Raw genomic sequence first — 56,949 nt, 5'->3', positions numbered from 1 at the left:
AAAAGAAAATTAGCACCAGCGCTATACAACCTATTTATGGAGGGCTATATGCCCGATAAATTTGCCATTATAGGTACAGGAAGAACCGAATTTACGGATGATAGTTATAAAACTGCATTGGAAGAAGCTGTGAATGAGTTTTCGCGTACCGGAAAAGTTAAAAAAGATAGATGGGAAGATTTTGGAAATACGATTCACTACTGCCCTACCGATTTTGCACAACCGAAAACGTTTGAAAACTTAAAAGCGGCTGTAGAAAAATATCAAAAAGAATTTGGTGCTGGTACCCAGGTCATTTTTTACCTTGCAGTGGCGCCTAATTTCTTCCCAATTATTGCGGAGTGTCTGCAAAAATATAAATTGACGCAGGATGAAGATAATAGCCGCATTGTTATCGAAAAACCTTTTGGCCATGATTTAGAGTCAGCAAAAGAGCTAAATAAATTGTTAAGTACCATTTTTACCGAAAAACAGATCTACCGTATTGATCATTACCTGGGTAAAGAGACGGTGCAAAACATGATGGCTTTCCGTTTCGCTAATGCCTTGTTTGAGCCATTATGGAACAGGTCTTACATTGATCATGTCCAGATTTCGGTAACCGAACAATTAGGTGTGGGCGATCGCGGAGGTTATTATGAAGGCTCGGGTGCTTTAAGAGATATGATCCAGAATCACCTTTTGCAATTACTTTGTTTGGTGGGAATGGAAGCACCAATTAATTTTGATGCGGATGAGATCAGGAACCGTAAGGTGGAAGTATTAAGGGCAATGCGTCCTTTTTCAGCAGAAGATATCCGTTTTCATACAGTCCGTGGACAATACAGCAAAGGTTGGGTTGAAGGCAAGGAGGTTCCGGGATACCGCCAGGAAAAAGGTGTTGATCCTCATTCTAATACCGAAACTTTTGCTGCAGTTAAATTCCATATTGATAACTGGAGATGGCAAGGTATTCCTTTCTATTTAAGAACAGGAAAACGTTTAAATCAAACTTCATCATTAATTACCATTCAGTTCAGAGATGTGCCCCATCAGATCTTTTCATCAGATGTAACTGAAAACTGGCAGCAAAACAGGTTGGTTATCAGCATCCAACCGGAGATGAGTATCCGCATGCAGGTACAGGCCAAAAGACCTGGTTTAGACATGGTATTAAACCCTGTTGATATGGTATTCGACTACAAAGGAACTTATGAGGGCGATACACCAGAAGCCTATGAAACGTTATTATTAGATGCCATGATGGGTGATCAAACCTTATTTATGCGTGGCGATCAGGTAGAGGCAGCCTGGGAACTGGTGATGCCGATTTTAAATACATGGGAAAGCAAAAAATCAATCAACTTCCCTAATTACCCTGCCGATAGCTGGGGGCCTGAAGAAGCTGAAGCACTTATCGCAAGAGATGGTTTCCATTGGTTTAACCTGCCATTGAAGAATAAGGAATAATTTATCCACTGCACGTCACCCTGAATTTAGTTCAGGGTCTTTTCGGATAGATGCTGACCACGAAGTAGCTACAAGACCATTAAAAATACTAATTCTACTTGTAAAATAAATTCAGCATGACGACTTTATTATTGATAAAATGAATCTACTCATATATAAAACATTAGCAGAACTAAACCAGGACCTGGCAGATTATGTAATTAAGATTGCAGAAATGTCTATCGAAGAAAACGATCGTTTTAATTTTGTACTTACAGGCGGTAGTTCTCCTAAATCACTCTACCATTATTTAGCCACCGAAGGGCAGCACAGAATTGATTGGGACAAAGTATACTTCTTTTTTGGCGATGAGCGTAATGTTCCGGCCAATGATGAAAACTATAACGGATTAATGGCTAAGAAAACCATTTTAGATCCGTTAGGAATTAAAGAAGATCATATTTTTTATGTAGACACCACCCTGGCACCAGAAAAAGCAGCTATTGAATATAAGAAAGCAATCGACAAGCATTTTAATGGTGAAGATATTGTTTTCGATTTAATCCTGTTGGGCATGGGTGATGATGCGCATACCGCTTCTATTTTTCCGCACACTACTTTGGTGAAGGATGAAGAAGTAAATGTAGCAGCTGTTTATGTAGAAAAACTAGATACGTATCGAATCAGTTTTACTGCACCGTTAATCAATAAAGCAGATAATGTAGCCTTTTTGGTATTCGGTGAGAATAAAGCCGAAGCACTGAAGCATGTGATTGGTGATACAGAAAAGAATCCTGATCTGTACCCTTCTCAGTTAATCGATCCGATTGACGGTAAATTAACTTGGTTTGTGGATGTGGCTGCGACAAAATTATTAGAAGATTAATCATCAATATGCTGTCGGATGTCCCGATCCGATAGTAGAAACCGTACTGGTTAAGTGTCAGATCGCAACGTCTGACACTACATATACCCTGAATATCTTGAAGAGAAATTAGCGCTCAAGAAAAGATCTTGAAACACCCGTCCGACCGGCCGGGCGGAAGTTCAGGATGACGATGGCGGGAATTATTCCCACACTACCAATCTTCATTTCGACTGGAGTGCAACGGAACGGAGAAATCTAACTGGTAGATTCTCCCACTAAGTCAAATGATTTTCTATTGTGCAGTCGGATATTACCATCCGACTGGATAAGCCAAAATTGCTTGAGTGTTAGATGGTAACATCTGACACCACAAGTTGATATTGCCCTAATCCAGCTTCTCTTCTATCAACAACTTAATAATTCCATCAGCCATACCCACTTTAGGTACATAGATCTGTTTTATACCTGTCCATTTCATTAAGGTCAAATAAATCTCGCAGGCTGGGATGATTACATCTGCGCGATCGGGATTTAAGCCCAGTGTATGAATCCTTTCTTTCAATGAATAACTAGTTAGTTTATTGTACATCGAATTTAGCTTTTGCAAGGATAAGGGCGCATTGTCCTTCTCATCAGACATACGGAACAATTTATTAATATTGCCACCAGTACCTATGCCAGCTAAATGTTTATAGGCTTTAGTATGCTCCTTAACCCAATCTTTCATCTCTTCCCAGGTTTCTTCCTTATCCTGGTTATCAAGCATTCTGATTGTACCGATATTAAAAGATCTGGATGCCTCTGGTGTACCTTTTACAAAAACAGATAATTCAGTACTACCTCCGCCCACATCAATATACAGGTAATTTTTATTTTCGTCTAAAGCCTCTTCTATATGATTGGCGTAAATGATATTGGCTTCACGTTGTCCCTCAATAATCTCTAAGGTAACATCTGCTTCTTTTTTAATCAGTTTAACAATATCTTCTCCATTACGGGCTTCACGCATGGCCGAGGTTGCACAGGCCAAATATTCAGAAACATGGTAAACATCCATTAAATTTTTAAAGGCAATCATGGTTTTTACCAGATCAGCAGATTTTTTCTCCGAGATATGCTGGTCCAGGAATGCATCATCGCCCAATCTTAACGGCACACGTATAAGGGTATTCTTTTTATAATTATATTTTCCATCTTGTTTGCTGATATCAGCAATGAGTAACCTCACCGCATTAGAACCGATATCTATGGCTGCGTATCTTAACATTATGATTGATGCTTGGTTTTTAAATAGTTGTAGATATCTACCTGTGCCCTTATCTTTTTACTTAATCTGTTTTTATGGTATTTGTTGTTGTTTGAGGCATTAATTTGTCTCGATTTGGTATTGTCTTGTAGCTGCAGGTCAATAATGTCTTGAATCTCCTGTTTTACATCATAATCCAGCACCGGAAAACCAACCTCAACACGATGTTCAAAATTCCTGCTCATTAAGTCTGCAGAAGATAAATACATATCGTTTTTGCCATTGTTCCCAAAGATATAAACCCGGGCATGCTCCAAAAATTTATCTATAATACTAATCGCAGTAATATTTTCACTAAAGCCCTTTACACCGGGAACTAAGCAGCAGATCCCACGAACAATAAGCTGAATTTTAACTCCGGCATTGCTCGCATCGTAAAGTTTGGAAATAATGCCTTCATCAGCCAAACTGTTTACTTTCAACATGATATAAGCAAGTTTACCTTGTTTGGCATTTCTGATTTCACGATTGATAAAATTGACCAATTTAGAGCGGCTTTCCAATGGAGAAACGATCAGGTGCTTGAAGCCCCTGGTTACGGTACGCTTGTTTAGCGCATCAAAAAGTTTAACCAGATCGTTGGTAATCTCCTTCTTTGCTGTGAAAATACTATGATCGCAATATATACCTGCAGTTTTTTCATTAAAATTTCCTGTCGCCAGGTTTGCATAGTATACCGGTTTATCTTTTTCAATCCGTTTAACCAGGCAAATTTTAGAATGCACCTTGTAGTCTGTTAACCCATAATTTACTTTAACACCCTCTTCCATTAAGCGGCTTGTCCAGTAAATATTAGCCTGTTCATCAAAACGGGCTTTAAGTTCTAACAGAACAGAAACATGTTTGCCATTTTTAGCAGCATTAATTAAGGCATTGATTACCTTTGAGTTTTCGGCTAACCGGTATAAAGTGATCTGTATTTCAGTTACTTTTGGATCAATTGCAGCCTCACGCAAGAACAAAATGATGTAATCATACGATTGATAAGGCAAATTCACCAAATAATCACGCTTTGCGACTCTATTGAACATGCTTTGCGTTCTATGCAGATCATGAACCTTCAGCGGGATATTCGGTGCATATTCCAATTCCTTTTTACCCACATTTGGGAAAGCAATAAAATCACCAAACTTATGGTAGCGGTTACCCGGAATTAAACTTTCAGCCTCCAGCTTGAGCTTGTTTACCATTACCGTAAGCATGTTTAGCGGCATGGCCGAATCGTAAAGTAAACGCATGGGTTTGCCTTTTTTTCGCTTTTCCAGGCTGTTTTTTAAATCATCGATAAACTTATCACTGATGTTTTTATCAATGTCCAGTTCGGCATCCCGTGTCAGTTGTATGGAATAAGCTTCTAAATGATCATAAGTAAAAACATAGAAAATATCGTCTAAACAATACCGGATAATGTCTTCGGCAAGAATAATAAACTTCAGGTCGTTTGTTTCGGGCAGCACCAAAAATCGCGGTAAATTGGGTGGGATTTCAATAAGCGCATATTTCTCTTTAACTTTTGTGTCCTTTTTGGAAAGTTTAACAAAGAAATAAAGATACCTGTCTTTCAACTCTGGAAAAGGTTTATCCATATCCAGCATGATAGGAACCAGGTTGGACAAAATCTTATCCCTAAAATGATTTTTAACGAACTCTCCTCTGCTCACATTCAGCTGGGTATCGTTTAAAATGAAAATTTTGTTTTGAGCAAGTTCATTAATTAAGGTAGCCTGAAAAAGCTGGTCGAATTTTCTTTCCTGTTTGACAACAATATTTTTAATCTCATTCAGGATTTTTTTCGGATTAAATCCTAAAAGTGCTTTGGCCTTATCGTTCAGATTGGTTAACCGGCTTATTGTAGCTACCCTTACCCGATAAAACTCTTCTAAATTAGAAGAATATATAGATAGAAATTTAATCCGTTCAATCAGCGGAACGGTTTCATCCGCTGCTTCCTGCAGTACACGTTCATTAAAGTAAAGCCAACTGATTTCGCGGTTAAAAAATGGGATTTTCTTGCTTGTCATTTAAAAAAAATAAAAAATCCCTGCCAAAACAGGGATGTTCAAAACTGCATATTAATTTGTTAAATCGATGTTAATTCATTTACATGTTAACGTTAACAAATTTATTTTTGAGCCTTCGCTTTTACAATTCTCTTGGCTATAGGGCTCGCTTTAGAAGCTGTTTTTTCCACAATATCAGTTGCTTTTTCTGACACTTTATTCGCCGCTTTTTTAGTGGAGTTAACCGCATCATTTACCACTGCTTTTGCCGTGTCCACTGGTTTTGCCAATACCTTTTCAGCCTTTGCTTCAGTTTCTATTGCCGCAACTGTGACACTCTGTACAACTGGTTTTGCTTTAGCTATAGCTTTTTTAACTACTTTTTCAGCTGATTTTTCAGATTTACTTACTGCTTTGGCAACAGGTTTTTTCACTTGCTCTGCTTTTTCTTTGGACACATGTAATAAATTATCAATTTTTTGCCCAACATCGGATTTGACAATGGTAAACTTTTTAGTCAGTTTCTTAGCCACCCGTTTACTTGCTTTACCTACCTCCGTGCTAATTTCAGATACATCGTGACCTAAACTTCTAATCACATCTAAGAATTGAGTTGTGATTGACTGTTCAAGTTGTTTTTTAGCTTCCTTTTTTATGATCTTTTTTTGAGACTTCGGCTTAGCGGTTTTCATATTATTTTCGTTTTTTTGTGAGAATGGATTAATTTCTATTAAATCTACTTATTTTTTTACTTTAAAGCTAAAACCATGCCTTCTTTTGATATTGTAAGTAAAGTTGATGCGCAAACATTGGACAACGCCATTAACAATGCTAAAAAAGAAATCCTTAACCGATTCGACTTTAACGGATCAAAAAGCACGATCGACCTGGATAAAAAAACAAATGTAATTACCATTGTTACTGAAGATGATATGCGCTTGAAAGCTATAGAAGGTTCTATCATTTCGCGTATGATGAAACAGAACTTAGATCCTAAAAGTTTAAATTTTGGTGACGAACATCAAGCCTCTGGCAACATGATCAGAAAAGAGATCAGCATTAAGGAAGGATTAGATAAAGAAGCAGCGAAAAAAGTCGTGGCCAAAATCAAATCCAGCGGTTTAAAAGTGCAACCTGCTATCATGGATGATCAAGTTAGGGTTACTGCAAAGAAAATTGACGATTTGCAGGCTGTGATTAGTCTTTGTAGAAGTGAAGATTTCGATCAGCCTTTACAATTTATCAATATGCGTAATTAGATAAATCGATTAACAATTGAAATCGGCCAGTTGTGAAGAATAATCTAACAACTAACCGATTAATCAATTTAAACAATTCACCAATATCATTATGGAAATCAGCGAAAACGGTTTTATATTTTCTGATCAAAAAGCGCTCTTAGATCTCGATGCTATACATCAATATTTGAGTACCGAATCATATTGGGCCAAAGGTATTCCCTTAGCTACTGTTAAACGATCTGTTGAAAATTCACTTTGTTTTGGCATTTATAAAGATCAGGAGCAGGTGGGTTTTGCACGCTGGATAACCGACAAGGCAACATTTGCCTGGCTTTGCGATGTTTACATAGAAGAAAGTTACCGCGGATTAGGTTTGTCTAAAAAACTGATGTCATTTATGATTTTCCATCCAGACTTGCAGGGCTTAAGGCGTTACCAATTGGCAACTTTAGATGCCCATGGACTTTATGAGCAATTTGGTTTTTCAGCTATTCAAAATCCGGAAAGGCAAATGGGCATCGTAATTCAAAATGCGTATGATCAGGAATCGGCGTAGATAAAAAAAACCTTTTTTAAACTCTCTTGTTTTCCATAGATATTAAAAATAGAGAAAACATGAAAAAGATATTTTTATTGTCAACTGCTTTTGCTTTAGCACTTTCATTTGAGGCCTGCCAAACTGCAGACAAAAAATCGGCAACTACTAAGGATAGTGTTTCTGGCGACACCACGATGGTAAACGGTAATCACGTTGTCGGATCAGAAAGTACCGAATCTGGTGTTGATGAAGCAGGAGCAACATTTTTAAGAAAAGCGGCTGTGGGTGGTATTATGGAAGTTGAAGCTGCTAAAATTGCGGCTCAAAATGCCAAAAGTACAGAAGTGAAAGAATTTGCGGCCAAAATGCTCGCCGACCATGAGAAAGCCAACGCAGAATTAAAAGCTTTAGCTGTAAATAAAAAAGTCATTACACCTGATGCCTTACCAGCTGATGAGCAGATTCATTTAGATGGTATGAAAAAAATGACCGGTACAGCATTTGATAAACATTATATGGATATGATGGTGACCGATCATGAAAAAACAGTGGCCTTATTTAAAAAAGGCACTGAAAACCGCGACCAAAGCATCAAGGAATGGGCAACTAATACCCTGAAAGTAATCGAATCACATAACGAGATGGCAAAGAAAATTGCAGCTGGTTTAAAATAATTGTCAAGATAGCTAATATCAATTAGTCGTCATTTCGACGGGATGCAACGAAATGGGAAATCTTTTTAAAAAGATCTCTTCATTACGTAAGTCCAGTTCGGCATGACGACTTTTTTATTAGAAATGACCTAAGTCGTATATGAGTATGCTGAAAAGCAATTAATTTTAATACAATTTCTTTCAGTAAAAAATTAAAATTAACTTTCGCCGTTTAATACAAAAATACGTAAATGAATAAGAATAGAATTTTCAGAGCGCTGTTCGGTATTGCGCTTGCTAGTGTGGTACCAACTTTAGCCAATGCACAAAAAGCAAATTGGCAAAATCTTGACCTTAAAAGTGATAGTACATTCGGAATCAGTACTGAAAAAGCATATAAAGAGCTTTTGAAAGGCAAAAAATCTGTAAAAGTTATTGTAGCTGTAAATGATGGTGGTGTAGAAGCTACACACGAAGACTTAAAACGGATAATGTGGGTGAATACAAAGGAGAAACCTGGAAATGGTAAAGACGATGACAAAAATGGTTATATCGACGATATTAATGGCTGGAATTTTATTGGCGGACCTAAAGGATCAGTAAATTTTGAAACTTTAGAATTAACCCGTTTAGTTCGTCGTGATCAGGTACGATTTGCCAATACCACAGATGCAAACGTAGCAGAAAAAGATAAAAAGGATTTCGAAGCTTTTAGAGCAGAAAGAGCTGAATTAGAACAGAAATTAGCAGAGGCTAAGGAAAATTTAGCTGGCATTACAGGGTTTAAAACAGCTTTGGATGCGGTAGTGAAAAAAATTGGTAAAGAAAATCCAACGGCCGAAGATTTTAAGAACTTTAAGCCAACTACAGCAATTGAGGGACGTATTCAGGGTATATTGAGCCAGCAACTAGAAAAAGGCAGTTTTAAAGATTTTTACGAAGACCAGATTAAAGAAGGATTAGATTATTATACTCGCCAGGCTGAATACAATTTAAATCTTGATTATGATCCACGGTCAATAGTTGGCGATGACCCAAACAATGACAAGGAGCAGTTTTACGGGAATAATGATGTTGCAGGTCCTGATGCAATGCACGGTACACACGTAGCGGGTATTATTGCGGCAGATAGAACCAACAAAATTGGAATTTTAGGTGTAGCTGACAACGTGGCCATTATGGGTGTTCGTTGTACCCCAAATGGTGATGAAAGAGATAAAGATGTTGCAAATGCCATCCGCTATGCAGTTGATAATGGCGCTAAAGTAATCAATATGAGTTTTGGTAAAGCTTATAGCTGGAATAAAGCGGTTGTGAATGAAGCAATGAAATATGCGGCATCTAAAGATGTATTGATTGTTCAGGCAGCAGGTAATGAAAATAAAAACATTGACGTTGAAAATAATTTCCCTAACCATAAAGATTTAGACGAGAAAACCATCGCATCATGGATTACTGTTGGTGCTTCAGGCCCCAAAGATGATGAAACTTTGAAAGCCAGTTTCTCTAACTATGGTAAAAACCAGGTTGATGTTTTCGCGCCAGGTGTGCAAATATATTCTACTGTACCAGGATCTAAATACAAAAATTTAGATGGAACGAGCATGGCATCCCCTGTTGTAGCGGGTTTAGCAGGCTTAATCCGTTCTTATTATCCAAAGTTAACGGCAGCACAGGTAAAAGAAATTATTGTTAAATCGGTTACTAAGGTAGATCACAACGTAGAATATGCCAAAGGTGAAGGACCTGATGCTGAGAAAGTTTCTGTTCCTTTTTCTGATCTTTGTATTAGTGGCGGAATCGTGAATGCTTACAATGCATTAAAATTAGCAGCAACTTATTCAGGTAAGGTGGTTACTAAATAATCATTCTGTTTGTGATGCTGAGCGAACGCGATGACGTTTTAGCTGAAACAAAAAATGCGTTCCATTGTAAAATGGAACGCATTTTTTTTTGTTGATTAAAACAAAGTTTTACCTTGATCCGTCATGCTGAATTCATTTCAGCATCTTTTAATAGAAAGACCCTGAAATAAATTCAGGGTGACGACTTCTTGAGCGAATGATTACGCCAGTACCTTGTCCGGTGTAATGGGCAATGTCCTAATCCTTTTACCAGTGGCATTAAAAACGGCATTGGCAACTGCAGCAGAAAAACCAATCAAAGCAATTTCTCCCATACCTTTTGCCCCCATCGGATTAATATAAGGATCAGGTTTATTAATGAAGTTTACATCGATTTCCGGTACGTCGGCATTCACCGGCACGTGGTAATCGGCAAAGTTATTATTGATGTATCGTCCATAACGGTGATCGATGATTGACTCTTCTGTCAATGCCATCCCTATTCCACCAACGGCACCGCCCACCATCTGACTTCTGGCAGTTTTAGGACTTACAATGTTGCCGGAATCGCCCACAGAAACAATTTTGTTGATCTTAACAACACCTGTTAAGCTATTTACCTTCACTTGTACAAAGTGAATAGAGAATGAATACATCGAATAATTATCTCTTTCCTTACCACCCTGGCTCTCTTTTGTTATTTCTATCTGCGGCAGATTATTCTTTTTTAAAACATCGATAAAGTTGGATGTGGCATCCATATTCGAATTTGCAGCAAGTTCGGCAATGGTAGATTTTAACGCTACACAAACATCATTCACAGCCGAGCCAACCGTAGATAGTGTGGCGGAACCGCCCTGACTTGGTGCTGGTGGTAAAGAAGAATCGCCCAATTCAAATGTAATCTTATCCACAGGAATATTCATCAGTTTATTGGCAATTAAGGTCATGCCGGTGCCGGTACCAGGGCCGATATCGCTGGTTGCACTTTGTAAAAGCAGCGATCCATCAGCTTTTAAGATCCCCTTTACGCTAGCCTTTCCCCTATTGGCGTTAAAGACACCAACGCTCACACCATAGCCTGTTTGCCATGGTCCTTCAACTAAACTACCAGGTTTATTTTTCCGATTTCGCCACCCTATTTTTTCTGCCCCGATTTTGTAAGCTTCTTTAATATTCTTACTGGAAAAAGGTTTATTTTTTTGTTGATCGGTTTCCGGATCATTTTTGATCCTAAACTCCAATGGATCCATATCCAAGGCATGTGCCATTTCATCAATCGCACTTTCAAGTGCAAAAGCACCGGTGGCTTCACCTGGTCCGCGCATCCATATCGGTACTCCTAAATCAACTGGAACAATAACATAAGATGTATTTACATTATCGCACTGGTACATAAACTTAGCCATGTTCACTACGCCTTCGGTAAAGTTCTCATAGGTGGAAGTTTCGCCGTAGGCCCTATGCGTAATACCTGTTAATTTTCCATCCTTATTTGCACCTAACCCAATGGTTTGTATCGCTGCCGGCCGATTACCCACCATAGTAAACATCTGCATTCTGGTAATCACCAACTTTACGGGTTTGCCAATATGTTTGGAGGCCATTACCGTGGCAATTTCCACCGGCCATGTGCGCAGGGCCATCCCAAAGCCACCACCTACAAACTCCGAATTCACCTGGATATTTTCCATCGGAATTTTAAAAACGTTAGCAATCGTAGCTTGCGTAGCTTTTACCCCTTGTGTTTTAGCGTAAACCGTGATTTGGTTATTTGGTCGCCAATCAGCTATAATCCCATGTAATTCCATTGGGTTATGCGTTTCAATAGGTAAAAAGTATCTTTCTTCGAGCTTTACCTCTGCGGTTTTGTAAGCATTTTCTTCACCACGCTTATAGTCAGCCTGCCCCTGCAGCTTCTTAGCCTTAGGATCTTTAAGTGCTTTTTGGAAATCGGTGTTAAATGCCTCTTTAATGTAAGTGGCTTTAACCAATGAAGCGGCATAAGTTGCCCTTTCAAAGGTATTTGCCACAACGATAGCTATAGGTTGTCCGTTGTAAAAAATCTTATCGGTGTAAAAAATCTTCATCTGCGGACCACCTTCCTGCTCGTAAGCAGCAGCCGATGGTTTATTTAGATGTGAAATCACTGAAATAACTCCCGGAGCCTTTTCTGCGGCTTTAGTATCAAGTGAGGCTATTTTTCCTTTAGTAATGGTACTCGTTACCAAAACGCCATAGGTTAAGCCTGGTAACTCATACTCGGCAAAATACTTCGCTTTTCCGGTTACTTTTAAGAATCCATCTACGCGATCGTTTTCATCTTTTAACATGTTCTTTTCCATAACTAGGCTTTTGATTTTGCGAGGTTCAAAGCTTCAATAATCGTATTAGGTGCAAGTTTTAGTTTGAAGTCGTTAACTCCAAAGCCTTTGGCATCTCTCATGGCTAATTGCGCAGCCTGCTCAAAATTAGTTAGGCTAGCTTCCTTTCCCTTTAAAAAAAGTTCAGATGCGGTTAAACGCCAGGGTTTATGTGCTACACCACCCATGGCCAACCGGACATCGACAATCTTGTTATCCATAATCTCAAATGCTGCCGCTACTGATACCAGTGCAAAAGCATAAGAGGCCCTGTCCCTGACCTTAAGATAATGATAATTTTTAGCCAGGTTATTTGTAGTAATTTCCAAACCGATGATCATTTCATCAGCCTTTAAGTTATTGTCTAACTGCGGTGTATCTCCAGGTAAACGATGAAATTCTTTAAATGGCATTTTACGTTCACCTTTTGGGCTGGCCAATAGTACTTCAGCGTCTAACGCAACCAAAGCTACGCACATATCGCTGGGATGAACAGCAATACATTTTTCTGATGTTCCAAAAATAGCATGCATCCGATTAAAGCCTTCCATAGCTCCACACCCTGTTCCGGGTTGGCGCTTATTACAAGGCATTTCGATATCGTAAAAATACCCGCAACGTGTGCGCTGCATCATGTTACCACCAACAGTAGCTACATTTCTTAATTGCGCTGATGCGCCTGCCTGTAAAGCCCATGAAAGTAAGGGTAGTTTTTCTTTGATGAGTGCATGATCTGCAACCGCTGTATTGGAAGCCAGCGCACCAATGTGGATTTTATTCCCCACCTGCTTGATTTCTTTTAGCGGAACGTGGTTGATATCAATGAGTTTTTCTGGTGTGGTAACACCTCTTTTCATCAGATCGATTAAGTTGGTACCACCTGCAAGGAATTTTGCATTTTTATCTTTAACTAATAAAGCAATTGCCGATTTTGCTGTGGTTGTTCTGAGATACTGAAAATTGATCATACGGCTCGACCTCCTTCCTTCACTTCAATAATTGCATCAACTATGTTAGGGTAAGCGCCACACCTACAAATATTTCCACTCATGTATTCACTTATTTCTGCCCTGGAGTTGGTGTGGCCTTCGCGGACACAGGCTACAGCTGACATAATCTGACCAGGCGTACAGTAACCACACTGAAATCCATCGTGTTTGATAAACGCAGCCTGCATAGGATGTAAAGTATCACCATTGGCCAAACCTTCAATTGTGGTAATCTTTTTTCCCTCATTCATCACTGCCAGACTGAGGCAGGCGTTTATCCTTTGTCCATCTACGTGAACCGTACAAGCCCCACATTGGCCATGATCACATCCTTTTTTAGTACCTGTTAAGTGTAATTCTTCGCGCAGATAATCCAAAAGTGTTACCCTTGGCTCTACTGTTGTTTGGTAGGCTTTATTATTTACCGTAAGCTTTAAAGGAATTTTTTCAAAAAGCTCCGCAAAACGTTCATCGGCATTATTTTCTGCCGCTTTAATTGCAGCGCCAGGTGTTAGTGCAATGGCCGTAATTACTGAGCTTTTTTTGAGGAAATCGCGCCTGCTATCGCCTTGATTTGGTTTCTGATCAGAAGATTTCATAATTGGATATTTATAAGTGGTTGCGTTCCCAGAATCTTCATTATTATAAATTCTTCGATAAAATTACCTGTGTTTTACAGGTATTTCATCTTTAAATTTACTAAAAAACTAAAGCTAACCTCTCTTTATTTTGTTGGTAAAAGAAAAGTTACGCCAAGAAGCTAGTATCAACAAAAATAAGAACCAATTATTTCATTTATTGTTCCAGCTTGTGTGCTATAATATCATATTTCTTATGTGCCTTAATCATACAGAAAAGCATTTTTGGTTTCAAGAAAAAATTAAACCAAACTTAGCATGCTCCTGATCATTGCGTTTAATTCGAGAGATGATAAATTAATCTAAAGCTGTTTTCCTTTGAGTACCCTAATTTCTGATCCTTCTGCCAAAAAAACAGAATCGGGCTTGGCATGATTTAAGAAAGCGAAATCTTGACCATAGTTTATTCCAAAATCGACGTTGATTTTATAACTTTTTACAGGATAAGCTTGCCAGCGCGGATGTTCCACCCCATACTCGGATGTTTTGTTATGACCAATGTGAGTGTAACCCCAGTAATGCTCGGTGATAAATTCTTCTTCGCTGCCCGGTCTAATTTCTTCTGTCTGAGCATTGGCAATGACCTTGAAATTATTCCATGTTTTATTTTTCCAAAGATAATCCACCTCAAGTTGGTCTTCCTGCATTATCCAAACATGTTTCATCGGTAGAGTTTGGTAATTTTCTTTATAAATGGTATTCGCAACAAGTGTTATTGCGGGTAAAGGAACAATTTCTTTAACAAATACAACTCCTCTTTTCCATTCTTCACCATCTTTAAACCGAACATAAAAGCGCAGGTTAACTTCCTCAAAATTGGTATGGAACGGAATATTAAAGCCTCTTAACTTTACGTTAATAAACATAAAACCAACCAAGCTTACATAATATTTCCCTTGCCAGGTATCCAGTTCAGTATGTGGAGGAAGATATTTTAAAAGAATTTGCTCATCAACAGCATATTGCGCAAGTGCTAATTTACGCCATTCTGCAGTTAAGAAAACCCCTTTGTTGGCTGCCATTATATCACAGCTTGTCTTAAGCGAACTAATTTGATTAAGGTTTCTTCGAGCAAATCTAAGTGAAGCATATTGGCACCATCTGATTTCGCATTTGCAGGATCAGGATGTGTTTCGATAAATAAACCATCTGCGCCAACTGCAATGGCTGCTTTGGCAATAGTCGAGATCAGTTCTGGTTTACCACCAGTAACACCACTGCTTTGGTTAGGCTGTTGTAGGCTATGTGTACAGTCCATTACTACCGGCACACCAAAACTTTGCATTTCTGGTAAGCCACGATAATCTACAATTAGATCCTGGTAACCAAAGGTATTGCCCCTATCAGTCAAGATTACTTTATTGTTACCAGCTTCTTTTACTTTTTCAACAGCAAATTTCATTGAACCAGCCGATAAAAACTGCCCTTTTTTTACATTTACTACTTTTCCCGTCTCTGCAGCAGCAATTAACAGATCGGTTTGGCGGCATAAAAATGCAGGAATTTGTAATACGTCAACATAAGCAGCGGCCATTGCTGCTTCGCCACTTTCATGGATATCGGTAACAGTTGGCACGCCAAACTCTCTACCAATTCTTTCTAAAATGCGTAAAGCTTTTTCGTCACCAATTCCAGTAAAAGAACTTCCTTTACTTCTGTTCGCCTTGCGGTATGAACCTTTAAAAATATATGGAATTTGAAGTTTATCGGTAATCGCAATGATCTTATCAGCGATTCTCATGGCAATATCTTCGCCTTCTATAGCACATGGACCAGCCATTAAAAAGAAATTTCCCGAATCTGTATTTTTTAATTTATCTAAATAGTTAAGCATAGTTGAGATTTGAGATTTGAGATGTCAGACCTGAATCGTTCTCAAATCTAATTTTTTAGTTTCCTAGTTCTGACATAAATTTAATCCGCATCAGTTGAATTTCTTCGCGGGTATAATCGGTTTCCCCAAGCTCATTAAGTGCTTCATCTATAGAATCACTTTCAGCTGCCCTGAAATAATCAAAAACTTCATCCTGTCTATCATCATCAATCACCTCATCAATGAAATAGTTGAGGTTTAGTTTAGTGCCAGAGTTTACAATCGATTCTACTTCTTTCAGGATTTCTTCGTACGTGATTCCCTTTGAATCGGCAATATCTTCCAAGCCAATCTGCCTGTCAATATTTTGAATGATGGAAACTTTCATTTGCGATTTATTGGCCTGCGTTTTAATGATCAGATCAATAGGACGTTCAATATCATTATCCTCCACATATTTTTTGATCAATTCAATAAAAGGTGTGCCGAATTTCATTGCTTTACCCGAACCTACACCAGAAATCTGGCGAAGCTCTTCCATTGTAATAGGATAATGGGTACACATTTCTTCCAAAGAAGGATCCTGAAAAACCACAAATGGCGGAACACTCTTTTGCTTGGCAATCTTTTTACGTAACTCTTTTAGCAATGATAAAAGATGTGTATCCAAAGCACCTGTACCTTGCTTTACATCATCATCATCGTCGTCAGAACCGGTACCTATAGGTTCATTCAATATAAATTTGAGGCTGTACGGATTAACGATGAAATCCTTTCCCTGCTTAGTTAACTTTAATAAGCCGTAATTATCGATATCCTTAAAAAGGAAATTATTTAGAACAGCCTGGCGGATAATCGATTTCCACATAAGCTCACCATCCTCCTTACCAATTCCAAATTCGGAAACCTTACTATGTTCATAAGCAATGGTTTGCGCAGTTTCAAATCCTAAGAAAACGTTTAATAAGTGCGCATCATCGAATTTTTCGCCCGATTTCTCAATGAATTTTAATAAGGTAGATAACTGACTTTCCACCTCAAACTGTTTTTTAGGCTTTTTGCAGTTATCGCACATGCAATTACAGCCAGTTTCGTTAAAGTTTTCGCCGAAATAATGCAGAATCTGTTTACGACGGCAAACGCCAGATTCGGCATAATCAATCACTTCCTTTAGTATCTGCGTGCCAATCTCTCTTTCAGAAACTGGTTTATCTTTCATGAATTTGGCCAGTTTATCTACATCTTTTTGAGAGTAGAAAGCAATACATACCCCTTCGCCACCATCACGTCCGGCCCGGCCCGTTTCCTGGTAATAACCCTCCATACTCTTCGGCACATCGTGGTGAATAACAAAGCGAACATCAGGTTTGTCGATTCCCATACCAAAGGCAATGGTTGCAACAATTACCTCTGCATCTTCCATCAAAAATTTATCCTGTGTTTCTGCCCTAACCTTTGGATCTAAACCCGCATGATAAGGCAAGGCACTAATTCCATTTAAGTTTAAGGCCTCTGCCACTTCCTCTACCTTTTTACGGCTTAGGCAATAGATAATTCCTGATTTACCCGGATTAGACTTGATATATTTAATAATTTCTTTGGTAATATCTTTCTTGGGGCGGATTTCGTAAAATAAGTTTGGACGGTTAAATGACGATTTAAACAATGTTGCTTCCGTCATGCCCAGGTTTTTCATAATGTCCTGTTGTACCTTTGGTGTGGCGGTGGCAGTTAATGCAATAATTGGAATGTTATTTCCCAGCCCTGCAATAACCTGTTTAATTTTACGGTATTCTGGCCTGAAATCATGTCCCCATTCAGAAATACAATGCGCTTCATCAACGGCAACAAAGGAGATTTTAATCAGGTTTAAAAAATCAATATTATCCTGTTTTGCCAAAGACTCTGGTGCAACGTACAGTAACTTAGTCTGACCGCTCAAAAGGTCAGATTTAACTTGAGTTATTTCAGATTTGTTTAAGGATGAATTAAGAAAGTGAGCAATACTGTCATTTCCACCAAAAGCCCTTAACTGGTCTACCTGGTTTTTCATTAATGCGATTAATGGAGAAATCACAATTGCCGTTCCCTCGCTCATTAAAGCGGGCAACTGATAGCAAATAGACTTCCCTCCGCCTGTGGGCATAATAACAAAGGTATTATTGCCTTCTAAAATATTGGTAATGATCGACTCCTGATCACCCTTGAAATTATCAAACCCGAAGAAATTTTGTAGGTTATCAAATAACGACTTTTTCACGTCCATTTTGTGTAATAAAATATGCGATGCTATTTTTGTATCCAAAATAACATAATTTTACAAGAATTTCAAGTATTAACAAACAATTATTTTCTCTTTGAAAAGTAAAAAATCCATAATCCAATCAGCTATAGGCACTTTAGAGCTTGAAGCAGCTGCAATATTAAATGTAGCGAAAAATATTAACGACGATTTTGAGAAAGTCGTATCGAGCATTTTAAATGGCAAAGGACGGGTAATTGTAACGGGCATAGGTAAAAGTGCAATTATTGCGCAAAAAATAGTGGCTACTTTTAATTCAACTGGTACACCTGCTATTTTTATGCATGCTGCAGATGCGATCCATGGAGATCTGGGAATGATCCAGGTGGATGATATGGTGATCTGTCTTTCTAAAAGCGGAAATACCCCCGAAATTAAAGTACTTACGCCCTTACTGAAAGCATCTGGTAATCTGTTGATTGGCATGGTTGGCGAGTTAAATTCTTTTCTGGCAGAACAGGCTGACCTGGTTTTGAATACCGCTTTCGAAAAAGAAGCCTGTCCGCATAATTTGGCGCCAACAACCAGCACAACTGCGCAATTGGCACTGGGCGACGCTTTAGCCATTTGTTTGTTGGAATGTAGGGAGTTTAATGAATCTGATTTTGCAAGATATCACCCAGGTGGATCTTTAGGTAAAAAACTATACTTAAAAGCACGTGACTTGGCGTTATCTAATGAAAAGCCGGCTATATATCCCTCTGCCTCGGTTAAAGATGTATTGATAGAAATTAGTAAAAACCGTTTAGGGGCTGTTGCTGTTGTGGATAGCGACAATAAGGTGCTTGGCATTATTACCGATGGTGACATTAGGCGGATGTTGGAAAATAATACTACTATTGCAGACTTAAAAGCAGAAGATATAATGGGCAGGACCCCGAAGAGCATACAATTTGATGCCTTAGCCGTTGATGCCCTCGAAATCATTAAGCAAAACAATATTACCCAGTTGTTGGTTATGGAACAAAATACTTACTTTGGCATCATCCATTTGCACGATCTTTTAAATGAAGGCATTGTGTAATTTTAAATTATAAAATGAATAAAAACTATTATGCATTAATTATGGCCGGTGGCGTTGGAAGCCGCTTTTGGCCAGTGAGCAGAACAGAATATCCAAAGCAATTTATTGATTTTTTCGGCGTTGGAAAAACCCTCATTCAAAGCACTTACGAAAGATTCCTAAATATCTGCCCTCCGGAAAATATATTTATCGTTACCAACGAAATTTATGCTGATCTGATTAAAGAGCAATTGCCGCTATTAACAGACAATCAGATTTTGGCTGAACCCTTAATGAGAAATACAGCACCTTGTATAGCTTATGGAAGTTTGAAAATTGCAGAATTAAATCCTGAAGCAACAATTGTTGTTGCACCCTCAGATCATACCATTGCCAATATTGATGGCTTTGTGGCCTCTATTGAGCAATCTTTAGAAGCGGCATCCAAAAATGATTGCTTGATTACATTGGGAATAAAACCAAATCGTCCTGATACGGGTTATGGTTACATTCAGCATACTGACTACGTGCTTAATACGGATACTGACCTGCATAAAGTTAAAACCTTTACCGAAAAGCCGAATTTAGAATTGGCGAAATCATTTTTGCAGAGTGGCGATTTTTTATGGAATGCCGGAATTTTTATCTGGTCGGCCAAAGCGATATTAAAAGCCTTCGAAAAACATCTGCCGGACATGTATGAAATATTTAATGTTGGAAGAGCTGAGTTGAATAAGACCAGTGAAAAAGAATTTATTAGTAATGCCTATCTGCAATGCACCAATATTTCAATAGATTTTGGAATTATGGAAAAGGCAGAGAACGTTTATGTGCTTCCATCTGATTTCGGATGGTCTGATTTAGGCACCTGGGCTTCTATTTATGAAATGGCGGAGAAAGATTATGTAGGTAATGCCGTCATTCCTTCAGAGCAGGTTCTGATGTTCGATTCATCAAATTGCATGGTGAATGTTCCAAAAGATAAATTGGTGATTTTACAAGGACTGCATGATTACATCGTGGTTGAAAACAATAATATGCTCATGATCTGCCCAAGAAACGAAGAGCAAAAGGTTAAGGAGTTTGTTGCGGAAGTTAAATCCAGATTTGGAACTAAGTTTATATAAAATGTATGAAGGTAGATGTAAAATGGATGATGTGGCTTAGTTTCATCATCCATTTTACATTTACAACAAATATACTTTATAGATCCTGAAACAAGTTCAGGATGACGTTTTTGATGGAATATTGCTATTGACAGAATTCGTTATTGCGATCATCATTCTCGCGCATGCGGGAATCTTAAAACGCTTGCATTAAGATTATTCATAAGGGTCTGATTTTATATATCAGCATTCATGAGCGCTTCGTGGTTCCCATCCGATAGCAATCGGATCAAGTTAGGAATGACGATCTCTCAAGGGATTTTGGGTAATCGATCCAATCCATCGTCCTTTTTCCATTAAATTGTGCTTTACAGATCCTGAAACAAGTTCAGGATGACAAACGACTTATCTATAAAATTCCATCATCCCTGTTCACTCCCTAAACCGTTCTTTGCCTTACGGCTTCATATAAAATTACCCCTGCAGCAACCGAAACATTTAACGATTCGATTTTTCCAGCCATAGGTATTTTAGCCAAATGATCGGCTACCCTTAAAAGATCGTTAGAAATTCCCTCATCTTCTGATCCCATTACAATTGCTGTAGGCATGGTATAATCTGGGGAATAAATAAAATCGCTAGTTTTTTCCGTACAGGCAACAATTTGCAGGCCACTTTCTTGCAGAAACAAGCAAGTTTTGTGCAGGTTGGCATGGCGACAGATTGGAATATTAAATAATGCACCAGCTGAAGTCTTAATCGCATCAGCATTAATCTGTGCTGCGTTTTTTAGCGGAACAACTATCGCATGAACACCTACGCACGCAGCTGTACGTGCTATTGCACCCATGTTTCGAACATCAGTGACGCTATCTAAAACCAAAATTAGTGGCACTTCTCCCTCTTCAAAAACCGCAGGAATAATGTCTTCAATGTTTTGGTAGGTAATTGGAGAAATTACGGCAATTACACCTTGATGGTTTTTCTGCGACATGCGGTTCAGCTTCTCTACCGGAACCGAATTTAATGGTATTAAAGTATCTTTTAGAAGGACTTTCAGCTCCAGAAAGAGTTCGCCTCCCAATCCGCGTTGCTGATAAATGGTTTCAATGTCTCGTCCTGCTTTAATGGCTTCTATTACGGCCCTGATACCAAATACAAACTCATTATTTTCTTTTGCCCTTTGCGGTCTTCTAAAATTATCCATGTTTCGAAATTGTTAGGCAAAAGTATTCAAATAAAATGTTTTGACCCCAAACAATGTGTACCTTATTCACATTTAATTGTTTAAAATTCTTACAACCTCGTAAATGCGATAAAATTTAATCTGATTATCCTTCAATTTGTTAACAAACGGCTAGTAACTATTCAAACAACCCCGTCAAAAATTGATTACTTTTGTAAAATGAGTATCGAAAACGAACAAGGCGGAAAGAACAGTATGACTGCTAGAAAAAGCAGGTTAAGTAACACCATAAGTTCACAAGGGAAAATTCCCCCGCAGGCATTAGACCTGGAAGAAGCTGTTTTAGGTGCATTGATGCTCGAAAAAGATGCCCTTTCAGCGGTTATCGACGTTTTAAAACCTGAAGTTTTTTATAATATTGCGCATCAAAAAATCTTTGAAGCGATCCATATCCTGTTCCAGAAATCGAAACCGGTAGATATTTTAACTGTAACCGCCGAGCTACGTACATTAGGTGCCTTGGAAATGGTTGGAGGCGCTTATTACATTACGAGTTTAACCAACCGTGTTGCTTCTGCGGCGAATATCGAGTTTCATGCGCGTATTATTTCACAAAAATACATCCAGCGTGAGCTGATCAGAATTTCGACAGAAATCATTACCAATGCATACGAAGATACTACAGATATTTTCGACTTATTAGATCAGGCTGAAAAAGGCCTTTTTGAAATCGCCCAGAATAACCTGCGTAGAGATACTCAAAAGATGGACGATATCATTAAACAATCACTGGCTACTCTGGAAGAACTTCGTACCAAAACCGATGGTTTAACCGGTGTACCAACAGGATTTACAGGGTTAGATCGGATTACCGGCGGTTGGCAAAAGCAGGATTTGGTGATTATTGCTGCCCGTCCGGCAATGGGAAAAACTGCATTCGTATTGACATGTGCGCGTAATGCTACAGTTGATTTTCAAAGACCTTGCGTGGTATTCTCTCTCGAGATGTCTTCCGTTCAGCTGGTTAATCGTTTAATTTCAGGGGAAGCAGAAATTGAGCAGGAAAAAATCAGGAAAGGAACTTTACAGGAATGGGAATGGCAACAATTACACAGCAAAATTGGTCGTTTAACTGAAGCTCCCCTGTTAATTGACGATACGCCTGCATTAAATATTTTCGAGTTCAGGGCAAAATGCCGAAGGTTAAAATCGCAATATGATATTCAACTGGTAATTGTCGATTACTTGCAGTTAATGCACGGTAAAGGCGAAGGAAAAGGTGGTGGTAACCGTGAGCAGGAAATCGGTAGTATTTCAAGGGCACTTAAATCGGTTGCAAAAGAATTGGATGTACCGGTATTGGCCCTTTCGCAGTTAAGTCGGGCGGTTGAGAGCAGACCTGGTTTACAGGGAAAGCGACCAATGTTGTCAGATTTACGTGAATCGGGTTCAATTGAGCAGGATGCGGATATGGTATTGTTTTTATACCGCCCTGAGTATTATGGTATTACAGAAGATGAGCAAGGAAGATCGCAAGCTGGGATTGGTGAGGTAATCATTGCTAAACACCGTAATGGTGAGACTGGAATCGTACCACTTAAATTTGTGGGTAAATTCGTTAAGTTCCAGGATCTGGAGGATGATTTTAATGCGCCACCAAGTTCGTTCGCTGCCGATCCTTCTGCTGGGATGTATCCATCACAAGATTTTGAAAAACAAAGCAATGTGATTATCCGTCCATCAAAAATGGATGATTATAGTGATGATGATCCTCCTTTTTAGGAAATTCCACACGACCTAAAGTGCTCCAAAATCTTTATGTCATACATATGATTTTTGTGAGATAATTGTTACTCTTGAGGCGACAGACTTCAATAGATTGATCGTCATTCCCGCTCAGGCGGGAATCTTAATCTTTAGGCTTATGGCATTAAGATTATCTTCGATGAGCACTCCGTGGTTCCTAATCAAGTTGGGAATGACGACCCCACGTAATGTATTAATTCATTTAAACTCCCCTGTTATTCATGTTTTTTTATGCAATAAACTACATAAAGCATCATAACAAGTATTTCAGCTATAATAAAAGGCCAGATAATGGTCACTGGCACAAAAAACTGGCCTAATAGCGGAGAATTAACCGATCTAAACCCGATAAAACGAATGCTCCCGATCTTTCATCGGAGCAGCAGTGATAGCGGGAGCACATTGACCCATAGTGTACTGTACTTGCTTTCCAAACTCTAAATCTTTTTTTATAGGGTTAATTAGTAATCTATTAAATGGTATTAAAGTAAATACCCAACCAGGATTCCAGCCAATACAATAATCGGCGGACTTATCTTAGTGAAATTAAGCAATAAAAAAGTAGCGATCATGATACACAAAAACAACCAATTAAAGCCCATTGGTATCAATAATAGCACAAAAGCAGCAATAATAAATCCAACACTAACGGCGTTAATCCCAGAAAGGCTATGGCGGATTCTGGAGATTTTTTTCAGATCATCCCAAAATGGTACAATAAATAACACCAGAATTAGACCAGGTAAGTTAATCCCGATCACACCGATTAATCCTCCTAAAATCTGTCCCCATAATCCATATCCAAAGTTTTTCATGCTTAATGCGCCCAAATAGCTGGTAAAAGAAAACGTTGGCCCGGGTAAGGCTTGTTGTAGCGCAAAACCAGATAAAAACCCTGATGAGGGCAGGTAATGTTTCATTTCTACAAACTCGGTAAACATTAAAGGTACAAGTACCTGCCCTCCTCCAAAAACCAATATGCCGTTACGGTAAAAGTTTTCGAGTAAACGGATCGGTAAACTGAACGGAGAAGTTCGGTTTATAACGGCGCCTACCAATGCGAATAAAAGTAAAGCACCAAGAAAATAGATCAGTTTTCGCGGATTGATATTTGAAAAAAGTTTAACTCTTAATTCCGTTTCTTCTCTGGGTGTTTCAATAGCCGAAGAGATCATTCCTCCTATTAATATGGATAATGGAAATACATAGGCATTTCTTAAAACCAATGTGGCAATAACGGAAGCAATAGCCAAAAATATGGAAACCTGTGAAGATAAAACCTTTTTGCCAAGTTTCCACGCCCCATAAGCTACAATGCCCAATGCAATAGGCTGAATATATTCTAGGATATAGGTAAACTTTTGCTTTTGATCAAGTAAAGCATAACTAATTGCTGCAAAAGTCATGATAGTTGCAGTGGGCAATATCCAGATCAAAAAAGTAATAATGGCCAGTTTAAGCTTTCCAACTTTCCAGGCTATTCCAACCAAGGTTTGTGTAGAGGCCGGGCCCGGGAGTACCTGTGCCAATGCATTTAATTCCAAAAGTTCCTCTTCTGAGATAAATTTAGCGCTATGAACAAAATATTTAAGCAACAAAGACAGGTGTGCCTGTGCGCCTCCAAAAGAGGTGAATGTAAAAAAAATAACATTCCGGATAAACAGCCACTGCTTTTTGGCAGCGATAGGTTTGTTTTGCATTAATTTAAACTGATAACTGTTAATTGAAAACTGTTAAACTGAAAACTGACCTAATCATCCTCATAATCCAATCCGGCGGCTGTATTATAAGCGCCTTGTAATTCAGAAAAAGCATGCATATCTCTTTTATTTCGAGCAACCTGCATTCCCTTTTGGTAAATTTCGATTGCTTTCTCTTTTTGATCGTCCTTCTCCAACAACTTGCCTAAATGATAGTATGTACCCACATAATCAGGATGTTTATCAGTTAACTGAAGGTAAAAAGAATAAGCTTTTTCTTTATCATTTTGAGTGTTATACTCTGTGGCTAAGGCATATAGAATAAATGGATCGTTGGGATCGCTTTCTAAAAATTCCAATAACTTACTTAAACGGGTGGATGACATTTTATTTCCTTGCTTTTTTAATTAAATTTGCAGAAAGACCTTATATAATAATCATATCGTATATGGATCAATCAATAGCTAAACAATTTTAGTTCGAGATCGTTCATAACAATAAAACCACTATTAACATATGAAAATATTAGTTTGTATCAGTAACGTGCCAGACACAACGACAAAAATAACCTTTACTAATGATAATACCGAATTCAATACGTCAGGAGTTCAATATATTGTTAATCCATACGATGAAATCGCTTTATCACGTGCAATTGAGTTAACCGAAGGTGGAAAAGGAACCGTAACTGTAATCAATGTTGGTGAAGCGGCTAATGATCCAACCATCAGAAAAGCATTGGCCATTGGTGCCGATGATGCGGTTAGGGTAAATGCAGCACCTAGAGATGCTTATTTCGTGGCTAAACAAATTTCAGCATATGCAAAGGATAAAGATTTTAATCTTATTTTAACAGGTCGCGAATCAATCGATTATAATGGTAACCAGGTTGCTGCTATGGTTGGCGAATTTTTAGATATTCCTTCAGTATCTATTATCAAAAAATTGGATGTTGATGGCGATAATGCAACTATAGAAAGAGAGATTGAGGGTGGTAAAGAGATTTTAACCGTTTCAGGTAAATTTGTAGCCAGTTGTGCTGAGGGTGTTGCGGAACCTAAAATTCCGAATATGCGCGGTATTATGAGTGCCAGAACCAAACCATTGACTATAGTGGATGCGGTTGATGCTGAATCATTAACCAAAGTGACCAAATATGAAACCCCTGCTCCTCGTGGAACGGTTAAATTAATTCCTGCTGATCAAACAGAATCATTAATTAACCTTTTACATAGCGAAGCCAAGGTAATATAGTTGGCAGTCGGTAGTTTTCAGTTACCAGGCAAAGAGATAATAAATAAAGTAATTTCATTATAAATAATAGTCCTTTTAGAAGGATTTAGAGATAAATATATGTCAGTATTAGTATATGTAGAACAAGCTGAGGGTAAATTTAAGAAATCTGTTTTTGAAGCCGTATCTTATGCCAAGGCCATTGCCGATCAACAATCAACCAATTTAACTGCAATTTCCATTGGCGATGTAGCCGACATCGAATTAATAGAATTGGGTAAATATGGTGCATCAAAAGTACTAAATGTAAGTACCGATCAATTAAAAACCTTTGTAAATCAAGCTTACGCAAGTGTTATTGCCTCCGCTGCTGAAAAAGAAGGCGCTGATATTGTTGTGCTATCTAATTCCTTTTCAGGTAAAGGTTTAGCCCCGCGTATCGCTGTAAAACTTAAAGCAGGTTTAGCTGATGGTGCTGTAGAATTACCGATTACTGATGGTAAATTTTCGGTTAAGAAAACGGCCTTTTCTGGTAAAGCATTCGCCATTACCGAGTTAACATCAGCTAATAAAGTGATTGCTTTAAATCCTAATGCATTTGGCGTTAAGGAAAATGTTACCGATGCCACGATAGAAATTTTTACAGCAGATGTTAAACAATCAGATTTAGGAACGGTTATAAAAGAGATTGTTAGGGCAACAGATAAAGTGTCATTACCTGACGCAGAATTGGTTGTTTCAGCAGGTAGAGGGCTGAAAGGACCAGAAAACTGGGGTATGATCGAAGAATTGGCTGGTTTATTAGGTGCCGCAACGGCCTGTTCTAAACCGGTATCAGATGCAGACTGGAGACCACATTCAGAACACGTTGGTCAAACCGGCATTGCAATTAGTCCTAACCTTTACATCGCTATCGGTATTTCTGGTGCTATCCAGCATTTGGCGGGGGTAAGTTCATCAAAAGTAATTGTTGTAATCAATAAAGATCCGGAAGCGCCTTTCTTCAAGGTGGCAGATTATGGTATTGTTGGCGATGCTTTTGAAGTTGTACCAAAATTAATTGAAGCATTAAAAGCACATAAAGGATAGTATCTTATAGACCTTATAGGTTTTAAAACTTATAAGGTCTTAACACAAATATGAAAAAAGTTAAATTAGATATTGTAGGTTTATCTTACAGCCAGACACAATCTGGTGCTTATGCCCTGGTTTTAGGAGAAGTAAATGGACGCCGCCGCTTACCGATTATTATTGGTGCATTTGAAGCACAGGCTATAGCGATAGAAATTGAGAAAATGACCCCTAGCAGGCCATTAACACACGATCTATTCAAATCAATGGCTGATACCTTTCATATCGGTATCAAGGAAATTATCATATACAATTTGGTTGATGGTGTTTTTTACGCAAAATTGATTTGTAGCGATGGTAAAAATACACATGAGGTTGATGCCAGGACATCAGATGCGATTGCTTTAGCTGTTCGCTTTAATGCCATGATTTACACTTACGAATTCATTTTAGCTTCCGCAGGAATTGTGATAGAAGGAAATGACTTTCTTTTTCTCGAAAATATGGATTCTATAGCGAAAGAGCATGAAAACGATAACTTACCAGGTTCAACTCAGCAACCAGGCTTTGGGGATTTAACGTTAGAAGAACTTCAACAAAAATTACAGGATGCCATTGCCGAAGAAGCTTACGAAAAGGCCGCAAGGTTAAGAGATGAATTGAATAAACGCACTAAATCTTAGTGTCGGCGTACCTAAAATAATTATTTCGTCATACCATTCCATTTTTTTTCTTAAATCCCACTTCTAAAAGCTAATTTTTAAAATTAGCCGAATTATTAAAAATAATTTTGGTTCATTTTGGATTATCATTCAAAATAGTTCTATATTCAGCTTTTACTTTCAATCATTCAAACTAAACTATTATTATGAATGTTAAGTTTCGCTTAACGATAATGAGTTTCATGCAATTCTTTGTGTGGGCAGCCTGGTTAATTACAATAGCAAATTACTGGTTTGGAACCAAACAATGGGATGGGGCAGATTTTGGAATCATTTTTTCCACTATGGGTATTGCATCACTTTTTATGCCCACCATAACTGGTATTTTGGCCGATAAGTGGATCAATGCAGAAAAACTTTATGCTATTTTACATCTTCTTTACGCAGCAACGATGTTTTACCTGCCACAGGTAGATAATCCTCATACTTTTTTCTGGGTTATATTGGTCGCCATGTGCTTTTATATGCCCACCATAGCCCTGAGCAATTCAATCAGTTACACCACTTTAAAGAACGGCAATTTCGATGTGATAAAAGACTTCCCTCCCATTAGGGTTTGGGGTACCATTGGTTTTATTGCCGCCATGTGGATTACAAATTTAACCGGTAATAAAGCCAGCGCCAACCAGTTTTATATTGCTGGTATAAGTGCCTTATTGTTGGGGATATATTCTTTTACATTACCGGCTTGTAAGCCTTTAAACTTAATCTCTGATAAGAAAACGTTTGCGCAGAAACTTGGATTAGAATCCTTTAAACTTTTTGCTGATTACAAGATGGCCCTGTTTTTTATCTTTTCGATGTTTTTAGGTGCTGCCCTGCAGTTAACCAACGCTTACGGAGACGTTTTTCTGGATGAATTTAAATTATTCCCCGTTTTTGCTGAGTCATTCGTAATCAAATACTCAACCATTATTTTATCGATTTCGCAAGTATCAGAAACGCTTTTTATCCTGGCTATTCCCTTCTTTTTAAAAAGATTTGGAATAAAATGGGTTATCGCCATTGCGATGTTTGCCTGGGTACTCCGTTTTGGCCTATTTGCCTATGGCGATCCCTCAACCAACCTCTGGATGATCATCACTTCATGTATCGTATATGGCATGGCATTCGATTTCTTTAATATTTCGGGATCATTGTTTGTTGAAACTTCAACTGCGCCAAAAATTCGCTCTTCTGCCCAGGGTTTGTTCATGATGATGACCAATGGCTTTGGTGCGGTGTTTGGCAGTTTGGTTTCAGGCTGGATGATTAGCCGTTTCTTTACTACCTATTACCATACTATTGGCTCGCTATCCAAATATGTTAAAAGCGAAGAGGATAATATACATTTGCTTAAATTTCTTAAAAATAAAGGTATTGACGTATTGCCAAACGGAGACCTAAGCAGGGCCCTCGATGTAAAAGACTGGCATAACATCTGGCTAACCTTTACCATTTACGTGCTTATCATCGCCATTGTCTTTGTCATCACTTTTAAACACAAACATACCCGAGCCGAACTCGAAGTCATTAACCATTTATAATTTGCGATTAACCCTCTTATGTCAGCTGGTAAATACAGAAAAGAACACAACTGTTTAAATTGCGGTGCTCATGTTGAGAAACATTATTGCAGCGATTGTGGTCAACCGAATTTAGAGTTAAGAGAAAGTTTTTGGGCTTTTATTAGTCATAGTATTGCCCATTATTTTCATTTCGACAATAAGTTTTTTCAAACACTGGTGCCGCTCTTAACCAAGCCAGGTAAAGTTACACTTGATTATCTGGCCGGAAAAAGAGCCCGGTATATTAATCCGGTAAGCATGTACATTTTTGTTTCCATTATATATTTTTTGGTCGTATACTCACCAAAGCATGTAGAAAAGGATCCGGATCATGGTCATATCGACATTGAAGAGCAAAAAGGTGCGAATGTCTCGGATAGTGTAAATAAAGCACTTAAACTTACAGGTTTATCTAAGGAAATTGCCAATAAAGCAACTGAATCGATTAATCAAGCCGTTAAAAAGAGGGCTTTTATAAAACTTGGCTTTGCTGATCAGGCGAAGGAATTGAATAGACTCAAAGAAGAAAACGCTAAACTAAAATCCGATTCCCTTAGCGATATGATTGAAGAATATAACGATATCCATATCGAAAGGAATGATAGTACCTATGCAGCTTATCTTTCGAGACAAAAGAAATTACCTGTTTCAGAACAAGATAGCTGGTACGACAAATTGATTAAAAAGAGAGCCATTACCATTGGGGAAAAATCCGAAGTCATTCAGGAAACCTTGGAACATAACCGCCCTAAGCAATATTTCTTATTGATGCCACTGCTGGCCTGGTTTATTATGCTCAACTTTCGGAAAAATCATATCTATTATTTGGATCACCTGATTTTCACGATTCATGGCATGATGGTGTATTTTATCGTTTCTATCATCACACAGCCCATCATGAAGCATGTTTTTGGTGAAGAATCTTTCATGAGCAAAATTATAGAGGTGGGTGTTACCATATTTTTATTTTGGTATATGTTTAAGGCGCTTACTATTTTTTATCAACGCAAAACATGGAGCACCATTTTTAAAATATTCTGGATCTTGATTTTATATTCAGTAGCATTTAAGCTAACTGAAATGGTGATGATCAATTTAATTTATTACGTAGCTACTTAATACGTTACGTCATCTCGACTGAAGCGCAGCGAAACGGAGAGATCTAATCAGAAGTGTTATCAAAACAGATTTCTCGACTTCGTTGCACTTCGCTCGAAATGACGGTACACGAGAAGCTTTGCTACAATGACAGAATTTAATAAAAAATTGAACTCATAAAAAACCACCCGAATTTCGAGTGGTTTTTTTAATAATTTTGAATTACTTTCTGTCTTTGAGCTCAACAAATGCTCTATCGGTTTCGCCAACATAAATCTGACGTGGGCGACCAATAGGTTCTTTATTTTCATGCATTTCTTTCCATTGTGCAATCCATCCTGGTAAACGGCCTAAAGCAAACAGCACAGTGAACATTTCTGATGGGAAGCCTAATGCGCGGTAAATAATACCAGAATAAAAATCCACGTTTGGATATAACTTACGGTCAATAAAGTATTGATCTGTTAAAGCTGCTTCTTCTAATTTTTTCGCAATCTCTAAAATAGGATCATCGATACCTAAGTTTTCCAAAATATCATCGCAAGCTTTTTTAATGATTTTAGCTCTTGGATCGAAGTTCTTGTAAACTCTATGTCCAAATCCCATCATTCGGAACGGATCGTTTTTATCTTTCGCTTTTGCTATCCATTTTTCTGTATCACCACCGTCAGCTTTGATCAATTCAAGCATATCAATTACGGCCTGGTTAGCGCCACCATGTAGCGGGCCCCATAAAGCTGCAATACCAGCAGCAACTGAAGCGTACAAGTTACAATCAGACGAACCTACAATACGAACGGTAGAAGCTGAACAGTTTTGCTCATGATCTGCATGGAGAATCAGCAATTTATTCATGGCATTTACCACAATTGGGTTCACATCATAATCTTCTGTACGTTGCCCAAATGTCATCCACAGAAAATTGGTTACGTAATCATATTTATTTTTTGGATAAATAAGCGGGTGACCCAATGATTTTTTATAAACGAAAGAAACAATGGTTGGGAATTTAGCCAGAAGTTTAATAATGGTTAAATTTTGCTCTTCTGCAGTTTGATTTGGCTTCAAGCATTCGGGATAGAACGTAGATAAAGAAAAAATCAGTGAGCCGAGTTGACCCATAGGGTGAGATCTTGAAGGATAACCATCAAAAAATTTCTTCATATCCTCGTGAATGAGCGTATGTTTACTGATTTCAGCTTGTAAACCCTCTAATTGCTCCTGTGTAGGAAGATCGCCATAAATAATCAGATAAATTACTTCCAAAAAACTCGATTTCGCGGCAAGTTCTTCAATAGCATATCCCCTATATTTTAAAATGCCTTTTTCACCATCTAAAAAAGTGATTTTGCTTTTTGTAGAACCAGTATTTTTAAAACCAGTATCTAAAGTTACGAAGCCTGTTATATCTCTTAATTTTGAAATATCAATGGCCTTCTCATCTTCCGTTCCTGTTATTACTGGCAATTCTACTGTCTTACCATCAACTTTTATCTCTGCAATATCTGACATATTATTGTATTGTGTTTATAGCTTTCTAAATTATATAAAATTAATATACATGCATAACAAATCTGTTAAATTAATATGAATAATTGGTCAAAATGACGTAACAATCATGCTTAATTTAACCAATTTTAACATCTTATTTTGCTTTAATCTCTTCGGCAACCCTTCCACATTCTAACATTTCCTTACCATAGTAAGGGTTTTTAATTTCCTTTTCTGTTGATAGCCAGTCGCCTCCATCCCCCTTATTTGCCATTGGGCAATGCTGAACGTAAATGGTGCCTTTTTCTATTTCTGCATTCTTTAGCAAAGCAATAATATCTGCACTTAATGCAGTAAAATCTTTTCGTTGCACATCCAGATTATTACTTGACGCAATTTTTTGGGCTATTTCTGCAGTTGGCTCACAGCCTTCGTATGCAGCTAAACTATTTTTCAATACAGCAGCAGTTTTTTTTGCATTTACGGCATCAGATTTTACAAGCGCATTTTTCAAATCAACATAATTTGTAAATATTTCCAGTTTCTTCTGGTCTTTCATCGAAACCTGACTTTTAGCCGATGCAGCCTCTGCTTTAATCGAATCTTTGGCTTCTGTAGATTTTTGCTCTGCCTGACTGCAGGCCATTAAAGTAGTAAGTATGGCAGCCCCGAATATTCTTTTCATGGTATTTGGTTTTCGGCTCAAAATAGGAATTAAAATGGTAATTAAATAAAAAAGTCCCAACTTTCATTGGGACTTCAATATTATATGATGTTTGAATTATAATTTGAAATTGTAAGCCAGTCTCAATGCATATTGACCTGTTTTTCTGAAATAAGTTGCTGATGAACTATCATTCACATAACCTTCATAGCGAACACCCGCATCAAAACTACCAAACTCATAACCCAAGCCACCAGAGTATATGAAGTTTGTTTTGCCACCATCTTTAATGGCAAAGCCCGCACCAGCTTCAGTTGCTAAGTACATTCTTTTAATCGGGAATACTTTAACACCACCTTTGGCCGGAATAAAATCAATGTCAATAGCATTATTCTTAGCCATTAATTTGGTATAACCACCTGAAGCAGTTACGGCAACATAGGGTGATAAATCCCATTGCAATTTTAAATCAGCACCATAAGCATAATCCATTGGCGATTGATCGCGGAATAGTCCACCATTAACACCAACCCCTATTTTGAAAGCCATTCCTTTTGGAGCTGGATTCGGATCAGTTTCTGTCATGGTTTGCGCGTTTAATGAAGTAGTGGCAAACAAAGCAACTGCAGTTGCTGCTGTAGCGAAAATTTTAGTAATCGTTTTCATATTGGATAAAATTAAGTTAATACTAAGGTTTTGTTAGATATACGTAATATGACTTCATCCAGATTTACTAATTTTCATTTTTTTCAGAAATAATAATAAATAAAAAAAGCCCCAACCAAAGCTGGGGCTTAAGTGTGAGGTAAATGATTCTACAGACTAAATCCGTAAGCTAAACGAATACCTGCAAAACCAATGCTACCGTTATTAGAGTAACCTTCGTATTTTGCTGCTAAATCTAAACCGTTAGCCCATGCATAACCAATTGCTGGTGAATACACGAAAGATGTGCCGGAACCTTTATTAGTACCGAAACCAGCACCAAGCTCTGCTAACCCATAAGCACCTGAACCAGAATCATTAAAGAAATATTTAGCACCAGCTTTTACAGGAATTACACCAAAACTTCCACCTCCGTATGAATCTTTGATGGAAAAGTTATTATAACCCGCAGTTACAGGAATTGATAATTGTTTATCTACATTGAATTGATATCTAATATCACCGCCTAATACCAAACCGTATCCAGTTGTAGTTCCTGCGCCAACGTTTAAGCCTATACCTAAGTTTCTTGCTGAACTTTGTGCATTTACATTAGTCGAAAAAAATAGTGCCGCAACAGCTGCTGATGTAGCAAAAATTTTTGTAAGTGTCTTCATGTTTAAGATATTCTTTTTGAGTTAAAATAATATGATCTAGTAAACACAAAGGTTGTGCCAAAAGAGCGCTTTTGATGGGATTTATGGGGCAATATAACCCGAAATGATCTTAAAATGTTAATTTTTTATTAATTGAAACTTTTTCGATAATCGTCTGTTTTAACAAGTTTGTTGATACGGCTCCATCAAGCCAAATAATTTCAATATCGTCCTTTTCCATTTTTCTAAAAAACGTATTTTGTCGTTTTGCGTACTGACAAATGGCTGTGCCAAGTTTTAATTTTAATTCTTCAAAGGTTAATAATCCGTCAAGGTAATTTACAATAAATTTGTATTCCAATCCGTAGAAGATCAAGATCTCCTTGCTGATGCCTTGTTCAAGTAATTGTACTACTTCTTCTATTAAGCCAGCTTTTAGCCTTTCGTCTAGTCTGTTTAAAATTTTAGCCCTGGTTACTTCAATTTCGTTCTTTAATCCGAAAATAAGAGGCTTAAGTGGTGGTCTATCCACAGTTTTGAGTGTATGGGACTTCAAATAATCTGCTATCTCTAATGCGCGAATCAATCTTTTTTTTGAAGATAGATCAACATGATCGGTACTTTGGCTTTCCTCATTTTGCAATTTCAAAACCAACTCTTCCTTTGTTAAAGGATCTAACTGATCTCTTAACGTTTGATTGACAGGAACAGCGGTATAAGCTTGATTTTGCAAAAGGCTGTGGATGTACATGCCTGTCCCACCACAAAGAATCGGAAAGCTGTTTTTTTGTCTTATGGATTCTAATGCCTGGTAGAAATCGTTTTTAAAGGCATCTACATGATAACGTTCGCCAGGTTCTATAATATCGATTAAATGATGTGGGATTGTCTTGCTATTAATATGATATTCCTGAAGATCTTTGCCGGTACCAATATCCATTCGTTTAAACACCTGGCGGCTGTCTGCGCTAATAATTTCTCCATTTAAAGCCTCTGCTACACTTACGGCTAGTTTGGTCTTCCCAGAAGCGGTGGCACCCAAAATGATGATGAGATTATGCTGATTCATTAAATTGGAGAATAAATTTTAAACTTCCTGTATTAAATACATCATTTGCTAAAGCCTGATCATCTTTTTTAAGCTGGCGGTTCAGATTTTCATCCAGTACATAAATTTGAGGTTCTAAAACTGCCGTTTGCACAAAGCCTAATTTAGTATAGGCTTCTCCTGCCGACCAGTCACGATCTGCATAAGTCATGATATCGTTGGGTTGATAGGTTGCAGCAAAAAATGAAATTAATTTGCTTAATCCACCAGTGACGGAATAACCTGCTTTGACTGCAAACCTGATCAGTTCTGCAGATTTGTAGTTTTCGGTGTGGTTCATTTTGCGCAATGCCGAAAAAGTAGCTACCGCTACCAATTGATCTTTTTCAAACAACCCAATTTTATAACGGCTGGTTACCGCACCCTGCAAATGATTTTTGATTAAAAAAGAATCAGCAACAGGTTTAGTAATTTTTAAAATTTTGGTTTTCCTACCGTGAATACGGCTATTTATACCAAGCAAAGATTTTATTCTCGCTAAAACCTGATCTTGTTTTGATAACCAAAGGTCTTCCCAAAGATGGATGAGTTTAAAACCTTTTTGATAGTGCTTTTCTTGCAGATCGATAAGATTTTTTGGAATAAAGCTGCTTTTTAGATTAACCAGGTGGATGATAAATTGATGATTAATCCGCAATAACTGAAAATTATCTTCTACAAAAAAAAAGCAGTCAATTTTTTGGTCACCAAGTGCCAAACTTAGTTGATGGTGCCAGCTATCTTCAAAAGTTAAATTATTCAATCAGTAGAGTGTTATTCACAAAATATCCGCCGTAAATTTAACCATCATATTGCTAAATCCATTCTTTTTCTTTAAAGTTAGTATGGATGATCTCTACCAAGGTTTCTACCTCCTTTAATTTAACGTCATCAAGTGCCGCAATTTTTAAACCAGCCTTATTAGTTCCAAAATCAGATAAATTATAGTTTTCTGTAGAAAATTCTTCTGTATTAATTTTAACTTCTACAGCATCTCCATTGATGTAAACACCTGCAAAAAAGCGCTCGGTTATTTTTTCTCCATTCAGCTTAATATTTTTTTCGCTATACAGGTCATATCCATTTTCCGAATTTTCATGTACCGTATATCCACGGGTGGCATAAGGCTGTAATCCGGCTCGGATGGTCTGAAAAATTTCTACAAGATCAGTTTTCATAATGGTATTTAATTTTGGTATTAAACACCTTAGTATAACTATTGTTTAATTTTTATTCTTTTAACCACCAGTTTTCGGTAGGAAGATATTCATTTAAAACAATGGTTTCGCCTAATTTTGGCGTAACCAATGGAAGTTGTTTCATTGCTGCAGCTACAACTACCCTTTTAACAGGCTCACTCCAGGGGTGCATGGCCAAGCTAAATTTCCCCCAGTGTATGGGCATCAAAATTCTCGCTTTTAGGTCGATTGCAGCCTGAACTGTTTCTTCCGGAAACATATGGATATACGGCCAATAAGCATTATACTGTCCGCATTCTAGCAATGCTAAGTCAAAAGGGCCATACTTCTCACCTATTTGGGCAAAATGTGTATCGTAACCAGAATCGCCACCCAAAAAAAGCTGGAAGTTCACGGTTTTCAGTACAAATGCCGACCAAAGTGTCTGATTCCTTTTAAACTTTCTGCCAGTAAAATGCCTGGCTGGAACAGCTGTTAATTGCAAACTGTTAAACAATGTAATGGATTCATTCCAACTTAATTCATTTATTTTTTCCTTCTTGATTTGCCATCGCTCCAGATGCGATCCTACGCCAAGTGAGGTGACAATATTTTTAACCTCAGGAGAAATTTTTAAAATACTTTTATAATCCAGATGATCATAATGATCGTGGGTAATGATCAGGATATCAATATTTTTAAATTCTTCAGCCTTTACGATGTCGGTACCCAAAAAAGCCTTACTCCCGATAAATGAAAATGGAGAGGGCGTTTTGCTGAATATCGGATCAACCAGAATTCTTAAGCCGTTTATTTTAATTAGGTAAGATGAATGCCCAAACCAGATAATTTCCGGAGCACCACCCTTAGGGATACCATTTACGTTAGGTACAATATACGGAAGCGCTTTGCCTGGAGCCTTATTGGGATGTTTTTCGAAAAAGAAAGCATTTAAAATCTTGAAAAAGCTTACACCCTCTGGTTGCATTGGCGTTATTGAAAGGTTTTGCAGCGCACCATCACGATAATTATTCAGACTGTGAATTTTATCCAAACGTAATCCTTTTGGTAAACGACCAAAAACAGGTAGGTTGGTTATAATAAGAATTATGGTGATAATAAAAAGTAAAATATATACTGTGATCATTTTTAAAATTAATAGAAGCCAAAATAGGAATATGATTTTTAAAATGAGATCAGCACGATATATATGACGTGTGGATTACAGGTTAAGTTCAATACGTTATATTGTTTAGTTAAGTAAAGGATTGAAAAACGGCGCAAACGTTTGATTAATTTTGTATTATTATATGTTGAAGCAATTTAATGTAGTAGTTTAGTACGCGTCATGCAATCGAAACCAACCACCATCAAAGAAATAGCCAGGCTCTTAAACATTTCTCCATCCAGTGTTTCGAGGGGCCTGCACGACCATCCGAGTATTGGGGCAGTTACCAGAGAAAAAATTAAGCAATTGGCGAAGTCACTCAACTATGAGCCTAATAGGGCCGCCATTTTTTTTCAAAAAGGAAAAACATATACCATTGGCGTCATTTTACCGGAGCTATCAGAACATTTTTTTTCGGTCGCTATTTCTGCAATTGAAGATGAGGCAATGAAAAAAAATTACACAGTAATTTTTGCCCAGTCGCACGATCATTATGAGCAGGAAGTAAAACTTGTTGAAAAAATGAAAAATCAACGTGTTGATGGATTATTGGTTTCCATCAGTAAAGATACTGCTAATTTTGATCATTTCGAAAAACTTAATTCATTCAATATACCCGTTGTATTTTTTGATCGGATCCCACCTTTCAATAACGTGCATTATGTTGCCTGTAGCTTAGTGAGTGCAACAGTTAAAGCAATGAACTATCTTTTAAGAAAGGGACACAGAAGTATCGGAATGATTAATGGCCCCAATACTTTACATGCGAGTGAAGAGCGCAAAGATGGTTACAAACAGTCAATTAGTTTTAACCGTTTAAAGTTCGATCCATCATTGGTTATAAATTGCGATTTGACAGAAAACGGTACCATAAATGCTGCAGAAAAGTTTTTAAAACATAAAAGGAAACCAACGGCTATAGTGGTTTTTAATGATTATGTGGCACTTTTTCTGATTAAATACTTCAAAAAGCTGGATGTAATAAACAATTTTGAGATTGTGAGTTATGCAAACCTGCCAATTATCAGTTATCTGGATCATCCACCTGTAGCTTCAGTAGAGCAATACCCCTATCTGCAGGGACAAAAGGCTGTAAACATTTTATTAGACCTTATTCATCGCCCCAATACCGAGAATCAGGCTTATTACAATGCCATTGTAGATGCCGATTTGATTATTAACGACACAAATGAATGATCAAACGTTTGCGCTATATTTTATATTTGTTTAAACTTCCAGGTAAAAATGATACTGCTTGTAAAAAGCGTTAATAAGTGGTGGATTTATACAGCCTACCAAAATAGAACTTCATTTACTTGTTTCTTTGGATAACAGATAGTATGCTTTTTACTTTCTGATCTTGTTAGAAGTGTCAAATATAGTATGCCAGAGCTCTAGTACAATTTGCTAGCTTCTCTTCAACATCTTGGTATCATTTAAAAATCTTCAGGCTACGTTTGCTCACCAATCAATTCCTCTGTATCACAAATCAAAAATTTAGTTCCGATTGTCACTTTAATCCATTCGAAACTATTTGTTGTTCCTTTAGCGTTATCTGCTTGACACTTATTCATAAATTTTAAAATTATTTATAATTAGTCTAAATAAATTAACGATATTTGTATCAACGATTTCGATTACTGTGAAAAAAATTAAAGCGTTATCGGTTTCAACGATCAAAGGATATGGCAATTATAAACCAGTCCGCAGGCTAGAAATCAGCTTTGCATTACCGCAATTAACGGCTAAATTATGTAATTAGGAAAGGATTAATTTTGAGCAACGACAGTCACTCATCGAAAATATGTTTTGTTAGTTGGATAGATGCTCCCCGCGATGGGGAGCTTTGTCTTTTATAGGGTTTTCCTAAAGACTTGCGAAGGGGCTGGTTGGAATAAGCTCGTTACACCTTGAAGTCTATTCTGCTAAACGCAAAAAGGGTTCTGGTATACCGGAACCCTTTTTGTTTCATACTCGCGAAATATTATTTTCCAGAGTTTTTCTTTTCAGTTACTTCTGCACGGATTTCTTGTGCTAAAACTTTAAGATCTTGCATTGCTTTACGCACACGAGTACCAGCAGCTGCGTTGCCAGCATTATAAAATTTTTCTACATCTGCTTCAATAGCAGCAACAGCAGCTTTAACTTTTGAGAATTTTTCCATCGCTAATTGATGTTTTAGGGTTTAAAAAATTTATTTTTTTTCAATTATACATATTTACCTCGAATTAACAACAGAAAGCAAATATTTATTTGCAAGAAGTTTTGCACATTTTCAAAATCAAAAAAATGCCCTGGCACTTATTGCAACCGCAATTTTAAGATAAAATAGGGTTAATATACAATTTGCTCAGGGAGTTTGATCAGGTTATTGAAGACTTGGTTCGTGTTATCGATACAGCGTTAGTAATCTGCTTTTTGCAACATTATATAATACCGTTAAAAGTTTTTACTCTTCGGATTAATTCATCTCCCTATACTTCGGAATAATTCAGACCATCCTCTTATTACTCGCCATTTGGATTGGCCAAATATCACTTTTATTACGTTACCGCAGAATGTCACCCTTCAAGCAAATATCATGCGATTAAAATCTTTGCTGTATGCCTTTACAGAACATATTGGGGCATTTATATATGAAATAAAAAAGATCCGGTTAATAAGTCCGGATCTTCATCATTTTTTCGTATATAATTAATTTAACCTTAAATGTTTATTAAACCAAAAATCGTGTACGGAATGTACACATTTAACCAGGTTCTCGTAGCCATCGGGTTTGGTGAGGTAGGCATTAGCACCAAATTCTATTGATGCTTTCACGTCGTCTGGATTATCAGATGTGGAAAATAAGATTACAGGCACTGTTTTCAGATAAGGAATGTCCCGTATAAATTTTAGTAAATCCAAACCAGACAAGCCTGGCAAATTTAAATCAAGTAAGATTAATTTTGGTTTGATTTTATTTTCTGCAAAATGTTGAAGTTTTTTCAATGCTTCTACTCCATCTTCTACTATCGCAAGATTAAGCGTACCCTTTACCTCCTGTACTGCGCTCTGCATAAAAAATGCATAATCTATATCATCTTCAACATAAAATATATCTGGTGTTTTCATTTATCTGTTTTTAAAAGCTACAAAAAAGGTCGACCCTACGTTTAATTTGCTCTCAAACCACACTCTGCCATGGTGTTTCTCTACAATCCTTTTTACTATAGCAAGTCCCACTCCTGAACCTTCAATATCCTTCACATTATCCATACGCTTAAAAAGTTCAAAAACTCTATCGTAATACCGGTTATCAATTCCTATACCATTATCTTTAACGGAATATATAATCTCCCCTCCCTCTATATACGCAGAAACTTCTACCTCGGGTTTTTCAACCTTTGCAGAGTATTTTACAGCGTTTCCGATTAAATTTGTAAAAACCTGAGTAATCATGGTTTTATCACCTTTAATGCTAGGAAGTTGTCCTAAAATTAGGGTAACATGATCTGCTTTATATGCAGCCCATACCTCGTTAGTGATGTCTTTCAATAAATCAGCTATATTGACTGTTTCAAAATTGATCTCAGAGCGGCCAACTCTTGCTAAATTTAAGATTTCTTTAATTAACAAATTCATCTTATCGGCACCCACCATAATCCTGTCTAACATTTTCTTACCTCCCTCATCCATGCTTTTGTTTTTAAGCATCAGCTCTGCATAGGTTTTAATCGAGGTAAGTGGCGTTCTTAAATCATGTGATATGGTATAGCTAAACGTATCCAATTCTTCGTAAGCGGCCTGCAGTTTCTCGTTAAGTATTCTGATTTCATTGGCCTTCTTATTAATATCTGTAATAATAATTTCACGTATCCTCAATACAGAGGCAATTTCCTCAGGCATCCATTTTTCGGAAGTATTATTAACCACCTCCGACCATATTTCGAAAGATTTGCGTGGCGATAGGTTCATCAAACCATTTTCTGATGAAATAACAGGTTTATCGGGATTCCCAGCCCAATTTACATTGGTAATCATTTCAGGTTTAAACCAGATGATCATTTCGCCCATCTCTTTATTGATCACACAAGAGAGGATACCAGAAGCGACTGTTTTGTATTTTTTGGCAGGAGAAAAGATTTCAGATAATCGATGGGTATAATAAATAGACTCATCACTATTTTTTTTTAACCACTCGGCAAGTTCACTGATATCTTCATCTGATGGTACGTTTCCGATGGTTTTAAGTTCGTTTTCAAAAATAACGGCCGCGCCAGTAGCTTTGGTTGCATCCAGAACAGTTCTTTTGTGAGTGGTTATGGCTTCAATCAAATACTTGTCGCGGTTTAAATGTTCCAAAAGGATAGTTGCTGTACTTTTAAATTGTTCAATAACTTGAGCGTCTTCTTCTTCCTGGCGGTATTCAAGCGCCGATGAAAGAATCTGTCCGATTAATTTAGCCCCTTCTCTTGCTTTGTAATCTATAAATTTGGGGCTGTAATTATGACAAGCGATCAGGCCCCAAAGCTCACCATGAGAAATTAATGAGATACTAAAACTGGAATGAACACCCATATTCCTCAAATATTGAATATGAATGGGCGACACGGCACGTAAGCCTCCGTTAGTTAAATCGAGCGCTTCGTTTTCCTTATATGTAATAACCTTCGAATCGGCTATGTTTACATCTGCAATTAACCTGGTCAAATTTAATTTATACAGTTCTCTGGCCTGCTTTGGAATATCTGATGCGGGATAATGTAAGCCAAAAAAGGCCTCCAAATCTGCTTCTTTTTCTTCTGCTACAACTTCGCCATGGCCATCTTCCAAAAATTTGTAAACCATGATCCGATCGTAATTGATCAACCTTTTTACTTCTTTAGCTGCACCCTTTAATAAAGCGGAAATATTTTTCCCCTGAAGCATAGACGAGGCTGAACGTCCAATTGAACTTTGAATATCAAACTGTAATGTAACAGGTTCAAATTCCAATAACCAGTCGTTTTTTGATGAAGAAATAATCAGATAAAATGGATTGCCGTTAATTTCAAGCGGATGCGGACTGATAGCGTCGAAACTTTTACGGATGATTCCGAGTTTTAGCAAATCTTCAATATGAAGAGCAGAATCTGGCTGTTCAATTAAATCATTTAGTGCAGAGAGTGGTTTATTTAATAAGTTTTTAGCCTCTTCTTTTAAAAAACTTCCTGTATTTTCACTGATATAGGAAATGGTTGAGCTATTCTGATCAACAGCTACTAAAAAACCATGTGATTGAATTTTGCCTGGTATGTGGATAGGCTCCTGATCACAATTGGTTAGGTCTACAGAAAATTTAGTCATATGTATGATGGTGCAGCATATTTAATCTCGCAAATTAACAAATATAAAACCTAATTTTAGAATGTCTCTAATTTGATAAATTCGGATTTGAGATTTGTTTTTTATTATATATTTGTTTGAATTTAAAAAATCATTCAAACTTTGGCAAAGAAAAATGTTTTGGTCATTGAAGACAACCATGCAATACTGGATGTTATAACACTTATTTTAGAAAGCGAAGCTTTTAACGTTGATGGATTAAACAAAGGCGCAGATTTTATTAAACACGTCCTGGAATTTAATCCGGATGTAATCATTATGGATATTATGCTCCCTGACGTTGACGGAAGAGCACTTTTAAAGGAACTTAAAAGTGCTGAAGCTACAAAAGATATCCCGGTTTTAATGATTTCTGCTCGTTATAACGCAAACAATTATGCATTAGATGGCGTGGAGGCTGATGATTTTATGGCCAAACCCTTTAATATCGACGACTTGATGGATAAGATTTATGCTTTGCTAAAGAGATAGTTTTTTAATCAGGCATGCCTGGTAGTTTTATTCCTCCAAGTTTTAGGTTTTTCATCAGCACTTCTAAGAATGAAAGCTTAGTATCGGTAAATCCATGTGCTTTTACCCAGATATTTAAACTTGCTTTGAAACCATTATCTTCTAAAGATGATACACCAATACGTCGTTCAGGAGTTTTTAAGCAGGATTTAAATTCATCAACCGTTTTATTAAAGATGGAAACTACTTGTTCATAGTCAATTCCATAGCTAAACTTAATTTCTATATCCAATCTTCTGGTACCCTCCCTACTGATATTGATGATCACTTCGTTCGATAGTTTACTATTTGGTATTACCACGGTTCTGTTATCAAATGTTTTCACAATGGTATAAAATATTTGGATCGAAGTTACTGTTCCTTCCTGGCCTTGCGCAATGATATTATCTCCTGCAACAAAAGGCTTTAGCAGTAAAATCAACACACCGCTGGCAAAATTTTGGAGTGTGCCTGATAAAGCTAAACCTGCCGCTACACCAATACCACCAATAAGAACCGTTAAAAAGGTAAGTTGAATGCCGATAATCTGCATCACCGTAAGAACGAGTAAAACTCTTAATGTAATGATGATCAAGCTCGTTAAAAAAGGACGTAACGATGGGTTTATATCTTTTCGATGCATACCACCCTGCATCCATTTTCCCAATAGCTTAATGAACCATAAGCCGAAAATAAGCAGGATAACACCTAAAATTACTGAGGGGCCTCTATCAATGATCCAATCGTAAGCTTTATCATAAAAACGGTTTACATTACCAGCATCAATCTTCATCATGGTATTTTCTTTATCTTACTATTTCTTTTTCTGTTTAGCTGACTTATCTTTTGTTACATCTACTTTTTTAGCATCTTTTGCTGATGTAACTTTATCATCAGCGCCTTTAGCTTTTACATTTTTTGGCGCAGTAGCCTTGCTACTTTCTGCCGACGTTTTAGAATCTTTCATATTTTTAATCGTTAATCTTCCGCGTTAAGCCAGGCTTTTGCCTCTTCTATTTCTTCGGGTTTAAAACCTTTTGATTGACCAGGTGTAACTATGGTTAATACATCAGTAAACCATTCCACTCCTTTTTCTGCGCTTACGACCGCAATTTTTTTCCATTTGCTGAAGTTTTGCAAGCCGGCTTTGATATCCTGCACCCACGCGCCAGCCGTGAAATTTTTGACATCAGTTTCCAAAACCAGCAGATATCTTATTTCTTTAAACCGCTTTGCAGTTCTTTTTAAACCAGTTAGTAAAACGCTTTTTATATCATCACTGGTCACTTCTCCGGTAGCTCTTACACCAAAAATGTGATCTGGTAGCCCTGTAATTTCTGTCAACATCAATTATTCGTTTATTTAAGAACATATTTAGCTGTAAAGAAGTTTGCCATTTATGCAAATTCTAAAAAGTTGTATGAATCTTAAAAACACTTGTATTACTGGTTACGTTATAAAGCCGTATTAAAAAATAAAATAACCCCTATGAAAAACAACCTGTTAAAACCAATTATCCTGGCCTATGGAACGGCCGTCTTCCTTTCTGCCTGCACCAGCGGAACAAAAAACACCACAGCAACAGATTCTTCTATGAATGATTCTACTCAAATGGTGATGTTGAAACCTGCCGGACCTGCTCCAGAATGGGGAAAAACCATAAAACCTGAAATGCAGGTGGTAATAGAAAAACTAATCAGCTATGGCGATAAGCCTATAGAAACCTTAAGTGCTACTGATGCGCGTAAAAACCACACGCCAACAGATGCTGTAATGGATGTTGCAAAGCAGAACAATATTGCTATGCCATTGCCTAAGGTAGATACCATTGGTAAAGACATTGATGCTGATGGCGGCAAAATTCATTTGCGCATTTACACACCTAAAGTTGGAAACGGCCCTTACCCACTCATTGTTTATTATCATGGTGGTGGTTTTGTTATTGCGAATTTAGATGTTTATAATGCATCTGCGCAGGCTTTGGCAGAGCAGGTTGGGGCAATCGTAATTTCTGTAGCTTACCGCCTTGCCCCGGAGAACAAATTTCCTACCGCACATAATGATGCATTTATGGCTTACGAATGGGCGATTAAAAATGCGGCGGATTTGAAGGCTGATCCAGCTAAGATTGCTGTAGTAGGCGAAAGTGCGGGTGGAAATTTAGCTGCAAATGTGTCTATCATGGCCAGAAACAAACATATTATGCTTCCTGTACACGAAGTTTTGGTCTATCCTATTGCTCAGGCGAATATGAATACCGAATCTTATCAAATGTATGCAAATGCAAAACCTTTAAATAAAGCAATGATGGAATGGTTCACAGAAAAATACCTCAATAGTATGATCGAAGGGCAAGATCCGAAGATATCATTAATTAATGCCAATTTAAAAGGACTTCCTCCAACAACTATTATCACCGCCGAAATAGATCCTCTGCATGATGATGGCATCATGTTGGCCAATAAGCTGAAAGCAGCCGGGGTAAAAGTTGACACCAAAAATTATGAAGGTGTAACACATGAATTTTTTGGTATGTCGCTTCTTGTACCTGAAGCTAAGGCAGCTCAGGCTTATGCCGCTAGCCAATTAAAAGCAGCTTTTAAATAGAATAAAAAGGCCTCATTACAAATGTAAACCGTCATATTGAGTTTGTTGAAAGAATTTTTAATGTTTTAAAAGCGTTTCGACAAGCTCAATTTGACAAATTAAAGTTAAGTCGCTACTTATGGTAAATCTTTTTTCGTACGGAGTTTGGCTTAAAGCTTCATAAATTTCCAGCTGCAAACTGGTAACTCCCAGCTGACTACGCTCCTTTCTTTGAACCCAAGCTCTGCATCAATTGATCATATAAATCATCGCTCGAAGCTTTTTTCGGTTTCATCTTTTTAACGGTAGCCCGCTTTCCTTTAGCCTTAGCTTTAATAATTTTCAATAATTCATTACTATAATCATCTTTGAAAGTACTCAGGTCAAATTTTGAACTGTATTGTTTAATCAGCGCCAATCCCACATCCATTTCTTTTTTAGTGATGCTGATATCATCAACCTTATTAATTTCAGATAAGCTCCTGATTTCCTGGTCAAATCTGATTTTTGTGATGACAATAACATTTTCCAGAGGATGGATAACACAAAGGTTTTCGGTATTTCTTAATACAAACCTGGCCACCCCAGCTTTACCAGATTTCTGTAAAGCCTTTAACAATAAACTATAGGCTTTTCTACCCTGTTTTTCAGGTTCGGTATAATAAGAAGTCTCGTAGTAGATCGGGTTGATATCCTTAATGTCAACAAAATTCTCCAATTCAATAATCTTTGTTTTTTCAGGAGCAGCCTCCTCGAAATCGTGTTTATCCAAAATGATGTACCTATCTTTTAAAAAGTAGCCTTTTACTATCTTCTCATAAGGCACCTCTTTCTGTGTATTTTCATTCACCCTCAAAAACTTAATCTTGGCATGGTCACGTTCATCAAGCATATCTAAATCCAGGTTACTATTCTGTACACCCGAAAACAACTTAACCGGAATATTTACCAAACCAAATCCAATCGAACCTTTCCATATTGATCTCATAGCTAAATGTTTAAAATATTAAGCTATTAACATGTGTCTAAAACTTATTGTTTTGGTTTTATAAGCTGTAAATCGCCCAAACTGCAAACTATTTGGAATCAATAATGTTATCTAAGCATAACCTTATAGAAAATTTGTTAAACTATTATGATTTTTCAAAGTAATAAAGGGGATAAAGAGATCACGATTGTGTAATTACCATTGAAAACATTTATAAAGATGAAAATAGCCTATATTTCTACCTATCCGCCCCGTGAGTGTGGTTTAGCTACCTTCAACCAAAATTTAGTTAATGCTTTAAGTTTAAATCCCACTTACGATGCTAACAAGAGTTTTGTGGTTGCAATGAATGAGTCGGATGATGTGAATGAACATCAGTACCCTAGCGAAGTAAAATTTGTTATCCGACAACAAAATCAACAAGATTATCTGGAAGCTGCTGATTTTATCAATAACAGTGATGTAGATACCTGTATCATTGAGCATGAATTTGGCATATATGGTGGTAACAGTGGTGTTTTTTTGCTTTCGCTTATTAACAGGTTAAAAAAACCTTTCATTACGATTTTACATACGGTTTTAAAAGAGCCAAATTTTATGCAGCAAACCATTATCAAGGAGATTGCTGCTAAGACGGCTAAACTGGTGGTGATGAGTAAAAAGGCGGTGATGTTTTTAACAAGCATCTATCAGATTCCAAAGGCCTCTATCCAATTGATCGAACATGGCGTTCCTGATTTAGAACCAATGCTTAATAATCAAATTTCACAGAGTGATTTATTTAAGGGTAAAAAAGTGCTCTTTACTTTTGGTTTAATTAGCAGAAACAAAGGTTTAGAAACTGTAATCAAAGCTTTACCAGATATTGTATCCAAACATCCCGATGTTTTATACCTGATTTTAGGCAATACCCATCCCGGCGTGGTCAAACATAATGGAGAAGAATATAGAGACAGTTTGAAAGCTTTGGCGAAAGATTTAGGCGTGGAAAAGAATATTGCTTTCGTCAATAAATTTGTTTCGGAAGAAGAACTCCATCAGTATTTGACAGCTTGTTGTCTATACATTACTCCTTATTTAAATGAAGCTCAGATCACCAGCGGCACTTTATCTTATGCCATTGGCGCAGGTGCAGCGGTAATTTCTACTCCGTACTGGCATGCACAAGAGCTTTTAGCCGATAATAGAGGTAAGTTATTCGATTTTAAGGACCACAATCATTTAGCGGTAATCGTTAATGATCTCTTAAGTGACGACGATAAATACCAAAAACTAAAGCAAAATGCTTATGAATATGGGTTAAATCTTCGCTGGCCAGCCATTGGAAGTGTTTATCTTAATGTATTAAATGAAGCATTATCTACAGAAGTTAGAGCGAAAAGATCGATTCCGCCGATTATAGACGTAGAAGGCATGCCTGCTTTAAATTTAAACCATATTGCCTTACTAACAGATGATACAGGGATTATACAGCATGCACGTTTTGGGATTCCAAATTTAAAGGAGGGTTATTGTATTGATGATAATGCAAGGGCATTAATTATGGCGTTAATGGCTGTTGAACAGGATAAAAATAAAAGGGCTTTAGCTGTTATGCCAATATACCTCAGCTTTATCCAGTACATGCAGACAGAAGATGGAAATTTCAGGAATTTTTTAAGTTTTAACAGGCAGTATTTAGACGAAGTTGGATCTGAAGACTCCTTCGGTAGAACCATCTGGGCATTGGGTTATTTGGTTGCTAGCGCACCTAATAATTCGTATCGTGAATTTGGCCGTGAACTGTTCTCTCACTCTGTAAAACACTTTAAAGAATTAAGATATTTACGCGGAAAGGCAAATACCGTTATTGGTTTGTCATATTATTTAAGTGCACATCCAGGAGATGAATTAATCAGCCAGGAAATTAATATGTTGGCAGGTTCGCTAGTGGCATCATATAAGGAAAATAAAGATGGTGAGTGGCATTGGTTTGAAGATATTTTGACCTATGATAATGCCATTCTTCCTTTGGCTTTGCTTCATCATTATGATGTTACAGGGAACAAAGAGTCTTACCAGGTGGCCATGGAAAGTATTCAATTTTTAAATAGTTTTTCTTTTGAAAATGGATACCTGAACCCTGTTGGAAATGCGGGCTGGATGAAAAAACATGGTAAAAATCCGATTTACGATCAACAGGCCATAGAAACAATGGCCATGGTTCTACTGTATGCAAAAACTTTCGAGGTTACTAAAGATGATCAGTATCTGAATTTAATGCATGTAAGTTATAAATGGTTTTTAGGTGAAAATAGTCTTCATATCCCACTATATGATTATGAAACCAATGGTTGTGCGGATGGATTGCAGTTTAATAGTGTAAACAGGAATCAGGGAGCGGAAAGTACGTTGGCTTATTTCATATCGCATTTAGCTATTTTGAAAACTGCTGAAGTAGAATATGAAACTTTATCTTCACCATTAATGGAAGCAAATAAAATTAGCTAGATAATTCTAATTTTATTTGAAATATTTAAGGCTGGTTCAACATGAATCAGCTTTTTTTTGCGAGTTAGTTTAGCAATATAACTAAAAAAGCCACCTCTACCTTTTTCAGTGTGAGATGGCTTTTTATGTAAAATGAATACTTTAAAAAGTTTAGCAGCGCATTAAATAAAGTAAGTAAGATCTAATTATTTTCTAACAACCTATTCAATAGCAACTCTAAATTTACAGTAGCAAATGATGAGCTATAATCCGACAAACCATAAGGGATGATCAATTCGCCATTACTGATAATAGAACCACAAGAGTATACTACATTTGGTACATAACCCTCTCGCTCATCATTATTTGGGATAATCAAAGGCTCTTTCAAGTGTCCTATTTCAATACTAGGATCTTCTAGATCTAATAAACTTACTCCAATGCAGTATCTGCGCATTGGTCCTACTCCATGTGTAATAACCAGCCATCCTTTTTCGGTTTCTATAGGTGAACCGCAATTTCCGATCTGCACTAGCTCCCAATCGTAGCGGGGTTGTTTTAAAAGAACCGGATTTTCCCAAACATTTACTTTATCCGAAAACATCAGGTAATTGTTCCATCCGTCTATCCGGCTCATCATCACGTATTTTCCTTTGATTTTCCTCGGAAACAAGGCCAGGTTTTTATTTTGTGCACCATCGCCGTAAAGCGGAATCACTTTAAACTCATAAAAATCTTCTGTTTGCACCAGTTTAGGGATAATTAAAGAGCCGTCAAAAGCGGTATAAGTAGCATAGTAAAGTACTTTGCCATCATCTTTAATAAACTTAACAAAACGCGCATCTTCAATCCCTTTACGCTCAAATTCTGAAATAGGAAAAATTACGCGATCAGAAATATCAGTGTCTTTTGAAAAGGTAATGGTATGATAAGTATCTGATAACCATAGTACCTTGTCGTACTCGATTAAACGGGATGGGTTCTCTTTATATAAACTCTTAGAATCTTTGATGATATTGCTTAAACTGGTATACTCAAATTTATCGTCAAGTTTAGATTCAATTTCCTCTAAAACAGCGGGATCTATCTGTGCATAAGCTGCTTTCTTTAAAAATAATTTTTTGACGTAAATGGCATTCTTTACCACCTCAGCCTCATCAACATAATTTCCAACTGGTAATACCTGGATATTATTGTTTTTATCAATTAAAGCACGTCTAAAAACTATAGACGAAATATGCCCCTCGCCTACAGCCCTAAAGCTGATGATTACCCTTTTTTCGCCCTCAACTAAATCAGTCTGATCAGGGTCATCAACGATACTCGGATTAAAAAATGCGGCAGACTCTATTGAATACTCATGGGTAAAGTAGGCACCGATCAATAATCTGGTGTATTCATCAATATCTTCGAACGATGTACCCAGGGCTGAAAATTGTTTTTTTAACTTTTTACAATGACGGGTTAAAATTTTAGTGATATTACGGTGTCTCTTCGAATATTCTTGCAGTATGGGTGATATCAGCGAAAACACTTTTTCATCCGAAAATTCCAAAACTTTCCTGATTACTTCTAATGCTCTCTCTTCGCCATTAAAAAAAAAACGTGCAATAACTCTCTTTGTATCTGGATTTACCTTAACTGGTTTACGTTCTATGTATAGTCTCATTATTTAATAGTTTTGATGGTAATTTTAATGCATTCTGCTCTATCATCTCCAACTTTATCATAACGAAAATTATTGCTTAATTGTTTATAGTTTATACATAATTTTTACCTTTAACGATTTCATCTATTAATCAAACTGTGCCGTAAATGCAACACTTAAAAGCAGAATGTGATATACCTTCAGACGAAAACTTGCGTTTGAAAAAGCTGGTTAATTATGAAATATTAAATACCCCGGCAGAAAGTGCTTTTGACCAGATTTCGCAGCTGGCTACCGAGATATGGGATGTGCCATTTGCCGGAATCTGCTTTGAAGGCGAAGGTAATTATTTCATGAAATCAGAGGTAGGTGGATCTGCCCCGGAAATTATCCAAGATCGGGATAAGGGTAAATTTGCTTTTTTTGCATCAGAGCCGATCGTATCACCTGATGGATATCACCTCGGCCTGATTTACGTTGCAGATATTAAGTTTAAAGCGATTGAAGAAAGACAATCAAAAATGCTGCAGCGTTTAGCTGATATGGTGGTGGAAAAACTGGAGTCGAGGGTGGCCATCAGGAGAACCTTAAGGGCGTATGACGATCGTTTGCATGTACTTGTTCACGACCTCAAGAACCCAATGACCACCATCACACTTCAATCCGAATTGCTGGAACGAATTCCAGGTATAAATGAAAAGGCCTCTTTAATTGCTGGTAAGATTAATGCCCAATCAAAAAAAATGATTGATAATCTGAATGGTATTTTAAGTGCCGCCCGGAAAGAGGCAACTTCGTTTAAACCTCAAAAAGATAAGATAGATCTAAGGCAAATACTCGAACAGGTAAAAAAAGAATTCACGCTATCGCTTAAACGTAAAAATCAGACCGTTTTAATCAACATTCAGGAAACCCTTGAGGTTTTTGCTGACCCTGATAAAATTGCCATGGTTTTTAGTCAGTTGATGGATAATGCGATTAAGTTCTCTAACATAGGAAGTAAAATTCTTATCACCTCTCAAACAACTGCCAAAGAATTAACAGTATCCGTAAGAGACCACGGAGTAGGTTTAACTGAAGAAGATTTAGAAAAAGTTTTCCTGAAATTTGCCCCGTTGACTTCCGTAAGCACAAATCGCGAAAACAGCTATGGATTAGGACTGATTACTGCAAATGCACTTGTGGAGATCCATAAAGGTAAGTTATGGGCGGAAAGTGAAGGAAAAAATTTGGGGGCTACTTTTCATGTAAGCCTACCCATTAAATAGGCTTACATCCAATAAATCGTCGATTTTCATTTCTTCCAGCAAAATTCTTTCAGATATGTTATTCGCGTGGTACGACCATTTAATCAATCTTATCAATCCATCAGCAATTTCGATACCCGTAATATCGCCATCACTAAAACAACAGCATCCGCTATTGAAGTAAACTGGTTTGTATTTGCCAAAAACCGGGACCTGATCTCCTTCCTTTATCCGTTTGTGAAGCTCGTCGTTTAGGAAAGTAATATCACTGGCATTTTTCTCTTTGTTCGCTTTATTTAGTTTTGCATAAATTCTTTCCAGGTGAGTTAGCGATGCGAAAACTGGCTGGTGCGTGTGCCCAGTAATTAAAGCGATATTATCTTTGGTGATTACCCAATCGTACATGAGCGTATTGTGGACTGTTTTAAGCTGATTGTCGTATGCTGGCGTATTTGGATTAATTTGCAGGTACGATTGTAGCGGTGCCCAAATGGTACTTACAAACCATTTGCTAAACCAGTTTCCATCACTTTGCAAATCTCCCTGATGTCCATGTGTTAAAAAAATATTAATTTTGCCGTCTTTTACAGGCATCCTCAGTATTGCGCCTTCGTAAATGCGGATCTGGGTTCCGTAAATCCTATTGAGATTAAAGCCGGCCAATGGATCATTATCCCAATATAAATCATGGTTGCCAAATATTTTAGTGAAATGATTTTTAGCAATAAAGGCTTTCTCTGCTTCGAATGTTTCTTTATTGTGTTTAATCACGGATTCGAGTAGATTCTCCCAAAGTTCCTCGCTATCCCCCAAATTGATATAATGGAAATCCTGTTGATGATAATAGTCCAGTGCCATTAGGTAATTTTTTTCGGCTAAACTGAAATCATCGGCATAATCTCTGGCACCCTTATGCTGATCTGATAAAATGATGAATTTATCCATATCGGTAACCTCGAAGATCGGTCCACGTTTTCCCGGGCTATCGTGGATAGTTTTATAGAGTTTATCTAATGCTTCATGGATCCGTTTACGGTTAGGGTTTGAACCAAACTTATTCGACATGCGAATCATCCAGGTACTTAGTAAACGTTGTAAATATTTTCGCATTAATCTGGTGCTACATTAGAGTTTAAACTTAACAAAATATAACCTGAAAGGTTACATCAGCAGCTAAACTATTCCATATATTTACCTTAATGAAATTTCTGACCCTAATTTTTATATGCTTTTTTATCACTAGTCAGGCGCAAAAAATTGCCGCTGATACTTCGTTCAGTATATACTCTACTTATCTTAAAGAGAAAAAGAAACGCCCTTACATCACCATTGCGTACCCACTAAAACAGCGTGATTTTAAAGCTAAACACAATATTGTTTATGCCAAATATCCAACAGGAAACTTAATGTTGGATGTAATTTACCCGGAAAAACCTAAAAAACTAAGGCCAGCGGTTTTGTTTATTTTTGGTGGTGGCTGGCGATCAGGTAATCGTGCGCAGAACATTCCGCTTGCTCAAAAAATGGCTCTAAACGGTTATGTTGCCATTACTAGTGATTATCGCCTATCCACCCATGCACAATTCCCGGCAGCTGTTTATGATCTGAAAAATACCGTAAGATGGATAAAAGCAAATGCGGCGAAATTGAATATAGATACGAATAAAATTGCAATAGCCGGATTTTCTGCCGGCGGACAATTAGCAGCTTTAATTGGCACCACTAACCATGATCCTCAGTTCGAGAAGGAAAAAATAAATAACCATAGCAGTAATGTTCAGGCTGTAATTGACGTTGATGGTATATTAGCTTTTGACCATCCTGAATCTGCTGAAGTGAGTCCGGATACCAACAGAAGATCTGTGGCGGCAATTTGGCTTGGGGCAGAATTAAAAGAAAATCCAGCAATATGGCACAATGCTTCACCATTAAATCATGCAGGTCACAACTCGGTTCCAATATTATTTATTAATAGTTCTACAACCCGGTTTCACGCAGGCAGAGACGATCTGATTGCAAAAATTAAACCTTTTGACATTTATTCTGAAGTACACACACTTCCTGACACACCTCACCCCTTTTGGTTATTTAATCCCTGGTTCGAAGAGGTTTCCGACATCATGATCAAATTTCTGGATCAGCAGTTTAAAAGTCAAATTTAATTGAAGTCTGTATTTCGATATCACAAAATATATTACTAAATTTGTTAGTATTGAAACGATCAGGAAGCGCAGATTTACCCTTGCATTATGGCCATGTACCACCGTGGCTGGCACAACGCATGGCTGCACTTGGGTTGGCGATAACTGAAGCCATCATTTTGGAGTATGGTAAAGCTGAAGTAATACGTCGATTAAGCAGTCCGTTTTGGTTTCAGAGTTTGGGTGCCGTAATGGGAATGGATTGGCATTCTTCCGGTATTACAACATCGGTAATGGGTGCACTAAAGAAATCGCTTAACCCTTTATCTAAAGAGCTGGGAATTTATATCTGTGGAGGCAAAGGAAAGCAAAGCAGAGAAACACCAGATGAACTTTTAAAAATTGCAGACAAAACCGGATTGAATGGAACGGATTTGGTTCGTGCCAGTAAACTAAGTGCTAAAGTAGATAATACGGCCATCCAGGATGGATTTCAATTATACCTTCATAGTTTTATTTTAAGCAATGAGGGCGATTGGGCCGTGGTGCAACAAGGCATGAGCGACAGTAGCGGAACGGCGAGAAGATATCATTGGCATTCTGAAAATTTAAAATCCTTTGTAGAAGAACCGCATACCGGGATCTGTGGCATTAATCAAGGTCAGATCCTTAATCTAACGGCTAACGGTGCTGCTCAAACCAGACAAAGCATGATGAGTATTACTTCTGAACCCCCTGCTCATATGCTTAATGAAATACAAAAATTGATATTACCCCACCATCATGATGTCAAAGCAAAAGATATAGATTTAAAGCGTTTAGGAAGTATACTATGGCTGGCACAAGAAAAGCAAACGAGTAATTTTGAAGAACTGTTGTTGCTCGAAGGTATGGGACCGAGAACTTTACAATCCATGGCTTTAGTGAGCGAGGTCATTTATGGTACGCCTTCCAGGTTTACAGATCCTGCGCGTTATTCATTTGCACATGGAGGCAAGGATGGTCGTCCCTTCCCTGTCCCGGTAAATGTTTATGATGAAACAATAAATGTTTTACAAAAAGCAATTGATAAGGCGAAGATTGGCAATAATGATAAACAACAAGCGATAAAATCACTGCATCAAATTGCCCGCAATGCGGAAAAAGACTTTGTTCCGAATATGGATTTTGAAAAAGTAATTCAAAAAGAACGTGCTGAAAGCTGGAAATATGGTGGCAGAACAGTTTTTGGGAAAGAAAAGCCGCCGAGAGATCAACAGTTGAAATTATTTTAAATGCTAGAAATACTCCTCCTCACTAATGAGGGCTACTATCCTTTAAAGAATTGTCATGCTGGTCCGAGCCATCGGATTTATTTCAGGGTTTGTTTTGTCGGAAAGATGCTGACTAAATAGCAGCTACAAGACAATTGAAAACAAAATTTTAACTTGTAAAATAAATTCAGCATGACGATCGAATGAAATATCAATTTCATTGTGTAAAACTAAAAAAGGTCGTGGTTTGCACCACGACCCAAAAAATATAGAATTTAAACCTATTTAAGCATATGCAACTGAATCTTTCGATGCCAGTTTGGTTGCCCCCATTAAGTATTCATCTACCTTCCGGGCAGCTTCTCTACCTTCTGAAATGGCCCAAACCACTAATGATTGTCCACGGCGAACATCACCTGCAGCAAAAATCTTTGCAATATTGGTTTGATAGGTATGTTCAGATGCCTTAACGTTCCCACGGCTATCTAACTCTACACCTAATTTTTCAATTAATCCTTCCTTTTGAGGATGTAAAAAACCCATGGCCAATAGCACCAGTTCGCAAGGAAGATCTCGCTCGGTGCCAGAAACTTCTTTAAAAGTAACCGGACGACCGTTCGCGTCAATCTCCCATTCCACATCAACTACTTTTAACGCTTTTAGGTTTCCTTTTTCATCGGCGATAAAATTTTTGGTATTTACAGACCACGCTCTTTGAGCGCCTTCCTCGTGTGATGAAGTGTTTTTCAACAACATTGGATAATTCGGCCAAGGCATATGCTCATTGCGTACTTGTGGAGGCATTGGCATAATCTCAAACTGCGTAACTGATTTCGCTCCGTGACGGTTTGAAGTACCAATACAGTCTGATCCGGTGTCACCACCGCCAATTACAATTACATTTTTACCGGTAGCCATAATATCCTCTGTCTCTACAGCTCTGCTCGCTACCCTTTTATTTTGTTGTTTCAAAAAATCCATTGCAAAATGCACGCCTTTAGCCGAACGGCCGTCAATGGGTAGATCGCGTGGAATAGTTGAACCGCCCGCCAACACGATCGCGTTGAAATCGCGTAACAAAGTTCCGATTTCAACATTTTCGCCTACATTGGCATTGCATTTAAAAATGATGCCTTCTTCCTTCATTAAATCAATACGGCGATCTACTACGTTTTTTTGCAGTTTGAAATCAGGAATTCCATATCTTAACAAACCACCTGGTGCATCATCGCGCTCAAAAACCGTCACTTCATGCCCTACTTTATTTAATTGAGCAGCAGCAGCTAAGCCGGCAGGACCTGAACCAATTACAGCTACTTTTTTACCTGTTCTGATTAACGGGGCTTTAGCTTTGATAAATCCTTTTTCGAAAGCAATTTCGATGATGTGCTTTTCGATCTCCTCAATAGAAACCGGT

The 56,949-nt window shown here is 37.5% G+C and carries 51 protein-coding genes (1 of these 51 cut by a window edge); 21 read left to right on the top strand and 30 right to left on the bottom strand.

What is annotated here, in order from left to right; genetic code table 11:
* Both zwf and pgl read left to right on the top strand, forming a co-directional pair.
* On the top strand, window positions 1–1,449 hold a 1,449-nt coding region (gene zwf / locus PGN18_RS05065), incomplete at its 5' end, for a glucose-6-phosphate dehydrogenase (protein ID WP_335318274.1).
* A gap of 139 nt (window positions 1,450–1,588) precedes the next feature.
* Window positions 1,589–2,314, top strand: a complete 726-nt coding sequence (gene pgl, locus PGN18_RS05060; protein WP_335318273.1) for a 6-phosphogluconolactonase — start codon at window positions 1,589–1,591, stop codon at window positions 2,312–2,314.
* Between the two features lie 367 nt (window positions 2,315–2,681).
* Here the strand turns inward: pgl and PGN18_RS05055 are convergent, their stop codons facing one another.
* From PGN18_RS05055 to PGN18_RS05045, 3 genes are all read right to left on the bottom strand, one after another.
* A complete protein-coding gene (locus tag PGN18_RS05055; protein ID WP_335318272.1) occupies window positions 2,682–3,563 on the bottom strand; it encodes a Ppx/GppA phosphatase family protein in 882 nt (293 codons plus the stop codon).
* On the bottom strand, window positions 3,563–5,623 hold the full coding sequence (gene ppk1, locus PGN18_RS05050) for a polyphosphate kinase 1 (RefSeq protein ID WP_335318271.1): 2,061 nt from the start codon (window positions 5,621–5,623) through the stop codon (window positions 3,563–3,565). The genes PGN18_RS05055 and ppk1 overlap by 1 nt, the downstream gene beginning before the upstream one ends.
* Window positions 5,624–5,724: 101 nt before the next feature.
* Window positions 5,725–6,294, bottom strand: a complete 570-nt coding sequence (locus tag PGN18_RS05045; protein WP_335318270.1) for a hypothetical protein — start codon at window positions 6,292–6,294, stop codon at window positions 5,725–5,727.
* A gap of 75 nt (window positions 6,295–6,369) precedes the next feature.
* Between PGN18_RS05045 and PGN18_RS05040 the strand changes: the two genes are divergently transcribed.
* The 4 genes from PGN18_RS05040 (at window position 6,370) to PGN18_RS05025 (ending at window position 9,899) form a co-directional block, all read left to right on the top strand.
* Window positions 6,370–6,861, top strand: a complete 492-nt coding sequence (locus tag PGN18_RS05040) for a YajQ family cyclic di-GMP-binding protein (RefSeq protein ID WP_335318269.1) — start codon at window positions 6,370–6,372, stop codon at window positions 6,859–6,861.
* A 91-nt stretch (window positions 6,862–6,952) separates the two neighbouring features.
* Window positions 6,953–7,399: a GNAT family N-acetyltransferase gene (locus PGN18_RS05035; protein WP_335318268.1), complete on the top strand. Its 447-nt coding sequence runs from the start codon at window positions 6,953–6,955 to the stop codon at window positions 7,397–7,399.
* Window positions 7,400–7,458: 59 nt separating this feature from the next.
* A complete protein-coding gene (locus PGN18_RS05030) occupies window positions 7,459–8,055 on the top strand; it encodes a DUF4142 domain-containing protein (protein ID WP_335318267.1) in 597 nt (198 codons plus the stop codon).
* Window positions 8,056–8,285: 230 nt separating this feature from the next.
* Window positions 8,286–9,899 (top strand): S8 family peptidase, encoded by a 1,614-nt coding sequence (locus tag PGN18_RS05025; RefSeq protein ID WP_335318266.1) that lies wholly within the window; start codon window positions 8,286–8,288, stop codon window positions 9,897–9,899.
* Between the two features lie 200 nt (window positions 9,900–10,099).
* Here PGN18_RS05025 and PGN18_RS05020 read toward each other — a convergent pair whose 3' ends face one another.
* The 6 genes from PGN18_RS05020 to recQ form a co-directional block, all read right to left on the bottom strand.
* Entirely contained in the window at window positions 10,100–12,223 is a 2,124-nt protein-coding gene (locus PGN18_RS05020) for a xanthine dehydrogenase family protein molybdopterin-binding subunit (RefSeq protein WP_335318265.1), read from the bottom strand.
* Between the two features lie 2 nt (window positions 12,224–12,225).
* Window positions 12,226–13,209: an FAD binding domain-containing protein gene (locus PGN18_RS05015; protein WP_335318263.1), complete on the bottom strand. Its 984-nt coding sequence runs from the start codon at window positions 13,207–13,209 to the stop codon at window positions 12,226–12,228.
* Window positions 13,206–13,829 (bottom strand): (2Fe-2S)-binding protein, encoded by a 624-nt coding sequence (locus tag PGN18_RS05010; RefSeq protein ID WP_335318261.1) that lies wholly within the window; start codon window positions 13,827–13,829, stop codon window positions 13,206–13,208. Before PGN18_RS05010 ends, PGN18_RS05015 begins: the two co-directional genes overlap by 4 nt.
* 341 nt (window positions 13,830–14,170) lie before the next feature.
* Window positions 14,171–14,890 (bottom strand): YqjF family protein, encoded by a 720-nt coding sequence (locus tag PGN18_RS05005; RefSeq protein WP_335318260.1) that lies wholly within the window; start codon window positions 14,888–14,890, stop codon window positions 14,171–14,173.
* A complete protein-coding gene (gene kdsA / locus PGN18_RS05000; RefSeq protein ID WP_335318259.1) occupies window positions 14,890–15,702 on the bottom strand; it encodes a 3-deoxy-8-phosphooctulonate synthase in 813 nt (270 codons plus the stop codon). The genes PGN18_RS05005 and kdsA overlap by 1 nt, the downstream gene beginning before the upstream one ends.
* Before the next feature lie 55 nt (window positions 15,703–15,757).
* Complete coding sequence (gene recQ / locus PGN18_RS04995; RefSeq protein ID WP_335318257.1) at window positions 15,758–17,947, bottom strand: DNA helicase RecQ; 2,190 nt, start codon at window positions 17,945–17,947, stop codon at window positions 15,758–15,760.
* A 91-nt stretch (window positions 17,948–18,038) separates the two neighbouring features.
* Between recQ and PGN18_RS04990 the strand changes: the two genes are divergently transcribed.
* Both PGN18_RS04990 and PGN18_RS04985 read left to right on the top strand, forming a co-directional pair.
* On the top strand, window positions 18,039–19,007 hold the full coding sequence (locus PGN18_RS04990) for a KpsF/GutQ family sugar-phosphate isomerase (RefSeq protein WP_335318256.1): 969 nt from the start codon (window positions 18,039–18,041) through the stop codon (window positions 19,005–19,007).
* Window positions 19,008–19,021: 14 nt separating this feature from the next.
* Window positions 19,022–20,113 (top strand): mannose-1-phosphate guanylyltransferase, encoded by a 1,092-nt coding sequence (locus tag PGN18_RS04985; protein ID WP_335318255.1) that lies wholly within the window; start codon window positions 19,022–19,024, stop codon window positions 20,111–20,113.
* Window positions 20,114–20,531: 418 nt separating this feature from the next.
* On the opposite strand, the gene rlmB is transcribed toward PGN18_RS04985, so the two are convergent.
* Window positions 20,532–21,299: a 23S rRNA (guanosine(2251)-2'-O)-methyltransferase RlmB gene (rlmB, locus tag PGN18_RS04980; RefSeq protein ID WP_335318254.1), complete on the bottom strand. Its 768-nt coding sequence runs from the start codon at window positions 21,297–21,299 to the stop codon at window positions 20,532–20,534.
* A gap of 198 nt (window positions 21,300–21,497) precedes the next feature.
* On the opposite strand from rlmB, the gene dnaB reads away from it, so the two are divergent.
* A complete protein-coding gene (gene dnaB / locus PGN18_RS04975; RefSeq protein WP_335318253.1) occupies window positions 21,498–23,060 on the top strand; it encodes a replicative DNA helicase in 1,563 nt (520 codons plus the stop codon).
* Between the two features lie 506 nt (window positions 23,061–23,566).
* Here the strand turns inward: dnaB and chrA are convergent.
* Both chrA and PGN18_RS04965 read right to left on the bottom strand, forming a co-directional pair.
* Complete coding sequence (chrA, locus tag PGN18_RS04970) at window positions 23,567–24,784, bottom strand: chromate efflux transporter (protein WP_335318252.1); 1,218 nt, start codon at window positions 24,782–24,784, stop codon at window positions 23,567–23,569.
* A gap of 50 nt (window positions 24,785–24,834) precedes the next feature.
* Window positions 24,835–25,170, bottom strand: coding sequence for a tetratricopeptide repeat protein (locus tag PGN18_RS04965; RefSeq protein WP_090496377.1), 336 nt, complete (start codon window positions 25,168–25,170; stop codon window positions 24,835–24,837).
* A gap of 130 nt (window positions 25,171–25,300) precedes the next feature.
* On the opposite strand from PGN18_RS04965, the gene PGN18_RS04960 reads away from it, so the two are divergent.
* From PGN18_RS04960 to PGN18_RS04940, 5 genes are all read left to right on the top strand, one after another.
* A complete protein-coding gene (locus PGN18_RS04960; protein WP_335318250.1) occupies window positions 25,301–26,038 on the top strand; it encodes an electron transfer flavoprotein subunit beta/FixA family protein in 738 nt (245 codons plus the stop codon).
* Between the two features lie 99 nt (window positions 26,039–26,137).
* The gene (locus PGN18_RS04955; RefSeq protein WP_335318248.1) at window positions 26,138–27,106 is read left to right on the top strand and encodes an electron transfer flavoprotein subunit alpha/FixB family protein; all 969 of its coding nucleotides are present in this window, start codon (window positions 26,138–26,140) and stop codon (window positions 27,104–27,106) included.
* Between the two features lie 50 nt (window positions 27,107–27,156).
* Window positions 27,157–27,771, top strand: coding sequence for a bifunctional nuclease family protein (locus PGN18_RS04950; protein WP_335318247.1), 615 nt, complete (start codon window positions 27,157–27,159; stop codon window positions 27,769–27,771).
* A gap of 185 nt (window positions 27,772–27,956) precedes the next feature.
* Entirely contained in the window at window positions 27,957–29,336 is a 1,380-nt protein-coding gene (locus tag PGN18_RS04945; RefSeq protein ID WP_335318246.1) for a nucleoside permease, read from the top strand.
* 18 nt (window positions 29,337–29,354) lie between these two features.
* The gene (locus PGN18_RS04940; protein ID WP_335318245.1) at window positions 29,355–30,476 is read left to right on the top strand and encodes a DUF3667 domain-containing protein; all 1,122 of its coding nucleotides are present in this window, start codon (window positions 29,355–29,357) and stop codon (window positions 30,474–30,476) included.
* A gap of 201 nt (window positions 30,477–30,677) precedes the next feature.
* Here PGN18_RS04940 and PGN18_RS04935 read toward each other — a convergent pair whose 3' ends face one another.
* The 8 genes from PGN18_RS04935 to PGN18_RS04900 all read right to left on the bottom strand — a co-directional run bounded on the left by PGN18_RS04935 (window position 30,678) and on the right by PGN18_RS04900 (window position 37,323).
* Window positions 30,678–31,967: a citrate synthase gene (locus PGN18_RS04935; protein ID WP_335318244.1), complete on the bottom strand. Its 1,290-nt coding sequence runs from the start codon at window positions 31,965–31,967 to the stop codon at window positions 30,678–30,680.
* A 133-nt stretch (window positions 31,968–32,100) separates the two neighbouring features.
* Window positions 32,101–32,631: a DUF3347 domain-containing protein gene (locus PGN18_RS04930; protein ID WP_335318242.1), complete on the bottom strand. Its 531-nt coding sequence runs from the start codon at window positions 32,629–32,631 to the stop codon at window positions 32,101–32,103.
* Between the two features lie 96 nt (window positions 32,632–32,727).
* Window positions 32,728–33,276, bottom strand: a complete 549-nt coding sequence (locus PGN18_RS04925) for a hypothetical protein (protein ID WP_335318241.1) — start codon at window positions 33,274–33,276, stop codon at window positions 32,728–32,730.
* A 149-nt stretch (window positions 33,277–33,425) separates the two neighbouring features.
* Complete coding sequence (locus PGN18_RS04920) at window positions 33,426–33,932, bottom strand: hypothetical protein (RefSeq protein ID WP_335318240.1); 507 nt, start codon at window positions 33,930–33,932, stop codon at window positions 33,426–33,428.
* Window positions 33,933–34,041: 109 nt separating this feature from the next.
* Window positions 34,042–34,980 carry a tRNA (adenosine(37)-N6)-dimethylallyltransferase MiaA gene (miaA, locus tag PGN18_RS04915; RefSeq protein ID WP_335318239.1) on the bottom strand — a complete coding sequence of 313 codons (939 nt, stop codon included), beginning with the start codon at window positions 34,978–34,980 and terminating at the stop codon, window positions 34,042–34,044.
* Complete coding sequence (locus PGN18_RS04910) at window positions 34,967–35,761, bottom strand: hypothetical protein (RefSeq protein ID WP_335318238.1); 795 nt, start codon at window positions 35,759–35,761, stop codon at window positions 34,967–34,969. The genes miaA and PGN18_RS04910 overlap by 14 nt, the downstream gene beginning before the upstream one ends.
* A gap of 52 nt (window positions 35,762–35,813) precedes the next feature.
* The gene (locus PGN18_RS04905; protein ID WP_335318236.1) at window positions 35,814–36,176 is read right to left on the bottom strand and encodes a hypothetical protein; all 363 of its coding nucleotides are present in this window, start codon (window positions 36,174–36,176) and stop codon (window positions 35,814–35,816) included.
* A gap of 52 nt (window positions 36,177–36,228) precedes the next feature.
* A complete protein-coding gene (locus PGN18_RS04900) occupies window positions 36,229–37,323 on the bottom strand; it encodes an MBL fold metallo-hydrolase (protein WP_335318235.1) in 1,095 nt (364 codons plus the stop codon).
* Between the two features lie 201 nt (window positions 37,324–37,524).
* On the opposite strand from PGN18_RS04900, the gene PGN18_RS04895 reads away from it, so the two are divergent.
* Complete coding sequence (locus PGN18_RS04895) at window positions 37,525–38,541, top strand: LacI family DNA-binding transcriptional regulator (RefSeq protein ID WP_335318234.1); 1,017 nt, start codon at window positions 37,525–37,527, stop codon at window positions 38,539–38,541.
* A 787-nt stretch (window positions 38,542–39,328) separates the two neighbouring features.
* Here the strand turns inward: PGN18_RS04895 and PGN18_RS04890 are convergent.
* The 3 genes from PGN18_RS04890 to PGN18_RS04880 form a co-directional block, all read right to left on the bottom strand.
* On the bottom strand, window positions 39,329–39,508 hold the full coding sequence (locus tag PGN18_RS04890) for a hypothetical protein (RefSeq protein ID WP_056096518.1): 180 nt from the start codon (window positions 39,506–39,508) through the stop codon (window positions 39,329–39,331).
* A 530-nt stretch (window positions 39,509–40,038) separates the two neighbouring features.
* Window positions 40,039–40,458 carry a response regulator gene (locus PGN18_RS04885; RefSeq protein WP_335318233.1) on the bottom strand — a complete coding sequence of 140 codons (420 nt, stop codon included), beginning with the start codon at window positions 40,456–40,458 and terminating at the stop codon, window positions 40,039–40,041.
* Complete coding sequence (locus PGN18_RS04880) at window positions 40,459–42,672, bottom strand: ATP-binding protein (protein ID WP_335318232.1); 2,214 nt, start codon at window positions 42,670–42,672, stop codon at window positions 40,459–40,461.
* A 141-nt stretch (window positions 42,673–42,813) separates the two neighbouring features.
* Between PGN18_RS04880 and PGN18_RS04875 the strand changes: the two genes are divergently transcribed.
* Window positions 42,814–43,182, top strand: coding sequence for a response regulator transcription factor (locus PGN18_RS04875; protein ID WP_335318231.1), 369 nt, complete (start codon window positions 42,814–42,816; stop codon window positions 43,180–43,182).
* Between the two features lie 4 nt (window positions 43,183–43,186).
* On the opposite strand, the gene PGN18_RS04870 is transcribed toward PGN18_RS04875, so the two are convergent.
* Genes PGN18_RS04870 through PGN18_RS04860 form a run of 3 tightly spaced genes read right to left on the bottom strand, consistent with a single transcriptional unit; the run spans window position 43,187 to window position 44,547 of the window.
* Window positions 43,187–43,996, bottom strand: coding sequence for a mechanosensitive ion channel family protein (locus tag PGN18_RS04870; protein ID WP_335318230.1), 810 nt, complete (start codon window positions 43,994–43,996; stop codon window positions 43,187–43,189).
* 18 nt (window positions 43,997–44,014) lie between these two features.
* The gene (locus tag PGN18_RS04865; protein WP_335318229.1) at window positions 44,015–44,167 is read right to left on the bottom strand and encodes a hypothetical protein; all 153 of its coding nucleotides are present in this window, start codon (window positions 44,165–44,167) and stop codon (window positions 44,015–44,017) included.
* 11 nt (window positions 44,168–44,178) lie between these two features.
* Window positions 44,179–44,547: an STAS/SEC14 domain-containing protein gene (locus PGN18_RS04860; RefSeq protein WP_335318228.1), complete on the bottom strand. Its 369-nt coding sequence runs from the start codon at window positions 44,545–44,547 to the stop codon at window positions 44,179–44,181.
* A gap of 141 nt (window positions 44,548–44,688) precedes the next feature.
* On the opposite strand from PGN18_RS04860, the gene PGN18_RS04855 reads away from it, so the two are divergent.
* Window positions 44,689–45,807, top strand: coding sequence for an alpha/beta hydrolase (locus PGN18_RS04855; RefSeq protein ID WP_335318227.1), 1,119 nt, complete (start codon window positions 44,689–44,691; stop codon window positions 45,805–45,807).
* A 196-nt stretch (window positions 45,808–46,003) separates the two neighbouring features.
* Here the strand turns inward: PGN18_RS04855 and ku are convergent, their stop codons facing one another.
* Entirely contained in the window at window positions 46,004–46,774 is a 771-nt protein-coding gene (gene ku, locus PGN18_RS04850; protein WP_335318226.1) for a non-homologous end joining protein Ku, read from the bottom strand.
* Between the two features lie 219 nt (window positions 46,775–46,993).
* On the opposite strand from ku, the gene PGN18_RS04845 reads away from it, so the two are divergent.
* Window positions 46,994–49,264 carry a glycosyltransferase family 4 protein gene (locus PGN18_RS04845; RefSeq protein ID WP_335318225.1) on the top strand — a complete coding sequence of 757 codons (2,271 nt, stop codon included), beginning with the start codon at window positions 46,994–46,996 and terminating at the stop codon, window positions 49,262–49,264.
* Between the two features lie 181 nt (window positions 49,265–49,445).
* On the opposite strand, the gene PGN18_RS04840 is transcribed toward PGN18_RS04845, so the two are convergent.
* Window positions 49,446–50,912: a glycoside hydrolase family 130 protein gene (locus PGN18_RS04840; protein WP_335318224.1), complete on the bottom strand. Its 1,467-nt coding sequence runs from the start codon at window positions 50,910–50,912 to the stop codon at window positions 49,446–49,448.
* A 146-nt stretch (window positions 50,913–51,058) separates the two neighbouring features.
* On the opposite strand from PGN18_RS04840, the gene PGN18_RS04835 reads away from it, so the two are divergent.
* A complete protein-coding gene (locus PGN18_RS04835; protein WP_335318223.1) occupies window positions 51,059–52,159 on the top strand; it encodes a sensor histidine kinase in 1,101 nt (366 codons plus the stop codon).
* Here PGN18_RS04835 and PGN18_RS04830 read toward each other — a convergent pair.
* Window positions 52,145–53,248 carry a metallophosphoesterase gene (locus tag PGN18_RS04830; protein ID WP_335318222.1) on the bottom strand — a complete coding sequence of 368 codons (1,104 nt, stop codon included), beginning with the start codon at window positions 53,246–53,248 and terminating at the stop codon, window positions 52,145–52,147. The genes PGN18_RS04835 and PGN18_RS04830 overlap by 15 nt on opposite strands.
* Window positions 53,249–53,337: 89 nt before the next feature.
* Here PGN18_RS04830 and PGN18_RS04825 point away from each other — a divergent pair, with 89 nt between their 5' ends.
* Together PGN18_RS04825 and PGN18_RS04820 are read left to right on the top strand one after the other, a co-directional pair.
* The gene (locus PGN18_RS04825; protein ID WP_335318221.1) at window positions 53,338–54,300 is read left to right on the top strand and encodes an alpha/beta hydrolase; all 963 of its coding nucleotides are present in this window, start codon (window positions 53,338–53,340) and stop codon (window positions 54,298–54,300) included.
* A 50-nt stretch (window positions 54,301–54,350) separates the two neighbouring features.
* Entirely contained in the window at window positions 54,351–55,553 is a 1,203-nt protein-coding gene (locus PGN18_RS04820) for a DUF763 domain-containing protein (RefSeq protein ID WP_335318220.1), read from the top strand.
* Window positions 55,554–55,817: 264 nt separating this feature from the next.
* On the opposite strand, the gene PGN18_RS04815 is transcribed toward PGN18_RS04820, so the two are convergent.
* Window positions 55,818–56,949, bottom strand: the 3' portion of a protein-coding gene (locus PGN18_RS04815; protein ID WP_335318219.1) for a glutamate synthase subunit beta. 335 nt of this gene lie beyond the right edge of the window; 1,132 of the gene's 1,467 nt are visible here — the last part of the coding sequence; the start codon falls outside the window, past its right edge; it ends in the stop codon at window positions 55,818–55,820.

Source organism: Pedobacter terrae, from assembly GCF_036946585.1.
Lineage (GTDB): Bacteria > Bacteroidota > Bacteroidia > Sphingobacteriales > Sphingobacteriaceae > Pedobacter > Pedobacter terrae_C.
Note: the sequence above shows the minus strand (reverse complement) of the source record. Positions and strands in the feature narration are given on the sequence as shown.

Coding starts and splice junctions, on each gene's coding strand:
- PGN18_RS05030 (WP_335318267.1), top strand. CDS start 7,459: ATGAAAAAGATATTTTTATTGTCAACTGCTTTTGCTTTAGCACTTTCA.
- PGN18_RS04890 (WP_056096518.1), bottom strand. CDS start 39,508: ATGGAAAAATTCTCAAAAGTTAAAGCTGCTGTTGCTGCTATTGAAGCA.
- chrA (WP_335318252.1), bottom strand. CDS start 24,784: ATGCAAAACAAACCTATCGCTGCCAAAAAGCAGTGGCTGTTTATCCGG.
- PGN18_RS04955 (WP_335318248.1), top strand. CDS start 26,138: ATGTCAGTATTAGTATATGTAGAACAAGCTGAGGGTAAATTTAAGAAA.
- PGN18_RS05010 (WP_335318261.1), bottom strand. CDS start 13,829: ATGAAATCTTCTGATCAGAAACCAAATCAAGGCGATAGCAGGCGCGAT.
- PGN18_RS05005 (WP_335318260.1), bottom strand. CDS start 14,890: ATGGCAGCCAACAAAGGGGTTTTCTTAACTGCAGAATGGCGTAAATTA.
- PGN18_RS05020 (WP_335318265.1), bottom strand. CDS start 12,223: ATGGAAAAGAACATGTTAAAAGATGAAAACGATCGCGTAGATGGATTC.
- PGN18_RS04845 (WP_335318225.1), top strand. CDS start 46,994: ATGAAAATAGCCTATATTTCTACCTATCCGCCCCGTGAGTGTGGTTTA.
- PGN18_RS04870 (WP_335318230.1), bottom strand. CDS start 43,996: ATGATGAAGATTGATGCTGGTAATGTAAACCGTTTTTATGATAAAGCT.
- rlmB (WP_335318254.1), bottom strand. CDS start 21,299: ATGGATAATTTTAGAAGACCGCAAAGGGCAAAAGAAAATAATGAGTTT.
- PGN18_RS04885 (WP_335318233.1), bottom strand. CDS start 40,458: ATGAAAACACCAGATATATTTTATGTTGAAGATGATATAGATTATGCA.
- dnaB (WP_335318253.1), top strand. CDS start 21,498: ATGAGTATCGAAAACGAACAAGGCGGAAAGAACAGTATGACTGCTAGA.
- PGN18_RS04835 (WP_335318223.1), top strand. CDS start 51,059: ATGCAACACTTAAAAGCAGAATGTGATATACCTTCAGACGAAAACTTG.
- PGN18_RS04960 (WP_335318250.1), top strand. CDS start 25,301: ATGAAAATATTAGTTTGTATCAGTAACGTGCCAGACACAACGACAAAA.
- PGN18_RS05040 (WP_335318269.1), top strand. CDS start 6,370: ATGCCTTCTTTTGATATTGTAAGTAAAGTTGATGCGCAAACATTGGAC.
- PGN18_RS04925 (WP_335318241.1), bottom strand. CDS start 33,276: ATGAAAACGATTACTAAAATTTTCGCTACAGCAGCAACTGCAGTTGCT.
- PGN18_RS04905 (WP_335318236.1), bottom strand. CDS start 36,176: ATGAAAACTGATCTTGTAGAAATTTTTCAGACCATCCGAGCCGGATTA.
- PGN18_RS04920 (WP_335318240.1), bottom strand. CDS start 33,932: ATGAAGACACTTACAAAAATTTTTGCTACATCAGCAGCTGTTGCGGCA.
- PGN18_RS04940 (WP_335318245.1), top strand. CDS start 29,355: ATGTCAGCTGGTAAATACAGAAAAGAACACAACTGTTTAAATTGCGGT.
- PGN18_RS05045 (WP_335318270.1), bottom strand. CDS start 6,294: ATGAAAACCGCTAAGCCGAAGTCTCAAAAAAAGATCATAAAAAAGGAA.
- PGN18_RS04860 (WP_335318228.1), bottom strand. CDS start 44,547: ATGTTGACAGAAATTACAGGGCTACCAGATCACATTTTTGGTGTAAGA.
- PGN18_RS05055 (WP_335318272.1), bottom strand. CDS start 3,563: ATGTTAAGATACGCAGCCATAGATATCGGTTCTAATGCGGTGAGGTTA.
- PGN18_RS04950 (WP_335318247.1), top strand. CDS start 27,157: ATGAAAAAAGTTAAATTAGATATTGTAGGTTTATCTTACAGCCAGACA.
- PGN18_RS04900 (WP_335318235.1), bottom strand. CDS start 37,323: ATGATCACAGTATATATTTTACTTTTTATTATCACCATAATTCTTATT.
- PGN18_RS05015 (WP_335318263.1), bottom strand. CDS start 13,209: ATGATCAATTTTCAGTATCTCAGAACAACCACAGCAAAATCGGCAATT.
- PGN18_RS05025 (WP_335318266.1), top strand. CDS start 8,286: ATGAATAAGAATAGAATTTTCAGAGCGCTGTTCGGTATTGCGCTTGCT.
- PGN18_RS04830 (WP_335318222.1), bottom strand. CDS start 53,248: ATGCGAAAATATTTACAACGTTTACTAAGTACCTGGATGATTCGCATG.
- miaA (WP_335318239.1), bottom strand. CDS start 34,980: ATGAATCAGCATAATCTCATCATCATTTTGGGTGCCACCGCTTCTGGG.
- PGN18_RS04855 (WP_335318227.1), top strand. CDS start 44,689: ATGAAAAACAACCTGTTAAAACCAATTATCCTGGCCTATGGAACGGCC.
- PGN18_RS05035 (WP_335318268.1), top strand. CDS start 6,953: ATGGAAATCAGCGAAAACGGTTTTATATTTTCTGATCAAAAAGCGCTC.
- PGN18_RS04880 (WP_335318232.1), bottom strand. CDS start 42,672: ATGACTAAATTTTCTGTAGACCTAACCAATTGTGATCAGGAGCCTATC.
- ku (WP_335318226.1), bottom strand. CDS start 46,774: ATGAGATCAATATGGAAAGGTTCGATTGGATTTGGTTTGGTAAATATT.
- recQ (WP_335318257.1), bottom strand. CDS start 17,947: ATGGACGTGAAAAAGTCGTTATTTGATAACCTACAAAATTTCTTCGGG.
- PGN18_RS04985 (WP_335318255.1), top strand. CDS start 19,022: ATGAATAAAAACTATTATGCATTAATTATGGCCGGTGGCGTTGGAAGC.
- PGN18_RS04930 (WP_335318242.1), bottom strand. CDS start 32,631: ATGAAAAGAATATTCGGGGCTGCCATACTTACTACTTTAATGGCCTGC.
- ppk1 (WP_335318271.1), bottom strand. CDS start 5,623: ATGACAAGCAAGAAAATCCCATTTTTTAACCGCGAAATCAGTTGGCTT.
- kdsA (WP_335318259.1), bottom strand. CDS start 15,702: ATGCTTAACTATTTAGATAAATTAAAAAATACAGATTCGGGAAATTTC.
- PGN18_RS04865 (WP_335318229.1), bottom strand. CDS start 44,167: ATGAAAGATTCTAAAACGTCGGCAGAAAGTAGCAAGGCTACTGCGCCA.
- PGN18_RS04935 (WP_335318244.1), bottom strand. CDS start 31,967: ATGTCAGATATTGCAGAGATAAAAGTTGATGGTAAGACAGTAGAATTG.
- PGN18_RS04945 (WP_335318246.1), top strand. CDS start 27,957: ATGAATGTTAAGTTTCGCTTAACGATAATGAGTTTCATGCAATTCTTT.
- pgl (WP_335318273.1), top strand. CDS start 1,589: ATGAATCTACTCATATATAAAACATTAGCAGAACTAAACCAGGACCTG.
- PGN18_RS04825 (WP_335318221.1), top strand. CDS start 53,338: ATGAAATTTCTGACCCTAATTTTTATATGCTTTTTTATCACTAGTCAG.
- PGN18_RS04895 (WP_335318234.1), top strand. CDS start 37,525: ATGCAATCGAAACCAACCACCATCAAAGAAATAGCCAGGCTCTTAAAC.
- PGN18_RS04965 (WP_090496377.1), bottom strand. CDS start 25,170: ATGTCATCCACCCGTTTAAGTAAGTTATTGGAATTTTTAGAAAGCGAT.
- PGN18_RS04840 (WP_335318224.1), bottom strand. CDS start 50,912: ATGAGACTATACATAGAACGTAAACCAGTTAAGGTAAATCCAGATACA.